Source organism: Shewanella holmiensis, assembly GCF_025370255.1.
Lineage (GTDB): Bacteria > Pseudomonadota > Gammaproteobacteria > Enterobacterales > Shewanellaceae > Shewanella > Shewanella holmiensis.
Window position 1 is genome coordinate 1 of record NZ_JAMTCD010000007.1, and the last position, 57671, is coordinate 57671.

At 40.4% G+C, this 57671-nt stretch carries 47 protein-coding genes (1 of these 47 running past the window's edge); 22 read left to right on the forward strand and 25 right to left on the reverse strand.

Annotated features, from left to right (window positions below):
* Positions 1-876: 876 nt before the first annotated feature.
* From NE535_RS07105 to NE535_RS07120, 4 genes are all read right to left on the reverse strand, one after another.
* Entirely contained in the window at positions 877-1848 is a 972-nt protein-coding gene (locus NE535_RS07105; RefSeq protein WP_261297960.1) for a PstS family phosphate ABC transporter substrate-binding protein, read from the reverse strand.
* A 187-nt stretch (positions 1849-2035) separates the two neighbouring features.
* Positions 2036-3334, reverse strand: coding sequence for a phosphate regulon sensor histidine kinase PhoR (gene phoR / locus NE535_RS07110; protein WP_261298118.1), 1299 nt, complete (start codon positions 3332-3334; stop codon positions 2036-2038).
* A 147-nt stretch (positions 3335-3481) separates the two neighbouring features.
* Positions 3482-4171, reverse strand: coding sequence for a phosphate regulon transcriptional regulator PhoB (phoB, locus tag NE535_RS07115; RefSeq protein WP_261297961.1), 690 nt, complete (start codon positions 4169-4171; stop codon positions 3482-3484).
* A 230-nt stretch (positions 4172-4401) separates the two neighbouring features.
* The gene (locus NE535_RS07120; RefSeq protein ID WP_261297962.1) at positions 4402-5331 is read right to left on the reverse strand and encodes a porin; all 930 of its coding nucleotides are present in this window, start codon (positions 5329-5331) and stop codon (positions 4402-4404) included.
* A 304-nt stretch (positions 5332-5635) separates the two neighbouring features.
* Between NE535_RS07120 and rdgC the strand changes: the two genes are divergently transcribed.
* Positions 5636-6547, forward strand: a complete 912-nt coding sequence (gene rdgC, locus NE535_RS07125) for a recombination-associated protein RdgC (RefSeq protein ID WP_261297963.1) — start codon at positions 5636-5638, stop codon at positions 6545-6547.
* 37 nt (positions 6548-6584) lie between these two features.
* Positions 6585-7142, forward strand: coding sequence for a glutathione S-transferase family protein (locus NE535_RS07130; RefSeq protein ID WP_261297964.1), 558 nt, complete (start codon positions 6585-6587; stop codon positions 7140-7142).
* Positions 7143-7288: 146 nt separating this feature from the next.
* Here NE535_RS07130 and NE535_RS07135 read toward each other — a convergent pair whose 3' ends face one another.
* Entirely contained in the window at positions 7289-9115 is a 1827-nt protein-coding gene (locus NE535_RS07135; protein WP_261297965.1) for a M61 family metallopeptidase, read from the reverse strand.
* A 375-nt stretch (positions 9116-9490) separates the two neighbouring features.
* On the opposite strand from NE535_RS07135, the gene NE535_RS07140 reads away from it, so the two are divergent.
* The 5 genes from NE535_RS07140 to NE535_RS07160 all read left to right on the forward strand — a co-directional run bounded on the left by NE535_RS07140 (position 9491) and on the right by NE535_RS07160 (position 16077).
* Positions 9491-11641, forward strand: coding sequence for a tetratricopeptide repeat protein (locus NE535_RS07140; protein WP_261297966.1), 2151 nt, complete (start codon positions 9491-9493; stop codon positions 11639-11641).
* A gap of 226 nt (positions 11642-11867) precedes the next feature.
* Positions 11868-13424 carry a sensor domain-containing diguanylate cyclase gene (locus NE535_RS07145; protein WP_261297967.1) on the forward strand — a complete coding sequence of 519 codons (1557 nt, stop codon included), beginning with the start codon at positions 11868-11870 and terminating at the stop codon, positions 13422-13424.
* Between the two features lie 50 nt (positions 13425-13474).
* Entirely contained in the window at positions 13475-14830 is a 1356-nt protein-coding gene (gene ppnN, locus NE535_RS07150; RefSeq protein ID WP_261297968.1) for a nucleotide 5'-monophosphate nucleosidase PpnN, read from the forward strand.
* Positions 14831-14834: 4 nt separating this feature from the next.
* Positions 14835-15611: a flap endonuclease Xni gene (xni, locus tag NE535_RS07155; RefSeq protein WP_261297969.1), complete on the forward strand. Its 777-nt coding sequence runs from the start codon at positions 14835-14837 to the stop codon at positions 15609-15611.
* A 52-nt stretch (positions 15612-15663) separates the two neighbouring features.
* A complete protein-coding gene (locus NE535_RS07160) occupies positions 15664-16077 on the forward strand; it encodes a DUF3192 domain-containing protein (RefSeq protein WP_261297970.1) in 414 nt (137 codons plus the stop codon).
* A gap of 680 nt (positions 16078-16757) precedes the next feature.
* Here NE535_RS07160 and NE535_RS07165 read toward each other — a convergent pair.
* Positions 16758-19502: an alpha/beta hydrolase family protein gene (locus NE535_RS07165; protein ID WP_425347448.1), complete on the reverse strand. Its 2745-nt coding sequence runs from the start codon at positions 19500-19502 to the stop codon at positions 16758-16760.
* 69 nt (positions 19503-19571) lie between these two features.
* Positions 19572-19721, reverse strand: a complete 150-nt coding sequence (locus NE535_RS07170; RefSeq protein ID WP_261297972.1) for a hypothetical protein — start codon at positions 19719-19721, stop codon at positions 19572-19574.
* A 248-nt stretch (positions 19722-19969) separates the two neighbouring features.
* On the opposite strand from NE535_RS07170, the gene NE535_RS07175 reads away from it, so the two are divergent.
* Complete coding sequence (locus NE535_RS07175; protein ID WP_261297973.1) at positions 19970-20980, forward strand: isocitrate dehydrogenase; 1011 nt, start codon at positions 19970-19972, stop codon at positions 20978-20980.
* Between the two features lie 95 nt (positions 20981-21075).
* Here NE535_RS07175 and rlmM read toward each other — a convergent pair whose 3' ends face one another.
* The 4 genes from rlmM to NE535_RS07195 all read right to left on the reverse strand — a co-directional run bounded on the left by rlmM (position 21076) and on the right by NE535_RS07195 (position 24311).
* Positions 21076-22179 (reverse strand): 23S rRNA (cytidine(2498)-2'-O)-methyltransferase RlmM, encoded by a 1104-nt coding sequence (rlmM, locus tag NE535_RS07180; protein ID WP_261297974.1) that lies wholly within the window; start codon positions 22177-22179, stop codon positions 21076-21078.
* Positions 22180-22254: 75 nt separating this feature from the next.
* A complete protein-coding gene (locus tag NE535_RS07185; protein WP_261297975.1) occupies positions 22255-22644 on the reverse strand; it encodes a DUF423 domain-containing protein in 390 nt (129 codons plus the stop codon).
* 52 nt (positions 22645-22696) lie between these two features.
* Positions 22697-23419 (reverse strand): alpha/beta family hydrolase, encoded by a 723-nt coding sequence (locus NE535_RS07190; RefSeq protein WP_261297976.1) that lies wholly within the window; start codon positions 23417-23419, stop codon positions 22697-22699.
* Positions 23400-24311, reverse strand: coding sequence for a transcriptional regulator GcvA (locus NE535_RS07195; RefSeq protein ID WP_261297977.1), 912 nt, complete (start codon positions 24309-24311; stop codon positions 23400-23402). The genes NE535_RS07190 and NE535_RS07195 overlap by 20 nt, the downstream gene beginning before the upstream one ends.
* Before the next feature lie 181 nt (positions 24312-24492).
* Between NE535_RS07195 and NE535_RS07200 the strand changes: the two genes are divergently transcribed.
* A complete protein-coding gene (locus NE535_RS07200) occupies positions 24493-24729 on the forward strand; it encodes a hypothetical protein (protein WP_261297978.1) in 237 nt (78 codons plus the stop codon).
* A 182-nt stretch (positions 24730-24911) separates the two neighbouring features.
* Here NE535_RS07200 and thiI read toward each other — a convergent pair whose 3' ends face one another.
* The 3 genes from thiI to pomA all read right to left on the reverse strand — a co-directional run bounded on the left by thiI (position 24912) and on the right by pomA (position 28434).
* The gene (gene thiI / locus NE535_RS07205; protein WP_261297979.1) at positions 24912-26366 is read right to left on the reverse strand and encodes a tRNA uracil 4-sulfurtransferase ThiI; all 1455 of its coding nucleotides are present in this window, start codon (positions 26364-26366) and stop codon (positions 24912-24914) included.
* Positions 26367-26736: 370 nt separating this feature from the next.
* Positions 26737-27663 carry a flagellar motor protein MotB gene (locus NE535_RS07210; protein ID WP_261297980.1) on the reverse strand — a complete coding sequence of 309 codons (927 nt, stop codon included), beginning with the start codon at positions 27661-27663 and terminating at the stop codon, positions 26737-26739.
* Positions 27664-27666: 3 nt separating this feature from the next.
* Positions 27667-28434 (reverse strand): flagellar motor protein PomA, encoded by a 768-nt coding sequence (gene pomA / locus NE535_RS07215; protein WP_261297981.1) that lies wholly within the window; start codon positions 28432-28434, stop codon positions 27667-27669.
* A gap of 237 nt (positions 28435-28671) precedes the next feature.
* Here pomA and xseB point away from each other — a divergent pair, with 237 nt between their 5' ends.
* Genes xseB through dxs form a run of 3 tightly spaced genes read left to right on the forward strand, consistent with a single transcriptional unit; the run spans position 28672 to position 31699 of the window.
* Positions 28672-28902 (forward strand): exodeoxyribonuclease VII small subunit, encoded by a 231-nt coding sequence (gene xseB / locus NE535_RS07220; RefSeq protein ID WP_261297982.1) that lies wholly within the window; start codon positions 28672-28674, stop codon positions 28900-28902.
* A gap of 31 nt (positions 28903-28933) precedes the next feature.
* A complete protein-coding gene (gene ispA, locus NE535_RS07225; protein ID WP_261297983.1) occupies positions 28934-29815 on the forward strand; it encodes a (2E,6E)-farnesyl diphosphate synthase in 882 nt (293 codons plus the stop codon).
* An 18-nt stretch (positions 29816-29833) separates the two neighbouring features.
* A complete protein-coding gene (gene dxs / locus NE535_RS07230) occupies positions 29834-31699 on the forward strand; it encodes a 1-deoxy-D-xylulose-5-phosphate synthase (RefSeq protein ID WP_261297984.1) in 1866 nt (621 codons plus the stop codon).
* A gap of 107 nt (positions 31700-31806) precedes the next feature.
* Here dxs and grpE read toward each other — a convergent pair whose 3' ends face one another.
* Positions 31807-32421 carry a nucleotide exchange factor GrpE gene (grpE, locus tag NE535_RS07235; RefSeq protein WP_261297985.1) on the reverse strand — a complete coding sequence of 205 codons (615 nt, stop codon included), beginning with the start codon at positions 32419-32421 and terminating at the stop codon, positions 31807-31809.
* A gap of 158 nt (positions 32422-32579) precedes the next feature.
* On the opposite strand from grpE, the gene nadK reads away from it, so the two are divergent.
* The 4 genes from nadK to NE535_RS07255 all read left to right on the forward strand — a co-directional run bounded on the left by nadK (position 32580) and on the right by NE535_RS07255 (position 41953).
* Complete coding sequence (gene nadK, locus NE535_RS07240) at positions 32580-33458, forward strand: NAD(+) kinase (protein ID WP_261297986.1); 879 nt, start codon at positions 32580-32582, stop codon at positions 33456-33458.
* Between the two features lie 372 nt (positions 33459-33830).
* Positions 33831-35486 (forward strand): L-lactate permease, encoded by a 1656-nt coding sequence (locus NE535_RS07245; protein ID WP_261297987.1) that lies wholly within the window; start codon positions 33831-33833, stop codon positions 35484-35486.
* 71 nt (positions 35487-35557) lie between these two features.
* On the forward strand, positions 35558-38371 hold the full coding sequence (locus tag NE535_RS07250) for an FAD-binding and (Fe-S)-binding domain-containing protein (RefSeq protein ID WP_261297988.1): 2814 nt from the start codon (positions 35558-35560) through the stop codon (positions 38369-38371).
* A 303-nt stretch (positions 38372-38674) separates the two neighbouring features.
* Positions 38675-41953, forward strand: coding sequence for a sensor domain-containing protein (locus tag NE535_RS07255; protein WP_261297989.1), 3279 nt, complete (start codon positions 38675-38677; stop codon positions 41951-41953).
* Between the two features lie 54 nt (positions 41954-42007).
* On the opposite strand, the gene NE535_RS07260 is transcribed toward NE535_RS07255, so the two are convergent.
* Together NE535_RS07260 and NE535_RS07265 are read right to left on the reverse strand one after the other, a co-directional pair.
* On the reverse strand, positions 42008-43084 hold the full coding sequence (locus NE535_RS07260; RefSeq protein ID WP_261297990.1) for a CobW family GTP-binding protein: 1077 nt from the start codon (positions 43082-43084) through the stop codon (positions 42008-42010).
* Positions 43081-44370: a DEAD/DEAH box helicase gene (locus NE535_RS07265; protein WP_261297991.1), complete on the reverse strand. Its 1290-nt coding sequence runs from the start codon at positions 44368-44370 to the stop codon at positions 43081-43083. The genes NE535_RS07260 and NE535_RS07265 overlap by 4 nt, the downstream gene beginning before the upstream one ends.
* Before the next feature lie 215 nt (positions 44371-44585).
* Between NE535_RS07265 and NE535_RS07270 the strand changes: the two genes are divergently transcribed.
* From NE535_RS07270 to NE535_RS07280, 3 genes are all read left to right on the forward strand, one after another.
* Positions 44586-45209: a peptidylprolyl isomerase gene (locus tag NE535_RS07270; RefSeq protein ID WP_261297992.1), complete on the forward strand. Its 624-nt coding sequence runs from the start codon at positions 44586-44588 to the stop codon at positions 45207-45209.
* A 227-nt stretch (positions 45210-45436) separates the two neighbouring features.
* Complete coding sequence (gene yiaY / locus NE535_RS07275; protein ID WP_261297993.1) at positions 45437-46585, forward strand: L-threonine dehydrogenase; 1149 nt, start codon at positions 45437-45439, stop codon at positions 46583-46585.
* A gap of 225 nt (positions 46586-46810) precedes the next feature.
* A complete protein-coding gene (locus NE535_RS07280) occupies positions 46811-47176 on the forward strand; it encodes a cytoplasmic protein (RefSeq protein ID WP_261297994.1) in 366 nt (121 codons plus the stop codon).
* Positions 47177-47446: 270 nt separating this feature from the next.
* Here NE535_RS07280 and NE535_RS07285 read toward each other — a convergent pair whose 3' ends face one another.
* Both NE535_RS07285 and NE535_RS07290 read right to left on the reverse strand, forming a co-directional pair.
* Positions 47447-48580, reverse strand: coding sequence for a response regulator (locus NE535_RS07285; protein WP_261297995.1), 1134 nt, complete (start codon positions 48578-48580; stop codon positions 47447-47449).
* A 45-nt stretch (positions 48581-48625) separates the two neighbouring features.
* Entirely contained in the window at positions 48626-49414 is a 789-nt protein-coding gene (locus NE535_RS07290) for an MlaA family lipoprotein (protein WP_261297996.1), read from the reverse strand.
* Positions 49415-49691: 277 nt separating this feature from the next.
* Between NE535_RS07290 and NE535_RS07295 the strand changes: the two genes are divergently transcribed.
* From NE535_RS07295 to NE535_RS07305, 3 genes are all read left to right on the forward strand, one after another.
* On the forward strand, positions 49692-51827 hold the full coding sequence (locus tag NE535_RS07295) for a hypothetical protein (protein ID WP_261297997.1): 2136 nt from the start codon (positions 49692-49694) through the stop codon (positions 51825-51827).
* Positions 51828-51845: 18 nt separating this feature from the next.
* On the forward strand, positions 51846-52163 hold the full coding sequence (locus NE535_RS07300; protein ID WP_261297998.1) for an EscU/YscU/HrcU family type III secretion system export apparatus switch protein: 318 nt from the start codon (positions 51846-51848) through the stop codon (positions 52161-52163).
* Between the two features lie 108 nt (positions 52164-52271).
* On the forward strand, positions 52272-53609 hold the full coding sequence (locus NE535_RS07305; RefSeq protein ID WP_261297999.1) for an RsmB/NOP family class I SAM-dependent RNA methyltransferase: 1338 nt from the start codon (positions 52272-52274) through the stop codon (positions 53607-53609).
* A gap of 203 nt (positions 53610-53812) precedes the next feature.
* On the opposite strand, the gene NE535_RS07310 is transcribed toward NE535_RS07305, so the two are convergent.
* The 6 genes from NE535_RS07310 to NE535_RS07335 all read right to left on the reverse strand — a co-directional run.
* Entirely contained in the window at positions 53813-54211 is a 399-nt protein-coding gene (locus NE535_RS07310; RefSeq protein WP_261298000.1) for a DUF2802 domain-containing protein, read from the reverse strand.
* 75 nt (positions 54212-54286) lie between these two features.
* Positions 54287-54781 carry a chemotaxis protein CheW gene (locus NE535_RS07315; protein ID WP_188841137.1) on the reverse strand — a complete coding sequence of 165 codons (495 nt, stop codon included), beginning with the start codon at positions 54779-54781 and terminating at the stop codon, positions 54287-54289.
* Positions 54782-54783: 2 nt separating this feature from the next.
* Positions 54784-56001: a chemotaxis protein CheW gene (locus NE535_RS07320; protein ID WP_261298001.1), complete on the reverse strand. Its 1218-nt coding sequence runs from the start codon at positions 55999-56001 to the stop codon at positions 54784-54786.
* The gene (locus NE535_RS07325; protein WP_261298002.1) at positions 55985-56779 is read right to left on the reverse strand and encodes a ParA family protein; all 795 of its coding nucleotides are present in this window, start codon (positions 56777-56779) and stop codon (positions 55985-55987) included. The genes NE535_RS07320 and NE535_RS07325 overlap by 17 nt, the downstream gene beginning before the upstream one ends.
* 49 nt (positions 56780-56828) lie before the next feature.
* The gene (locus NE535_RS07330; protein ID WP_280925397.1) at positions 56829-57266 is read right to left on the reverse strand and encodes a membrane anchored protein in chemotaxis locus; all 438 of its coding nucleotides are present in this window, start codon (positions 57264-57266) and stop codon (positions 56829-56831) included.
* 64 nt (positions 57267-57330) lie between these two features.
* Positions 57331-57671 carry the final stretch of a protein-glutamate methylesterase/protein-glutamine glutaminase gene (locus NE535_RS07335; protein WP_261298004.1) on the reverse strand. 856 nt of this gene lie beyond the right edge of the window, so 341 of the gene's 1197 nt are visible here — the last part of the coding sequence; its start codon lies off the right edge, out of view — the gene reads right to left on this strand; its stop codon occupies positions 57331-57333.

Below are 57671 nucleotides of genomic sequence, written 5' to 3' on the forward strand. Positions count from 1 at the left end.
AAGCTACTTTGTTGAAATGTTATGTTCATCATCATCCTCCCTTAGATAGTGTTTATGCCTATCAAATGAATTGCATATTGCAGTGATAGCAACCTTAACCAGGTTGCTTTTTTTTGCCTGTGATTTGGCATCTCAGAAAAGGGGAATGAAAATAATAGCGATATTTTGAATTTTTTACTGCGCTGCGGAACTTATTCAAACAAAGCGACTCTGATTATATGAACCGAATTTTTTAAGCTATTTTGTTGAAATGTTATGTTCATCATCTCCCCTTCGATAGTGTTTTTGCCTATCAAATGAATTGCATATTGCAGTGATAGCAACCTTAACCAGGTTGCTTTTTTTTACCTGTGATTTGGCATCTCAGAAAAGGAGAATGAGAATAATATCGATATTTGGAATTTTTTACTGCGCTGCGGAACTTATACAAACAAACGGACTCTGATTATATGAACCGAATTTTTTAAGCTACTTTGTTGAAATGTTATGTTCATCATCATCTCCCCTTCGATAGTGTTTTTACCTATCAAATGAATTGCATATTGCAGTGATAGCAACCTTAACCAGGTTGCTTTTTTTTACCTGTGATTTGGCATCTCAGAAAAGGAGAATGAGAATAATATCGATATTTGGAATTTTTTTACTGCGCTGCGGAACTTATTCAAACAAAGCGACTCTGATTATATGAACCGAATTTTAAGCTACTTTGTTAAAAGTTTATGTTCATCATCATTCCCCTATTCGATAGTGTTTCCCCTATCACCATATTGCAAATTGCAGTACGCGCAACCTCAAGTAGGTTGCTTTTTTTTATCCTAAATTTCACCCATAAAAAAGACCTCATAAAGAGGTCTTTTTAGTCAAGTTCAATTTAGCTTAAAGACGAATACCGGCTTTTTCTAAATCTTTGGCAATCACTGAGCTAGGTAATGGCACATAACCATCTTTTTCAACAATTTGCTGACCTTGCTTAGACAGTATGTAACGGATGAACTCGCGATCCATTGGTGATAAATCTTTGTTAGGATGCTTGTTGATATACACATACAAGTAACGAGAAAGTGGATACGTACCGTTTGCCGCATTTGCAGCTGTCGCATCAATAAAGTTATCACCTTTCTTCGACACAGCTACCGCTTTAACACCTGCTGTTTTATAACCGATACCAGAGTAACCAATAGCATTTAGGCCCTGTGATACTGACTGTACAACTGACGCTGAACCAGGTTGCTCGTTTACGTTAGCACGGAAGTCACCTTTACACAGGGCTTTCTCTTTAAAGTATCCGTATGTACCTGATACTGAGTTACGACCATACAATTGAACGTCTTTTGCAGCCCAGTTGCCATCTAGGCCTAAATCGCCCCAACGTTCAACTTGCTTACCACCACATTTATTGGTAGAAGAGAAAATACCATCAATTTGTTCGATGCTTAACCCTTTAATTGGGTTATCTTTGTGAACAAATACTGCTAATGCATCAATAGCAACGCGAATCGCGGTTGGCTGGTAACCGAAGTGTTTTTCAAATGATTCAACTTCGTTTGGCTTCATTTTTCGGCTCATTGGGCCAAACTGTGAAGTTCCTTCAGTTAATGCTGGAGGCGCAGTTGAAGAGCCTGCAGCTTGAATTTGGATATTTACGTTAGGATAGATATGCTTAAATTCTTCAGCCCATAACGTCATCATATTGGCTAACGTATCTGAACCAACAGAAGACAAGTTACCAGAAACACCACTTGTTTTTTCATATACAGGTAAAGTTTGATCAATTGCAGCCATTGATGCTGCCGAGAACACACCAGCGGCTGTTAAGGTTATTGCGCCGACAAGTTTTTTCAGTTTCATTGTATTGCTCCAAATTAAGCGTACTAAGTTTTTAAAACGCAGTCAGTATCAACTTCAATGATGACAAGTCTATGACTCTAATGTGACAGTTCGGTGACAGCGGAAATATATTTGCTATATTTTTGACTTATTTTTGCCATAGAAACAAAAATGCCGTCAACAGACGGCATTTAACATCTAAGAACGCTTAGATTTTTCGCTCAAGTAAATGAGTTGGAATAATAAAACTAAAGGTACTGCCTTTTCCAAGCTCGCTAATGACCGTTAATTCACTGTGATGATGACTTAGGGCATGTTTAACAATAGCTAAACCTAAACCACTACCACCAGTTTTACTTGAACGGGCATTATCCACACGATAAAAGCGTTCAGTTAATCGATTGATATGCTGCGGCGCAATACCCACACCGGTGTCAGAAACAGAAAATTTAGCGCCACTAGCAACACTTTGCCATTTTATCGTGATCTTGCCACCAGGAGAGGTATAGCGAATAGCGTTGGAAATTAAATTTGAACAGGCACTTCTTAGCTGTAATTCATCACCATGGATATTTAATTTTGATTCACAGAAAAACTCGAGGGTATATTGTTCCGCGGCAAGAGCATTTGCTTCTATTTTTAATTGGCTAAACATCATATTCATATCAATGGTGTTAGACAAATCGACATTAGCCCCCGCTTCAATGCGTGATAACGCCAGTAATTGTTCCACCATAGATTGCATACGGCTGGTTTGTTGCTGCATTAAGTGTAATGGTTTTTGATTGGGTGAGGCTTCATCCTCCATGCTTTGCATGATCTCTAAATAACCTTGCAATACCGTCAGCGGCGTTTTTAGCTCATGGGAGACATTGGCAACAAAGTCTTTGCGCATGCTCTCTAGTTGATGAATTCGCGTAATGTCTCGCGCAATTAATAATAATTGCCTGTCGCCATAAGGCATTAAACGAATTTCGAGCAAACGTCTTTCAGAGACTGGGGAAGGAATTTCTAAGGGTTCAAAATATTTGTTTTTACGTAAATAAGCCGAAAAGTCTGGGTGACGTATTAAATTATCAATCCGTTGGCCGTTATCTTGTGGCCACACAAATCCTAAGATCAACTGTGCAAGCTTGTTACACCATAAAATATTATGCTCTGAATCTAACACCACAGCCGCATCAGGTAATGCTTCAGCTCCTTGTCTAAAGCGTCCCAGTAAAGCAGCTAACTGGCCGACGCGTCGTCGATTTTTACCTTGCAGCCGATAAATACCATTAAAGATGCTTTCCCAGCTGCCTCTTCCCTGTGGAGGTGTGAGTTTTTTATCTTTCCACAACCAGTAATTGAGTCTAGCTAATTGACGATAATGCCAAAACAGTAAACCCGCCAAGCCAAGCAATACGGTTAATGTAATCTGATCGACTACCCAGCCCACCAGCACCAATAACAATACCATCACCCCAAGGCGAAAAAGCAGGCGATAACCTGAATATGAGTTCAATATTTGTTACCTAAATGGTTGCATAGCAGTCATTAATCCATTCAATTGAATGCTTAATACTGCCACACAGTGTGACTTCACCGTTAATTGGCTAGATTACCATTAATTAACACTGCAAACATCTCAGCATTTTGAATGGACAAAGACTTTCTACATTCTAGTAGAAAATCTGTAACCCGAGCCACGAACCGTTTGAATTAATTTATCATAACCGCCTTGCTCAACCGCTTTCCGTAAGCGACGAATGTGTACATCGACAGTGCGATCTTCAACGTAAACGTTAGTGCCCCATACATTATCTAATAGCTGCTCACGGCTATAAACACGTTCAGGGTGGGTCATAAAAAAGTGTAATAGTCTAAATTCAGTCGGCCCCATATCCAGCACGGCATCGCCAACTGAAACTCGATGACTCACAGGGTCAAGCTGCAGACCTTGCACATCAATGGTTTCTTCTAAGCGTGTTGGTGCACTACGGCGTAATACTGCTTTGATACGTGCAACCAGCTCTTTAGGGGAGAAAGGTTTAGTAATGTAATCATCAGCGCCAACTTCTAAGCCTTTGACTTTATCTTCTTCTTCACCACGAGCTGTTAGCATGATAATGGGGATCTGCCGAGTAAACTCGTCTTGCTTTAGCCGTTTAGCTAATTGAATACCACTCCCACCAGGGAACATCCAATCTAACAAAATTAAATCAGGATAAGGTTCCGCTAATAATTCGATTGCGGAATCAAAATCTTCAGCTGCAGCGGTTGTAAACCCGTGTTGATCCATCACAAATGTCAGCATCTCACGGATGGCTGATTCATCTTCTACAATTAATATCCTTGCTGTCATATTCGCTTCTATCAGTAATTTGCCACGATGACTATTATTGGTCAGTTTTATTACAGAATTATGATCCTAGCGATATTTAACCATATTAATTGATAAACTACTTCAATTGCTTGGCTAAATAACATGCATAAACTGAATTAGATTTAAAAACAGAGCAATAACCCCTAAAACATTTTCATCTATAAAGCAAAAAAGGAGCCACAGCTCCTTTTTTATTTACCCGTAAAAATTTAAAACTTATGTTCTAAACCTAAACCTATGTATGAATCATCCACATCACCTGAGTCATACCAAGTATTGGTCGTGTAGAAAGCGAACAGTTTTGTTGGCTTAGCTAACTTATAATCAGCGCCTACAGACCATGAATCACCTTTGTTATCCATATCTTGATATTGGCCTTTTAGGGTTATGTCATTAATACCGTATGCCGCACTCAATAAATAACCGTTATCAGTAATACCCGAATCGACTTTTTCTTGCTGCTGGTACATACCACCTAATACAAAACCAACAATCTTACCTTGTATTGTTGCACGGCCAGTGTCATAGCCTTTTACTTTCGAATCATAGGCAATGGCTGCATATACTGGCGTTTGTTTTAAATCAGCATCACCATAGGTGGCAGCCATACTCACACCGTTTTCAGCATTTTGATCAGAATCACCGTCTGCAACATAAGTAACCCCAACTTGAAAATCACCAAACATAGGCGTCATATACGTTGCGGTTTGTGCCATACGGTTTTCACCTTTAAACACATTTTTCATATCGCCAGCTAAGTCATTGAATTGATCAACTTTACCTTGAGAAACTTTTAACATTGTGTCGTTACGTCCCACAGAGACTAGACCAAAGTTACCTTTTAAACCCACAAACTGATTACGCGCTTTAAAGTTTTCTTTTTCAGCATCGCCGGTATCGACTTCGTATTCGATGGTATAGAAAGCTTGAAGATCATTGCCTAGGTCAAAATCACCCTTTACACCAAAACGTGATGCATTACTTTGAATTGTCGTTTCTGACTCATCGGCTACATCATTATATTGTGCAGATACATTCAATTTACCATAAACCTGCAATGGGTCTGCCGCGTAAGCAGTTGAAATTGTTGCAGCTGATACAGCACAAGCCAGTAAATTTTTAGCAAATAAGTTCATCATTTCATCCTTTCGACGTTTCATTTCGTCATGTGTTTGTTGTTTGGAACGGGGCGGATTTTGCCTTGGAAATGTTTCAGAAATATTGCAATAAATAAGCAAAGCCTAAACAACCTATACTTAAATGACATCAATAAACTATTAGTCATTGAAAAATAACAACAAATAAATCTAAATGGAGAAATGTGACATTTTTATTAAACCTCATTCCTACAATGCAATTTCAACAAAAACCGCTGTTTACCCAACCATAAAGATGCCGTAAACTGCTTGGCCAACTAATTTATTTATTAATGAGTGTCTTTTTATGTGGTTTAAAAATCTCACCTTGTATCGTTTCAATAAACCGTTTTCAACCGACACTGAAACGCTTGAACAAGCTTTAGCCGACTTCACATTTTCTCCTTGTACCAGTCAAGACATCAGCAAATTTGGCTTCTCCAACGCTTTAGGAAAAAAAGGTCAATCTTTAGTACACAGCGCCGAAAACCGTCACTTAATTTGTGTCACTAAAGAAGAGAAAATCTTACCTGGCCAGGTCATTAAAGAAGCATTAGATGAAAAAGTGGCTGAAATTGAAGCGCAAGAAAACCGTAACGTCACCAAGAAAGAAAAAGATGCCATGAAAGATGACATCACCACAACATTACTACCACGGGCTTTTTCTCGTCGTAGTCAAACGCGCGCATTAATTTTGCCAGAACTAGAAATGATCTTAGTCGACAGCTCAAGTGCAACTAAAGCCGAGGAATTGCTAGCCCTGTTACGTAAAGCACTGGGCAGTTTACCTGTTATTCCGTTAAGTTATGCTAAGCCAATCGAACAAACTCTCACTGAATGGCTTCAAGCCGGTGCAGCCTCATTGCCGTTTGAAATGCAAGATGAAGCAGAGCTAAAGTCAGACTCAGACGAGGGAGGGATTGTTCGCTTCAAACAACAGGTTTTACAGGAAGACGAAGTGCTTGCGCATTTAGCAACCGGCAAACAAGTACATAAACTGGCATTGCACTTTGCTCAGTCAATTGCATTTGTCATGCAATCTGATGCCAGCATAAAGCGGATTAAATTCTCCGAAGAATTTAGAGCCGGTAACGATGATGTCGGTAATGAAGATCCAATGGCACGTTTAGATGCCGACTTTGCCTTAATGGGCAGTGAACTTATCGCATTCATTCAGGCATTACATGGTGCTTTTGGGCCGATGGAACAAAGTATTTAAGCTTAGTAACGAAATAACATAGATAGCAGGAGTCAGAATGAAACTTTATGGTAGCTACACCTCGCCTTTTGTACGCCATTGCCGTATGGCTTTGATGAGTTCTGGCCAAGTGTTTGAGTTTGTTGAAACAGATCAAGCCAGCAGTGCGATGCATTCGCCGACAAAGCGAGTGCCTTTTTTGCAGGACAATGACACTTTCTTAACAGATTCAAGTGCGATTCTATTCTACATTCGTCAACAAGCGGGCCAGGATTATTTAGCTTCACCGGCAGAACTTGATATCTTTTGTATGGTTAATACCGCGCTTGATAGCACTGTAAACCTGTTCTTTTTAGAAAAAGATGGCGTCGATATTCACAATGTGGCTTATACCCAGCGACAAGCCGCTCGAATAATGTCAAGTCTTGCGCAATTTGAACAGCTGACGTTAAGCGATTCAGCGCCCTATAGTGATGCTGAATTACGGTTAGCCTGCTATTTAGATTGGGGATTATTTCGTCAACGTATTAATATTGCAAATTGTCCTAATTTGCAGCGATTTTTAGCTGGAATAGCCACTTATCCGCCTTTTGCAGCCACTAAGCCTCCACAATAATTGGCCGGCACAAAAACTCACCCTGTAAATTGACGCTGCCAAACAAACATGCCCATCAACTTGTTGATGGGCATGTTATATTTTGAATCTCAATAAAGTTAACCAGGTAAATTTATCGACAATGTTTTAGTCCATTTTGGATTGAATTACTTTGCGGGTTTGATAAATTCCCCATCACTATCAAACGGCCAGTCAATGCCTATCCACGCCTTCAGGAAAGCTTTTTGCTCAGCGGTTACTGACTCAACAGGGGAGATTTTTTGCTCACCTTTGGGTTGCTCTGCTAAGGTGATAGTGCGTTTGGCGAGCTGATCATTATTAAACAAGGTCAATTCAATTGTATCTCCTGCTTTAAAATCAGCTAAACGTTTACCCCATCCCGAAGCCGTCACTTTCAATCCGTTAACCGCAATAATCTCATCTCCAGCATTCACTCCTGCTTGCCATGCTGGACCTTCCCTACGTACATTGGCAATGGTTAAATCATTATGCGAACCGGTAAGCGTTAAACCGGCATCAACTAAGTTTTTTGCTTCTTGGTCATAACCCACTTGTAAACCCGCTAGCAATAGCATGGCATCAAAATCTAATGTCACAGGTGAACTCACATGTTGTTGCCACCATGCTTGATAATCTTTACCCGTTAATCCTTTCAAAATATTCTTCACATCGTCAACGCTATATCCTAAAGGGATTTTAAAATCTTGATAAAGCTTTTTATGAACATCACGATATGAATGATTTAGTTGAGTTTGTGAAAGTAAATCAAAGTCTAAGGCTAAAGAGGTCATGTAGCCTTCAGAGTAAATATTAACGCTATGGTTAACCGCATAATCCCCCCAAGTACTACTCCACTGGCCTAAACTGGCTTCGGCAATGGATTGAATTTCACGCCCAGGGTTATGTTGATTGCTGGTGATACGCTTGCTTAAATCATCAAAAAATTCTTTTGCACTGATAATACCTGCGCGCAGTAGCAGCTGATGCTGAAAATAGCTAGTTGAACCTTCTGCGATCCACAATAACTCTGTCATATTTTCAGTTTGGTAATCATAAGGAACTAAGCCTTGTGGACGATAGGCTTTAACATTCCAGGTGTGGATAAACTCATGTGATGCTGTGCTGATAAAACGTAAATAATCTTCACGCTCTCGAAAGTTAAAACGGGGCAGCTGTATAACCGTGGAATTTAAATGTTCGGTCGCCCCGCGAGCGCCACTTGTCGCGTGCACCATGTAAACATATCGCTCAAAGGGATAGCCATCCCAAATAGCTGATGCTTGATAACTGATTTTTTCTAAATCAGCGACTATTTCAGTGGTGTCATAATTACCTTCCCCCCAAAAAACCACTTCATAATCACGTCCGTCTGCTTTAAAGGCAAAATGTTGATTAATACCGGTTTCAATTGGTGAATCCACTAACACATCATAATTATCCGCAATAAATGAATGTGCCTTAGTGCCAGGTTTCATCCCCGAATAACTTTTCCATTCCTCTGGGACTGCTAAATTAACCTTAACCGCGTCATGTCTAAATGACGGGCTATACATAAATATACCACTGGCATCTAGGTAAGCATGGGTTCGGTCGATATGACGCAAACGGTCACCCAACTGGTTTGCGTAAACCTGATAATTAACGGTAACACTGGTAGGCTTAAGTAAGCTGACTTGCCACTCTCCGCTAGCTGTGCGGTGCCAGTCTAATTCATTTCCTTGGCTATCTGTGGCTTTAAATAATCTTACCCCATCGGCAATCGGTAATACTTCATAACGTCCGGTTCGCCATACGGGCATGTTAATAGTTAACGATTTAGCATCAGTTTTAGGAAAGGTCACTGCGACTTTGGCTAAATGATGTTGCGGTTGAGTTAAGTCTATCTGGTAGTTAACATCGGCTAATACCTTTGGTGTCCAACAGGCAACAAAAACAGCACTACTGAGCATGATTGCTAGAGAGATGGGTTTCACTATAACGTCCTTCTGATATGATGAGTTTACCTGAGCTCGAGATAATAAATGCCTAGCAAACAGTCCTTTACCTGCTAACTGTATTGAGTTTACTTACGATTTACGTTAAATTCACATTGTTATTAATGCTAAATCAATTTTATATGTAAGCACTTGAATATTAACTAGTTAAACCTTCCCTGTTCATTTTCCAACCCGAGCCAAGGTTGTTTTTTTGTTATATAAATGATTTTTATTGATATTATTTTGCTTTCTGAAAAAAATTATAACAACCTATTGCTCCAGTCTCAGCAATAAACAACATTAGTTTACAATTTATTACTCATTTAGAGTTCCGACCGTTGTCGGTGCATCAAGGAAGAAGGTCTACGATTTATGCGACATTTTATCGTTTCATGTTTGCTGTTTTTAATATTGACTCCCATCGGCGCGAACGCTAATGAACTTGAAGAGCAAGAGATCAGTTTCAGAGAAGTCCCGCAAACGGTATACCAACAGCTGAATAAAAACATTCAATTCCCACTCTCATTTTCAAATAATGTCGAATTTGATCAAATAGCGAATAAACTCGATATGGAACCAGAACTTCTGGTTCAAAAACTAATTCTTTTAGCAAGACTCAATCTAGAGTCTAACGTTCATTCAGCCACTAAATATGATGACGCACAAATGCTCGTCAACCAGCTCGAAATGGTGATAACAAGGCCCCTCGACCAAGCCGTGTTAGTCATGCTAAAAGCTCGCCTGAAAGCCAGAAAATCTCAAGATTATGTGTTTGCAATTGATCAGTACAATGAAGCGCTGAATCAGGTTAGCTCTGATTTGTCTGAAGAGGCCACCCTGTTTAAATTTACCTTACATGAACATTTAAGTGGTCTTTATCAAATGGTTTTGCAGCCTGCTGCACAACTCACCCATCTCAATCGATACCGAGAAATAGCCTATCAAATGCGAAATGATTACTTCATTGCATTATCTGAATTAGAATTAGGACGCTATTACAATCGCAGGAATGAACATGCTAAATCATTACAATACTATGGTGAAGCTTTCCGTGTAGGTAACCGCATCAGCTATCCCGGAATCAAAGCCCATGCACAAATGAACTTAGCCCGTACTTATCGTGATTTAGAACAGTGGGATGAGGCTTTAAAACATGCTCACGACGCAGCAACCAGCTTTCAAGCTCTTGGCCAGGATTCATATACATCCGAAGCCTTAACGGTTATAGCAATGGTTTATGCTGAGCAAAAACAATGGAACCAAGCCATTGTGCAATACCTTAACGCACTGCAAGTAAATGAGCGCTTAGATAATGAAATTGGTCAGGGGCTCAACCATCATAACCTCGCCGAGGCTTATTACAACCTGGATAATGGTCCTGCGGCTTTAACATCTATAGCCAAAGCCAACGCAATTTTTACCGCTAAAAATGTCAAACATTACTTAGTGTTTAACGAGGCTTTATATGCACAAATTTTAATAAAACAATCTATGTGGATAGAAGCAATAGAGCATGCTAATAAAGCGTTAACCCTCGCCAGAGAGAAAAACTTAAAAGAGCAAGAATTAGAAGCGCTAAAATATTTATCTACCGCTTATCGGCAGTTGGGAGATTTGGCTTCAGCCATCAATATTGTTGACGCAATTATCGCTCTCACCAATGTACAAGAAGAGCAACAAAGCTCCCCTTCAGCAACGTCAGAATTGACCGAGCAAAAGTTAAAATTTGACTTGAATTTATTACAAAACAAAATGAAGGAGCAGGCAACCGAACTTAACAACAAACATTTCGTCATTATCAGTTTAGTGAGTTTGTTAATTTTTATTGCCATTGTTTTGCTGATAGCCTTGAGCCGTTCAAGCAAAATAATTAACGCACAACGAGAATATAAAAAACAATATTTATTAGAACCTATTACCCAACTAAACGGTTTACGTGCATGTTTACAAAGATTAAACCCTGACAAAATAGATGGCATTTCAACTTTCGCGCTAATTAAAATTGAAGCGCTAAGCCATAGCGATACTCAAATGGGCCTTACGGAAGCAGCAAACGTCATCCATAAATTTATTAATGAGCTCAGCCAAATACTCACAGCTGACATTTATGTGATTAAACCTGGGCAATTTGCATGTTGCTTTAATCACAACATAGGCGCAGATGAACTGCTAAACGCGATAGAAAAATACCTTGCAAAAGCGGTGTTAGATAACCCCGCGATTCCCTGCTTTAATCGTACAATTGCACAATCAGATATTTACATCGGCCACTTATCGCTTCCACTTATAGCAAACCCTGATGTCAACATCTCGGCTGAACTCCATTTTGAAACGGCGCAATATGCTATCGCAACAGCCATGACGCAACCTAAAAGCGCCTATGTTTCTCTTAAAACCCTTAACTTTGCTCCTGCTACGATTTTTAGTGCACCTTTATACCTAAATATCACCCAAGCATTAAAAAGAGGAATAATGAAAGCGGAAAGCAATCAGGCAATTACAGAAAGGTCGTGGCCTAAATAGTAATTGCTCAATTATCCAGCAAATGCTCATAAACAGCATTTTTTGTATGGATTTTAGATATCCGTCGTACACGCTTTGTTATAACATTGCTACACTTCTTAAATCTAAGTTTTTATTGATAAGTAATAGCAACGGCTATTTGGCTTTAGATTTAGATTTAGTTAACGATATATGACCATCACGCATTTTTTTGGCTTAACGTTTATCTCAAGCAACAAGGCATTTTATGAAAGATTCTGAAATAGCGATATCGCAAATAACGCTAATGAAACAAAAGCTTCATGCTGCTCGTTCAGCTTTAGATGACATCAATAAAGATCGAAATGATAAACTAAAAACCTTGATCCAATTTATTGGCCATTTGAGTTTAGCCTGTAAAGGGCAAAATTTAGAACTCGATAATAAATTAGCCAAATTACGACACCACCTTCACGGTTATGAGCAAATCGATGAAGCATTGCCTGAATTAGTCGATATTGAACGAATATTAAAAGGCCAATATAACCATACCATGACACAACTTGAAGAGAGCCGAATGGGCCTTTCAAGAGTGATCAGACAAATTCAGCGGGTTAACTCTGCACCAGAAAAAGTTAAAAAAGAAATCAATTATTTTAAGAAAGATCTTGCTAAGCCATTTCATACAGTGTGGGAATATATTCCTAAAGTAGAAAAGTTAATTGGTTTTTATGAGGAAATTTTACAACAGCAATTTACCTCAGCCGATGACTACGACATCCTGCCGCAACATATTCAACTGGCAAGAGAATTAGCCGTTAAAATATCTGAAATTGAATTTCGCAAAGATCAACGTGATCAAATTTTAGTCATGAAAGAAGTGTTGTTAGGTGAAATTTCCTTAAACACTTTACTTGAATCATATCAAACAATTCTCAGCTTATTGCTCGACAATATCGCTAGAGAGAAATCCGCTTCACAAGACTTCCTTTATGCTCTTAACGATGCGTTAACCGTTGTTCGTGATGTCGTGAATAGTTCACATAACAATAATGAGCGTAGCCAGCAGCTTAAACTACAATTAAACAAAGAAATCAATTTAAGGGTAGATAATGCAGGTGGCATTATCACCGATGTTGAAGATATCTTAGCGTTAAAAACTCAGCTAACGGTACAACTTTCATCGCTTCGTGATGCATTAACTCGTAAAGAAGCATTAGAAAGTCGCGAACAAACCCTATTACGAAAATCCATTGAATCTATGCGTAAAGAGCTAAATAGCATTACGCAAGAAGCCAATTGCTACAAAGAAAAACTGTTCGAGCACCAAAAGCTAAATTTACTTGATCCACTCACTCAACTGGCTAACCGCACAGCATTAGAAGATAGAATGGATCAAGAGTACCGCAACCACATCCGTTTCAAAACACCATTATGGATTGCCGTTACGGATATTGACCATTTCAAATCGGTTAATGATAACTTTGGTCACAGTACCGGTGATAAAACCTTACAAGTCATTGCTATGGCATTGAAAAACTCGCTACGTGACAGTGAATTTGTGGCGCGCTATGGTGGTGAAGAGTTTGTATTGCTATTACCCGATATTACTCAAGATCATATATCCACGTTACTTAATCGAGTGAGAGAAAAAGTAAAAAACATTCCATTTAAGTTTAAAAATCAGAGAATTACAGTTACATTATCTATAGGTGCAGCGCAAGTGATGGATAATGAAACCATGGAAGAAGCATTTGAACGAGCTGATGCTGCTCTCTACAAAGCAAAAAACAATGGCAGAGACCGAGTCGTTATAGACATGTAAGCAGCACAAGCGCTTAAGTGTCTTGACGCTTAAGTCTAAAGGAGTTGCTTATGATTATACGGATTAGTCCTCGGGGCAGTTTAGATCAACTATCACAGCTAGAAGTTGATCGCCTCAAACAAGGTGCAAAAAGTGAGCTTTATCAACTGTATCGCAGTTGTTCTTTAGCGGTATTGTCGTCAGGTCTTATTAGCGATAATGCCGAAGCCTTATTTGAAAAATTTGAAAGCTTCGACATTAATGTATTGCAGCGCGAGCGCGGTATAAAACTTGAGCTGATCAATCCCCCAGAAAAAGCCTTCGTTGATGGTAAAATTATTGTTGGTATTCAAGAGCATTTATTTGCCGTATTACGCGACATAATTTATATCACCAATAAATACGATAATCTCAAACACATCAATCTGACCAATGCGAGCCACATTACCAACGTGGTATTCGATATATTAAGAAATGCCCGTGCAATTTCCCCAATGAAAGATCCTAACGTGGTTGTCTGTTGGGGTGGACATAGTATTAATGCTATCGAGTATCAATATACCCGTGAAGTAGGTTATCAGCTGGGATTACGCGAGTTGGACATCTGCACAGGTTGTGGTCCTGGCGCGATGGAAGGTCCAATGAAAGGGGCTGCGATTGGTCACGCCAAGCAAAGGGTTAAAAATGCCCGTTACATCGGCCTAACAGAACCCAGCATCATTGCCGCTGAACCGCCTAACCAAATCGTCAATGAGTTGGTTATTTTGCCGGATATTGAAAAACGTTTAGAAGCTTTTGTACGTTTAGGACATGGGATAGTTATTTTCCCTGGCGGTGCAGGTACCGCTGAAGAGTTATTGTATTTTTTAGGTATTTTATTAAATAAAGAAAATGCTAACACCCCTTTCCCTTTGGTGCTAACCGGCCCAAAAGAAAGTGCCCAATACTTTGAGGAGATAGACAAGTTTATAGGTGCAACATTAGGAGAAGAGGCGCAAAGCAAATATCAGATTATCATTGATAACCCAGTAAAAGTGGGACAAATCATGAAACAAGGTATGGAAGCAGTAAAAGCCTATCGCAAGGAAACAGGCGATGCATATCAATACCAATGGTCATTAAAAATCGAACCTGAATTCCAATTACCTTTTGACCCTAGCCATGAAGTTATGGCAAATTTAAACTTATATTTTCAAAATAATAAAGCAGAGCTGGCCGCCAACTTGCGCAAGGCATTTTCGGGTATTGTGGCAGGTAATGTGAAAGGTGAAACCATTAAACTCATCAAAGAGCATGGGAAATTTCAGATAAAAGGCGATCCCAAGTTAATGAGCATGATGGATAACTTGCTTAGCGCATTTGTTACACAACAACGGATGAAATTGCCTGGCAGCGCCTACGAACCATGCTACAAAATAATAAAATAACTTAATGAATAAATTACTGATTATTGATGGACTCAATCTGGTACGCCGCATTCATGCGGTGTTACCAGATGAAAATGATATCGAAAGCGTAAAAGTGCGATCGTTAGCGGCTTGCCATAAAATGCTCCAGTTGCATCAACCTACCCATGTAATTGTAGTATGGGACGGTGAGCAAGAGTCATGGCGTAAAAAGCTCTATTCAGATTACAAAAAAGGTCGCAAACCTATGCCGACTCCTCTTCAGATCGGACTCAAAGATATTAAAGCAGCTTTAGCAGCAGAACATATTCACTCACTTGATGCCCTTTCTGAAGCTGATGACGTTATAGCTACCTTGGCACTTAAAATCACCCAAAATCAAGGCCAAGCCATTATCGCATCTACAGACAAAGGCTTTAGCCAACTGCCGCAACATGAGTTAATAATTTGGGATCATTTCAATCAACAAGCATTTGATTTAGTTGAGCATGAACGTAAACTCGGCGTGGTACATGGCCAATTTTTAGATTTTATTGCGCTTGCTGGCGACAGTGGCAACAAAATCCCCGGCATTGCCGGCATCGGCCCAAAGTCTGCTGCGGATTTACTCAATAAATTTCGAACCTTAGCTAACTTATATCGCTCACTGGAAAATCTCGGCCCTAAACAAGCACAGAAACTTGCTGAAGGCAAAGAACTTGCGCGTATCAGCTATAAACTGGCTCAATTACAATGCGATATACCTCTTAATATCAATTTGAAACAATTTCGCTATCAAGTTGATATCAACAAACATGTATAAATCTTTTACACTGAATAAAACATATTCAAATACCGCAATTGTGGAGCAATAAATGAAGGCAAGTGCTACTTATATTATCGGTGGGATATTTATTGCTTATCTCATATTTGTTGCTGTGGTGATGTTTATTTATGAGCCTCTTCCAGAAGACCGTGCTTGGGAAGATAGACAAGCTTACAATAGTCAAAAAATTACTGAAATTAGCTTTGGACAATCGTTAGAAGCAATCAAGAAAATATTTGGCCGAGCTGACTTTGTCGAAGCAAAAACAGCTACTGATGGGCAATACCAATTGCTGTTTTATCGCACCCACCACATAACATCCGACGGAATAACAACTCGAGACGAATGCACCCCTTTACTGTTTAAAAACAATGTTCTTATCGCTTGGGGCTTAGAGACCTACCAGCAATATTTAGACAGCAAAATATTGCTTGAGGCCTCACAACCAGCTTTAGAACACTAAATCTATTATCCTTTAGCGACTCAAATCATTTTGAGTCGCTCGTTTACATCCTCGATCTTTTTATCATCCGCATTCAGCATTGTTGCAACAACTCGCTCTTTGAGGTCACGTTACCCGCAGATAAAATCAAAATGTTTCAAATAGCACTTTTAATTAACACTCAATTAAATGTCATCCGCATAAAAATGCAGACCGTTAAGCCTGCATTTTATACGAGTCATTAGAACCTATAGTACTTGGTAGTTTTAACGCGAGTTATTGGTTATGCTTACACTGACAAGGCTGAGTGTTGCGGTAATGACTCTACATAAAAAGTCGATATCGCACTAAGAATGGCCCACAAAAACAGCCGCAAGGATTCAGCTAAACACCTGGTACTCTTTGTTGAATGGTTTTTACCTAGATGACTAGGCATCACGATTTAAACGTGTTTAACTCGAAAAATTAAACCGATACAGTTCAACTTGCTCTAGTTAACCCCAGTTCTGGATAATAAACGCTTACCAAACAGCCCTTTGTCTTGCTAACTGCGTTTCATTAACTTGCAATAGGCCAGCTATTGACGTGTTAATCTGCCTTTTTTCAAAACAAATGACAAGTTTGCTACAAAATTAGCTAAATCTTTTGAATTCAGCTAATTGAGCCCATCTATTAACCCTAGTTGAGGTTAGCTAATATCATTAATCCTTAGCAAACTCTCGATAAGCCTCGCCTTTTTCAAGCCATACTGGGGCAGGTTCACCTAATAAATAGTGGTCAAAATATTCACGCATTTTAATGGTGTAATCCAACTTATTTGGATACTTTTTCAGATGATGAGGCTCACCCTCATACTGTAAAAACACAACATCTTTTCCAGCTCGGCGCATCGCTAAATACATTTCTACACCTTGCTCCCAAGGAACAGCATCGTCAATATCACCAAACATAATCATCATTGGCGTTTGAATTCGTTCAACGTAAAATATGGGAGAGTTTTCAATATATTTTTGTGGTGCTTTAAATAAACTTTCACCTATGCGGCTTTGCCCTGTTTCATATTGGAACTGTCTTGCAAGACCGCTTCCATGACGAATACCACTGTATGCGCTAGTCATATTAGAGACTGGCGCACCTGACACAGCTGCAGCAAACATATTAGTTTGCGTTACAGCAAATGCAGTTTGGTAGCCGCTCCATGAATGACCATGAAGACCTATTTTTTTCGGGTCGGCGACGCCCATATCGATTATTTTTTGCACGCCTGTAGTTAACGCTTTAACGGCTGAAATCCCTGGATAGCCGATTTCAAAGCGGATGTCAGGTAAAAATATGGCATAACCATTATTGGTGTACCAAGCAAAATTGGGCCTATGGTTGATTTTCATATCAGGGAAAGCATGTAATCGATCACTCATAAAGCGATAGTAATACACCATCACAGGGTAACGTTTACCTTCTTGATAATTGCTTGGTTTAATCAAAACACCATCAGCAACATTGCCATCAGCATCGGTCCATTGAACCAATTCAGATTTACCCCAGCTAAACGCCTGACGATTTTTATCTAATGATGTCAACTTTTTAGAGTTATTAATTCCATCTAGTGATGCGGCATAAATATCTGGGTATAAATCGAAACGCTGTTTCGAATACAGTATGTCATCGCTTTGCTTTGCTCTGGCTAATACGGTTAATTTACTTTGGCTATCGGTGAGCTTTTTAACCCCCGCAACACCTACTTTTGCCACATAGAAATCATCGGCTTTAGTACGATGGCTGTAACCTTTTAACAATATGGATTGGTCAGCTTTAACGGTTGCCGGTTGTTTATCTTTAATAAGTCCTTTAACTCGGTATTCAACACCCTGCTTGCGACCTTCGCCATTAGACAACATAAATCCGCTATGCGAAATGGTGTTGAATTGCCACACATCGTATTTGTCGTAGCTAATAAAACCTGAACCATCATCAAGCCATGGACCGAAACCATAACCCGGCGCCGCACTTGGGTAATCATGATCCTCATCGGCAAAAGGTACGGCATATTGCCCACTTAAGTTATAACTTCTGGCCTGCGCTATATCATAAATATGTACGTTACCTTGCTGATAATAGCGTAAGAATCTTGCATTGGGCGACAATGTCGGAATCGCATCGCTTGGCTGCTGTGCCAACACCAATATTTTGCGTCCAGTATTTAAATCAACTAGATACACATCTTGATAGAAACCCGCCCATGTGATCATTTTCTGATAAGGCACGTCTGATGTAGCAACCAAATATCGCGCTTGCTCGCCATACTGAACGGTTGGCACCTGTTCATCTGCCAATTGGATAATGCTGTCAGCGCCTAAGTGATAAACCGCTAAATAAGTGCGTTTTAATTCATCCTGATATTGTTTTATTTCATGTGGCTTAATTTTGGCATCATCACCGTGCCAAACACGTAGATTTTTGTTGTCAGCAATCACATTCAAATCAAACAAAGAATTGTCATCGGTATACTTTAGCTGTTGTCGCGGTGCAACAACTTGCGGGACTCGGCCAACAAACAAACGCTCGCTGTCACGGGAAAACATTAAAGTAGCATATTGATTTAACGTCCAGTCTTCGCTAGTCGGCTGACGATGTTTACCTGAGCTGATATTAATAACATGCAATTGATATTGGCGACCGTCACGTTTCTGAGTCAGTTTACCTGTGGTAAATCCAACATAACGTCCGTCATTACTTAAGGCTAGTTCACCAATTTGCTCATTATTAACGCTGTAAATATCTCGCTGTGTCTGATGGGTTAAATTGACTAGCACCACTTGATGTTGCTTTTGTTCATGACGATTTACTGCGGCAACAAAGTTAACACCTGACTCATCGAACGCAAATTGAGTCACATCTGTAAGCTGGATAATTTTATTTGTGGTTAAGTGAATGAGGCTTAATCGAGTGCCTTTATCATCATCTTCAAGTTTGTCACTTTTACGGGTATTAGGCTCGAGCGCTTTAGTATCTGCATCAGCAGTTTTATCTTCTTTAAACCATACCGCTAAATATTGGCCATTATCATTAAACTGAGCGGATCTAATATTAGTAAAGGTTTGTTGATTACCCGTTTTTGTATCAAGTAACGCTAGCCCTTGGGTTAGTTCAGACTTCTTTTTAGTTTCTTGTTCTAACAGGCTTGCAGGAATCGTCGCAATAACAAATCGGCCACTGGCGTTGATTTTTGGCTTAGTTCCGTTAGTAATATTAAAACTCTTGGTAGCATCAATAGATTTAACAATGACAGAGCTTTCACCACGATCGGGCTTAGCCTCTACCGCCATCATGCTTCCATCCTCAGCAATAACTGGTTGCTGTAAGGTACTAAAATGCATAATGTCCGTCAGCGTTAACGGCTGCGCAAATGTAAAACTTGTCGTAAATGACAGTGATAACATCACCATCATTGGATAGGTAAGCAAATAAGATAGTTTCACAACATTCCTCTTCTTATAATTATGATGGCACAAACCTTAACGCCAGCTAACGTTGTCAATACGAGTAAGACTGACTATTCGACTATGGTCGTCTAGCAAAACCGCTAGATAAATGAACAAAATACCCTGCTTTGATACGGTTAACCTTTTGTATAAAAAGGCTTTGGCTAACCAATAACGTGTCATCACATTCATTTGTCATTAATGCGGCTATTTTAATCTAAAACACATCACAAATGTTTGTTAAATGCGATTTGATCAACAGTATTGTGTAAATAAAGATTAAAAATCGTTAAAATGGTCGCTAGAAAACAGATGATTAACATCATCAAATCACCATTTATGAGACTGACGAAACTAACTTAACTCTCATACAGTGGCCCCAATTAATGCGCTGTAATTATTGCAGTAACCCTAGGGTGTAAGGACTTTTCATGTCAAAACGTACAATAACCGTAATTCCAGGTGATGGAATTGGCCCAAGCATTATCGACTCAGCATTAAAAATTCTCGACAAAGCAGGATGTGATTTTGAATATGAATTTGCAGATGCAGGCTTAACAGCGCTAGAGAAACACGGTGAATTATTACCGCAACGTACACTCGATTTAATTGAAAAAAACCGTATAACCCTCAAAGGGCCGTTAACGACGCCTGTTGGAGAGGGGTTTACATCTATCAATGTTAGCCTGCGTAAAAAATTTAGCCTGTACGCCAACGTACGCCCTGTTAATTCATTTAAAGGCACTCAAGCACGATATGAAAATATCGACATTATTACGGTTCGTGAAAATACCGAAGGTATGTATTCTGGCTTAGGTCAAAAAGTATCTGATGACGGTGAAACAGCAGAAGCAACCAGTATTATTACCCGCCAGGGCGCTGAACAAATTGTGACTTTTGCCTATGAATTAGCTCGTAAAGAAAACCGTAAAAAAGTGACCATAGTGCATAAAGCTAACATCATGAAATCAACCTCAGGTTTATTCTTGAAAGTGGCTCGTGAAGTCAGTCTTCGCTATCCTGATATCATCACCGAAGAAATGATTGTTGATGCAACCTGCATGAAATTAGTCATGAATCCAGAAAACTTTGATGTGATGGTCACCACTAACTTATTTGGTGATATTTTGTCTGACTTGTGTGCAGGTCTTGTCGGCGGTTTAGGTATGGCACCGGGGGCTAACATTGGACGTGATGCAGCTATTTTTGAAGCCGTGCATGGTAGCGCCCCTGACATTGCGGGTAAAAACTTAGCCAATCCAACATCGGTTATTTTAGCGTCAATTCAAATGCTGGAATACCTTGGCATGTCAGATAAAGCGGTAATGATCCGCAATGCCGTATCAGCAGTGATTGAAGAAGGCGACCGTACTACCCGTGACTTAGGCGGCACATATGGCACCACAGACTTCACCCAAGCAGTATTAGACCGTTTAGATTAATTTGTTGGCGTTTGGTTTAGCGAAAAAAGCCCTAAATTATTAGGGCTTTTTAGTTTGTACTGTATCACTAACATTAGTAAAGCAACGTTAATGCTTTATCTTTCGCCCAGCACGGCATAGTTAACGCCTTTTTCTGGGAATAGCCATAAATGTACGGTGACTTCATCGCGATCATGATACAAGTGCTTACACTGCATCTTATATTCAATATTATTTTCTTTAAAAATTTCAGCCATCGTATCTAAAATAACCCGCACTTCTTTATAACGGCTTTTCATTGGCAATTTCAGGTTAAAGATGGCTTCTTTAAACCAGGCATTAATTGCCCATGCTTCCATTAATTCTGCGACGCGGGATGGTTTTTCCACCATGTCACAAACTAACCAATAGATATTTTTACGCGGCGGTTCAAATCTAAAACCATCGGCACGGTAATGTTTAACCTGCCCTGTTTCCATCAATTTTTCATTCATTGGGCCATTATCAACTGCGGCGACCATCATACCGCGACGCACTAATTGATAAGTCCAACCACCAGGACAAGCCCCTAAATCAACGGCATTTAGCCCGCTGCGACAGCGCAAGTCTTGCTCTTCTTTGGTTAAAAAGGCACCGAAGGCTTCGTCGAGTTTTAAGCTTGAACGGCTTGGAGCATCGGCCACCATTTTTAAGCGCGGGATCCCCATCGGATGCGGCGAGCTATTATGACTTAGTGAATAGCCAACATAGGCCTTACCTGGACCAATAAAACACACATGGACAATAGGACGGCGTGGGTTTTCGGCCCCCAGTAAAATTCCCGCCTTTTTTAAACCTTGGCGCAATGGAACGGTAAACTTGCGGCAAAAAGCTGACAATTCTTTCGCTTCATTAGTATCGGGGGTTTCGACGCGCAATTCACCGCACTTAGATAATTCACCTAGTGCCTGAATAATCGGGCTAACTCTATCTTGCTCAGGAAGATCAATTAATAAATCTGCCGATGCAAACATCTGCCGAGTAAAAATAAGTGAACTTAACGCTAATTTCTCAGCTAATTCATCGGCACCATTATCATCAAAACATTGATAAATAACATAAGCATCATTGTTATTGGTTTTAACAAAACCACCAATATTAAGTTCTGCGGCACGTTGTTGAATTTCTGCAGCGCACTCTTTCTCGTATCCAGCACGGCAAAATAGGAATAGGTTTTTCATGTAAAGCCTTAGCAATAATCGAACTTGAAGCCAAATTTTGTCGGATTATAGCAAGAATATGGCGCTATAGCAGATTTAGATTTGATCCTTACTTACAGGCTTACGCCATGCCGCTGTTGCAAATATCGCCCAGCCTATGAGCAAGCAAACACCGCCAATGGGGGTAATTGGCCCTAGCCACTTTTGACCAATCAACGCATATAAATAAAGAGAACCGGAAAATAACACCATACCTGTGATGAAAAAAATCGCCGCCCAGTTAATCAGTTTAGGGCACAACCAATTTGCAGCAAACGCCAAAGCTATTAGTGCAAAGGTATGGTAAAACTGGTATTCGACAGCCAAATTAAAAATACTAATCAGTTCTGGTGAGGTCACTTTCTTTAAACCATGAGCTGCAAATGCCCCTAACGCGACTGCGATAAAGCCACTCATCGCCGCGACTGATAATAATCGATGTTTCATATCATGCCTTAATATTGGACTTATTGTTTACACAAGCCTTCGGATAACAAATTTAGGCTAACGACTTCGAGAATCGAATAATCTCAGCCACCACAAGTGCTAGATTAGCGTCAAACGTTGTACCAGACGACTTCCTGGGGGCAAAACTATGATCACCATCAGGTATAGAGGTAAATTCAATGCCTTGGCGAAATGTCCACGAGGCTATTTGGTCCGGTAAACCAAATTTATCTCGCTCACCTTGTAGGACCAATGTCGGCATGCTTGATTCATTCAGCGGGGGTAAACGCGGCTCACCGCCTTTGATCGGCACAAAGGGATAACCCAGGCATACTTGCCCAATAACACGATTCAACGCAGATTGTGCAGCTATCATTTCACATTGATGCAAACTTGAGGTTAATGTTGCCATCATACGAGAGCCCATAGATTTACCAACAAACAAAATTCGCTTGGCGTTTATTTCACCCTGCTGCTGTTTATGTTGGATATCTGCCAATACACTTTCGAGATGCTGTACGAGTTTTGGCGCTCTATCTGGTGGGCGTTTTTTACCATCAAGCATATTGGCTTGCATATATAAAAAATTAAATCGATAAACAGCAAAGCCTTCATCCACCAAACTTTGAGTTAATTGCTGCATAAACGCATGGTGCATATTTGCCCCCGCCCCATGAGCTAACACAATAAGCGTCTCGCTTGCCACTGCACCATCTAAAACATAATCTCTAGCTAATTCTGCGTTAGCGTTAATGCTATCCTGCGAGTAAATCACTACGCGACTCCTCAGCAAACATGTCGACCATCCATTCACGAAACGCGCTGACTTTTCCTAACTCTGAATGATTCTGCTGACACACTAAGTAATAGGCATCTTTACTCACTAACACTTCAGAAAAAGGACATACCAAGCGCCCAGCTTTAATATCGGGGCGAGCTAACACGCTGTAACCTAATGCCACACCTTGACCATGTGCAGCAGCCTGCAATACCAATGAAGAATGACTAAAAATGGGCCCTTGGTTTACATTAATATCGCTGACGCCACATTGTCTAAACCAGGCTTGCCAATCATGCCGACTAGAATCGTGTAGTAGCGTATGGTGTTTTAAATCTGCCGGAGTATTTAACGGTTTAGGTCCATTAAGCAATAAAGGCGAACACACGGGGATCAATACTTCATTGCGTAATTTATCGGCTCTAAGTCCTGCCCAGTTTCCTTGACCATAATAAATCGCCACATCGACATCATCAGTTAATGAGCCTGTATCACTGTCAACGGCTTTGATGCGCACATCAATATCAGGGTTTTTCTCACTGAACTTCGCTAAGCGAGGCACTAACCATTGAATAGCAAAACTAGGAGACATACTCACGGTAAGTGAGCCTACAGCACTACGAGCAAGCAGCCTTTCCGTCGCTTCACCTAGCTGAATAAAGATATCTTTGATGTCGAGAAAGTAGCTTTGACCTTCTTCTGTTAACAATAATGATCGATTTTTGCGCCTAAACAACTTTAAACCCAAGAAATCTTCTAATGCTTTAATCTGATGACTTACAGCAGCCTGAGTCACAAACAACTCCTCTGCAGCCCTTGTAAAGCTGAGGTTTCTTGCTGCCGCTTCAAATGCTTTTACTGCATTCAAGGGAGGTAATCGTCTAGACATGGTGATCAATCTCTCGTTTTTTAATTAGTTTTTCTAATGATTATCGATATTTTTTGTCGTTTGTAAAGAACAGTATTTTTGATTAAATTGGCATCATTGAAATTAAGTCAGTTGGACAGTCTCTTCGACGTATTTGGGAATGTCCGGCAATCAAAAGATTTGTCAGCCCGGAGGCTCACCTATGTTCAACCTTAAATCTGTTCTAGCACTGGCTATGATGTCATCACTCAGCCTTAGCGCCGCACAAGCTAACGAAATGGATCTAGTAGATATTAGCGATTTACACGCAACGATTAATGCGCAATTAGCTGATAATCTCAATCAAATGCAACAAGAAGTCGTTAAAGATGCGAATGAAGTTATCGTTGCTGAAAATGATCAACAAATGAAAACGGTTCGCACACAAGTTGCTGATTAACCTTTATAATTGAATAGTACTTTCACACATTTACACTCGCCTTGATAGCTTGCCATAAATGTCATAAAAAAACCGCATAGATTGCGGTTTTTTTATGTGTCATTGTTAATCAATCACGCTCAATAAGAGAGTTTAATGAGGGGCAGTACTTACATCACTGCCCTCAATAAACTTATCAGCACTTACGGGCGATAGACCTTGACATTATGATGACCTTGCTCAATCAAATATAAAGCTTGAAGTTTGCTCATCACACCGCGATCGCAATAAAGTAAATAGGTTTTACTTTTATCTAAATCTGCAAACTGGGTGGCTAATTTAAAGAATGGAATCGTTTTAACCTCGACGCCTTCGATATCCAATGGCTTACGCTCTTCTTCTTCAGGAGCGCGCACATCAATTACAACTTCACCCACGGCAATATCGGTAACGGTTTCGGTTTCAGTGATTTGTTGATTCATTTCAGTCTCAATATCCCTAATATCCATTACCTTTGCAGAGGCGACAATGCGTTCAATAAGATCTTCATCAAACTTTTTCTCCTCCGCTTCAATTTTAGATAATACCGCTTTAACTGTTGGTTTTTGTGAAATCACGCCACAATATTCAGGCATGGTTTTGGCAAAGTCTTCGGTACCAATTAATCGGCTTTGGTTAATGATATCTTGCTTATCCATAGCAATTAACGGGCGCATAATTAACATATCAGTACAGCGATCGATTACATTTAAATTTGTTAACGTCTGGCTAGAGACCTGACCTAAACTTTCACCAGTAACAATGCCTTGAATACCATATTTTTCAGCAATTTGGGCTGCAACACGCATCATCACGCGCTTGAGAATTACGCCCATTTGACCATTATCAATCCGCTCTAAAATCTGTTCAACAACGGGTTCAAATGGCACAGTAATAAAACGCACTTTGTGAGATTCACTATACGTTTGCCATAAGTGGTAAGCCACTTGCTTTACACCAATCTCATGCTGGGCGCCGCCTAAATTAAAGAAGCAGTAGTGCGTACGGGCACCTTTTTTAATAAATTGATAACTGGATACGCCAGAGTCAAACCCACCTGAAATAAGTGACAACACATCTTCTTGGGTCGCCATTGGAAATCCGCCTAAACCTTCAATGCGACGCTCAACCATATAAAGTTTATCGCGATCAATTTCAAGATTTACGGTCACATCAGGATTTTTCAGTTTTACGCCCAACGCATCTGTGTGTTGATTTAACCCTCCACCGACGTAACGTTCGACATCAATTGAGTTAAAATCATGATTACCTGTACGTTTAACTCGAACACAAAAGGTTTTTCCAGCAATCTCATCGCGATAACGCGGTAACGCTAGCTGATAGATACTGTCAACGGTGTCAAATGGGTATTCACTTACCTGAACCACATGGGCAATACCTGGAATACAGGCTAAACGCTCGGCAAATTTTCCTTGTAATTCAGGTTTATCTTCAGGCACCTTCACGACGATTCGGTCAAATAAACGTTGTACTTTAGCCTCTTCATCGACTTTTTTAAGTACGTTACGAATATTGGTTTCGAGCATTTTTGTAAAACGTAATCTTACCGATTTACTCTTCATCATGATTTCTGGGTATAGCTTTACGATAAACTTCATAGCGGTTCCGGCAACATAAATGACCGACTAAAAACTAACATTAGTTTAGCCTATGTGACATTTAATGGTTTGAATTAATAGAATAAAGACTTATTTTCGCCGAATAAAATCTGAGAATCGAGTCGTTGATAATCGATAAAATGATTCCACGGGGGAAAAGTAAGCAAACAATTGCGGCGGATTATAGCAAAATTATCGCTCATTGTAATAACATTCACGCGGCATTCGCAGGTTATACACAGATCATGCAAGGCGATAAAAGTGTATCTTAATTAAACGGTCAAACACTGAAATGAAAAAAGTGAACCAAATAAAAAGCGCAGCCAAATGACTGCGCGGTAACAAATAAAACTTCCCTAACTAAATCATATTATTGGATCACTTTAATCTCATCAGACTCTTTGGGTTTACCCTGCTCAATAGCAATTTCAACGCGACGATTTCGAGCTCGATTACTATTGCTGTCATTTGGGACCAGCGGATTATTGGATGCTTCGCCCATCACTTTCATGCGGCTTTCGTCAAAACCTGGCACTTTCATTAACTCATGGGCTACTGCAACGGCACGTTGGCTTGATAGATCCCAATTAGAACTGTAAAGCTCGTTACTTATGTGAGCACCATCAGTGTGGCCTGAAACCGTAATAACACCTGGTACATCTTTCAATAACTCACCGATTGAGCGGACTATAGGTCTAAATTTGGGTTGTAAAAAACCTGAGCCTGATGCAAACGAGCCTTTCTCTCGAATACGAATGATAATTTGCTGACCTAAAGACTCTAACTCAATGGCTCCGTCAACAATTTGCTCATTCAATTGTTCAGCCATTTTTTTAAGTTCTTCATTGATATTGTCTTGCGCTGATGCGGCATCTTTCTTAACGGCTTCAGCTTCTTTTTGCGCTGTAGCACTGGCATTACCACCACGCTGAGCGCCATTTTGTTTTTGAACACCACCAGCACTGTCTTCTTCACCAGCTTGATACTCAATTGTTTGCTGGGTCATTTCATTGGTTTGCTGGTTAATAATCTCAATAGGGGTGGGATCTGGACGTCCTGGGCGAAACTCAAGCGCAATAACCGATGTTCCTTTAGGAATATCTTTTACTTCAACTTTATTCTGTACACCAAATGCATACTTCATTGAACCCGCAATTTGCTTAAACTTCATTACGTCCATTTCAGAGAATGCCAGCAGTAACACGAAGAAGCACATCAATAGCGACATAAGATCAGCAAAGGTTGCTAACCACATAGGTGCGCCTGCGGGTGGACAATCACATTTGGCCTTGGCCATGGATTACTCTCCGTCCGTTGTATCGACCTTACGCTGTTTTTCAGCAAGGTAATTTTTCAAAAAGCCTTCAATGACTCGCGGGTTTTGGCCATCTTGAATCGCTAACACGGCATCCATGATTAAATTACGGTTCAATAACTCTTCATTCATGCGCAGCGACAATTTATCGGCCATTGGAATAGCTATCATGTTAGCGATTACCGCGCCATATAGTGTGGTTAACAAGGCTACCGCCATAGAAGGACCAATTGATTTTGGGTCATCCATGTTAGATAACATCGCAACCAAGCCGACTAAGGTACCAATCATCCCCATCGCAGGTGCAACATCACCCATTGCCTTAAAAATACCAATACCGGATTTATGGCGTTCTTCGGTTAATGCTATGTCTTTTTCTAGGGCATTACGTACAACATCGCCATCATGACCATCAACTAACATATCAACGGCTTTTTGCATAAAGGTGTTGCTAATTTGCGCTTCTTCCAAGGCTAAAAAACCGCCTTTACGCGCAGCATCGGCCATATTAACTGACTGTTCAATTAAGTCTTCAGGTTTGTCGATTTTAAACATAAACGCTTTCAAACCAATCTTAACTGCACCAAGAAATTGCTTGAGATTGAACTTCATCATCACAACAAACAAAGAACCTGCCACAACAATCAGAATTGACGGTACGTCGATAAATAAGCCAATGCCACCACTGGTGACCATAGCGCCGATAATAAAAGCAAAAGCGCCAATAATACCTATCAAGGTTGCTAAATCCACAACTTCTCCTCAAATGCAGTCAATTCTGCTTGATGTGCTAATGCCTAATTATCTCTAAGGTAAGCATAATCTTATTATGTTATCGGTCAAAATCATTTCTAGTTTAGCTCGATTTTCAACTTTCTAAACAAATTTCAGTAACAAAGCGTGCTATTGAGCAAATATCCAGCGTCTGTATTTGACCCTAAAGCTTGGCTGATATACCTTGTCACACGCTGAACAAGAGGAATTGTAAACGTGGCGAAAAAACCTGAAAATCTTAGTTTTGAACAATCATTAAATGAGCTTGAAACCATTGTAGCAAATTTAGAACAAGGCGAAGTTTCCCTTGATGATGCATTAAAGCAATTTGAACGTGGTATTAAGCTTGTACGTCAAAGTCAGGCTAAACTTGAACAAGCGCAACAAAAAGTGTCCATTCTTCTTGATGAAAAAGACACATTATCACCATTAGACATTGAACAATAACATTGTTTTAGCCGTATTTTGAGGTAATCCTGTGTTAACAGATGCAATAAAGACTTATCAACAACGAGTTGATCAAGTACTAAGCCAACACTTACATAATCTTGATGATGCCGCTCCCACTTTAAAAGCAGCCATGACTCATGGTGCATTATTAGGTGGTAAACGTATCAGGCCATTTCTGGTCTACAGTGTGGGCAATCTGCTCAATGTACCGATAACTACCTTAGATAACCTTGCCGCAGCAATTGAGTGTGTTCATGCCTACTCGTTAATTCATGATGATTTGCCTGCCATGGACGATGATTGCCTTCGTCGTGGTCAGCCTACTGTGCATATTGCTTTTGACGAAGCCAGCGCAATACTTGCTGGCGATGCTTTACAAACCTTGGCTTTCGATATAATCAGTACTCCAATTGACGGTTTATCTCCTAAGCAACAATTAGCGATTGTAAAGTCATTAGCCAAAGCCTCTGGATATCAAGGCATGTGCGGTGGCCAGGCGATTGATCTTAGTGCCACCAATCAGCGTATCGAATTAGCAAGACTGACTGAATTACACAACAAAAAAACCGGCGCATTAATAAGTTGTGCCGTTGAAATGGCGTTAATCGCGGCTGATGCCAGCGAAAGTGATTATGCCGCTTTAATGGGCTACGCTCATCATGTTGGTCTTGCTTTTCAAGTGCAAGATGACATTTTAGACATCATTGCCAGCACCGAGGAACTCGGTAAGCCACAAGGTAGTGATGAACAATCGAATAAAAGTACCTTCCCCCAACTATTGGGTTTGGAGGGGGCTAAACAGACATCACAGCAGCTTGTTGATGATGCCCTATCAGAACTGACTAAATTGCCATACAATAGCCAGTTAATTGCAGACTTTGCCCGATATATTATCGTGCGAAGAATATAATAAGACAGATATCTCACTATGAGTTTCGATAATTCTAAATATCCTGTGTTGGCCCAAGCCAATACACCAGAAGAACTTAGAAAACTACCGCAAGGCTTATTGCCACAGGTATCAGATGAGTTACGCCAATTTCTACTGCAATCAGTAGGCATGTCGAGCGGCCATTTTGCTTCTGGTTTAGGTACGGTTGAATTAACCGTAGCACTTCATTATGTCTATAACACACCGTTTGACCAATTGGTGTGGGACGTTGGCCATCAGGCTTATCCGCATAAAATTTTAACTGACCGCCGCGAGCATATGCACACTATTCGTCAAAAAAATGGTTTGCATCCTTTTCCGTGGCGTGAAGAAAGCCCATACGACACATTCAGCGTAGGCCACTCTGGGACGTCAGTGAGTGCAGCTCTGGGTATGGCGATTGCTGCAGAAAAAGAAGACCTCGGCCGTAAAGTGGTTGCTGTCATTGGTGACGGTGCAATGACCGGCGGTATGGTGTTTGAAGCGCTAAACCATGCTGGTGACTTGCACAATGACATGCTAGTTGTCTTAAATGACAACGAGATGTCAATTTCTGAAAACGTTGGCGCACTTAATAATCATTTAGCCCAATTAATGTCAGGGCGCTTTTACACCACCATTCGTGAAAGCAGTAAAAAAGTGCTAAAAGGCATGCCTGTTATTAAAGAAATGGCCAAGCGCACTGAAGAACATTTAAAAGGCATGGTCGTTCCTGGTACGCTTTTTGAGGAGCTTGGCTTTAACTATATAGGCCCTATTGATGGTCACGATGTTGATGCCCTAGTCGAAACCATGCGTAATATGCGCAACCTTAAAGGACCACAAATTCTGCACATTATGACCAAAAAAGGTCGTGGTTATGAACCTGCAGAAAAAGACCCTATCGGCTGGCATGCGGTGCCTAAATTTGACCCAAGCCAATTTAAAAAACCGGCAACTAAGCCTGGCTTACCTACTTTTTCACAGGTTTTTGGAAAGTGGCTATGTGATATAGCAGAGCAAGATAAAAGTGTAATGGGCATTACCCCTGCTATGCGTGAAGGCTCTGGTATGGTTGAGTTTTCTCAGCGTTTCCCTAAACAATATTTTGATGCAGCCATTGCAGAGCAACATGCTGTGACACTGGCTGCAGGTATGGCTTCCCAAGGCCTAAAACCTGTTGTAGCAATTTATTCCACTTTCTTACAGCGTGGTTACGATCAACTCATTCATGATGTGGCATTACAACGTTTACCTGTATTATTTGCTATCGATCGTGGTGGTATTGTCGGCGCCGACGGCCCAACTCATCAAGGGGCATTCGATTTAAGCTTTATGCGCTGCATTCCCAACATGGTGATCATGACGCCGTCTGATGAAAATGAATGCCGTCAAATGCTATATACCGGATATTGTTATCAAGACGGTCCAACGGCAGTTCGCTATCCTAGAGGTAGCGCGACGGGCGCTGAACAGGTCGAGCAAATGACAGCCTTACCTATTGGCAAAGGGGTTATTAAACGTCAAGGTAAAAATATCGCGGTTGTTAATTTTGGTACAACGTTAGCAGCAGCTTTATCAGCCGCTGAAGCTCTTGATGCGACGGTAGCAGATATGCGATTTGCTAAACCACTCGATATTGAGTTGCTAACTGAATTGGCACACAGCCATGACATCATAGTCACGGTTGAAGAAAACGCCATTATGGGTGGTGCGGGCTGTGGCGTAATGGAAGTATTACAGAAGCTTAAAATCATTAAACCTGTGCTGCAAATTGGTTTGCCTGATGAGTTTATCAAACACGGCGCACCGGATGAGATTATCAGTGAGTTAAAGCTTGATGCCGCAGGCATTGAGCAACAGATCAGAGACTATATCAATTAACGCTTGTGCTGATTGTATTGAATAATCATTAACTACAAAAAAAGGGCTGAATTATCAGCCCTTTTTTACATTAATCCATTAACATTATTCGACTAACAATAAATGAATTATGCTTGAGTATCGATACTGGCTCCGCCTTGCGATACCATCACCATTGCGGGGCGTAAAAGACGATCATTTAAAATGTAGCCTTTTTGCATCACTAACATCACAGTGTTTTCAGGGTATTCAGCACTGGGTTGCATGCCAATTGCCTGATGATGCTCAGGGTTAAAGGTTTCACCTAACGGGCTAACTTGCACAACGCCAAATTTTTCGACTGAGCTTAAGAAACCTTTCATGGTTAACTCAACACCTTCGTATAACGCTTTAGTCGCTTCATTTTCAGCAGAAGTCCCTTGTAAAGCGCGCTCCATATTATCAAGTACAGGTAGCAACTCGTTGGCGAACTTTTCTAAGGCAAATTTACGTGCCTGTTCAACGTCTTTGGCCGCACGAGTTCGAATATTTTGCGTTTCAGCTGCTGCACGTATTTCAACATCTTTACGTTCAGCTAATGCCGCTTCTGAAGCGGCTAATAATTGCTCTAATTCTTCAATGCGAAAGTTTGCTTGGGTTAACTCATCCATTAAGCTCGCTTCATCAGCTTCAATGACTGTACCTTCTTCCACTTGATTTTTAGTCTCGATATCTTGTGGATCGTAGTTTGACTCGTTGCTCATTTTCACTCCAGCTAAAAAATGCGATTTTTTTGGTAATCATAATTGAAACATGCCAGATGCAGAATAATTACCGCCACACTGACACTTTTAATTCGTTTGGGTATATTATGGGGATCAATTTTGGCGTTTCAAGCCTTTTAAGGCCAACAAATATCAATATGACCAAAAAGTTTAATACTATCGGCCTTATCGGCAAACCGCATCACCAAGGTACAAACTTAACCTTAAAACGTTTGCATCATTGGCTATCAGTGCAAGGCTATAAAGTCATCGTCGAATCTCGCGTATCGGCAGAACTAGGTAATGATGTTGCCTCAATGGACTTATTAGACATGGGCGAGCATTGTGATTTGGCCATCGTCGTCGGCGGTGACGGTAATATGCTGGGCGCTGCAAGAGTCTTGGCACGCTTTGATGTAGCCGTGATAGGTGTTAACCGAGGTAATTTGGGTTTTTTAACTGATTTACCTCCTGATAACTTTGAAGATGCTTTGGCTAATGTGTTAGATGGTGAGTTTGAAACAGAACACCGATTTTTGTTAGAAGCTGAAGTACATCGCTATGGCAAAATCACCTCCAGTAATACCGCGGTAAACGAAGCGGTTTTGCACCCAGGTAAAATTGCTCATATGATCCAGTTTGAGGTCTACATTGACGAGCAGTTTATGTATAGCCAACGTGCTGACGGGATGATTATTTCCACGCCAACGGGTTCTACCGCTTACTCATTATCAGCAGGCGGGGCCATATTAACCCCGAACCTACAGGCGCTGATACTCGTTCCTATGTTTCCACACACCTTATCGTGCAGGCCTATCGTGGTCGATGCTTGTAGCACTATCAAATTAGTGGTCTCACCCGATAACGGTGAGAATCTTGAAGTCAGTTGTGATGGTCATGTTCATTTAGCCGTTTTACCTGGGGATGAAATTATCATTCGTCGCTCAAGTGAACAGTTACGGCTTATTCATCCTAAAGGACACAATTATTTTCACGTACTACGTAATAAATTAGGCTGGGGAAGTAAACTGTTTTAAACAAAATGCAGCAGCGCTTATTCTCCCCCCTATCAGCACAGCTAATCAAGGTGATAATAACCAGTATTTATCACCTTGATTGCTCACCTCGTGAGTTACTTCACATTCATATTCGCTAATATTCAGTAAAGTTGCCTCACAGTTCACCACCTTTAATACCGTGATTTAAATCACACATGAGAATAGTGAAAACCGATCCTTGTCGCAATAACGGTGAGACAGGTGACAGTCTTGTTTTAAGATGATCTTGATCAAGTACTCAAGTCACAAAATACAGTCTATTACACTCACTTCGCGCAAGATTGAAGCATAAATCAATAACTCAAATAAAATTCAGACCTTAATTAGTACTATACAAGCAAAGAGGTATTCATGACTACGTTACAGCTACTCGCGAGCTTAACGCCTATTATAAGCGTTATGGTTTTTCTTGTTTTACTCAAACTCCCGGCATCAAAAGCAATGCCGATATCGATGGTTGCAACCGGTCTAGCCGCCCTGTTTATTTGGCAAATGGACTCCACTATTTTAGCCGCTTCTGTGGTTGAAGGTTTACTGTCGGCAATCACGCCACTGTCAATTATTTTAGGTGCTGTATTCTTACTAAATACCCTTAAATATTCTGGCGCGATGGATACTATCCGCGCAGGCTTCACTAACATCAGTGGCGATGCCCGTGTTCAAGTTATCATCATCTGTTGGTTATTTGGTTCATTCATAGAAGGTTCTGCTGGTTTTGGCACCCCAGCGGCAATTGGTGCACCTCTGCTTGTTTTACTTGGCGTACCGCCTATTGCCGCAGCCGTTGTTGCCTTGATTGCTGACTCGACTTCAGTATCATTTGGTGCAATTGGCTTACCGGTTCTATTTGGTATGGAGCAGGGCCTAATGGAAAATGGCGTGTCTATGGCGTCAGCGCAAATTGCTCAACATGGCGGTAGCTTTGTTGATTATGCTCAATTCATCGCTATGCACATGATCACCATCGATTTGATTACTGGCTCGCTAGTACCATTAGTTATCGTGTCTGTATTAACCGGTTTCTTTGGGCGTAACCGCTCATTTAAAGAAGGCTTACAAATTTGGAAATTTGCATTGTTTGCAGGTTTCGCATTCACCTTACCAGCATGGTTAATTAACTATATCGCCGGCCCTGAATTCCCATCTGTTATTGGTGCATTAGTCGGTATGGCAATTGTTATCCCTGTGGCCAAAAAAGGTTGGTTATTACCGGCTACACCTTGGAATGACTTTGCTGAAAATGATGCAAAAGATGACACAGAAGACAAAGCTGTTGCCGCTGAGCCAGCTAAGTTTTCACAAATTGCGGCTTGGTCTCCCTATATCATTATGGCAGCACTATTAGTGCTGTCTCGTGTAGTAGCACCATTTAAAGATTGGTTAAACAGCTTCAACATAAGTTGGACAGGCCTAATGGGCACTGAATTAAAAGCAAGTTTTGCCACTTTCTATGCCCCAGGTATTTTCTTTGTACTTGTGTGTATTCTTGGCTTCTTCTTATTCAAAATGAAACCAAAAGCGATTAAACAATCGATTACCGTTTCGTGTACCTCAATGTTACCAACGATTATTTCATTAGGTGCATCAGTACCTATGGTAAAAATCTTTTTAAACTCTGGTGCTAATGGCTCTGGCTTAGCTTCAATGCCTGTTGCTTTAGCTGATTTATTAGCCAACACCATGGGCTCGGTTTGGGCTTGGGTATCACCCGTTGTCGGTATTTTTGGTGCCTTCTTGTCAGGCTCTGCGACATTTTCAAACATGATGTTCTCAGGTTTACAATATTCAGTAGCAGATAACATTGGTATGAACCACGCTATGGCATTAGCCCTACAAGGCATTGGTGCTAATGCCGGTAACATGATGTGTGTCATGAACGTTGTTGCAGCCGCAACCGTCGTCGGCATGGCAGGTAGAGAATCAGAGATTATTCGTAAAACAATGCCCGTTGCCCTTCTTTACGCCTTCACTGCCGGAACAATCGCATTTGTCTGGGGTGGTTTCTAATATTTAACTCATTGCAAGTAGCTATCATAGCTACTTGCTGATTTACTAAATTGCAAAAATGAGAGCAAAATATGACTATTAATTATCAAATCGTCATGGATGAGTTATTAGCTAAGCTAGGCAAAGATGCTGTTAGCAACGATCCAGTTCGTCGTTTCGCTTGGTCAACCGATGCAAGTTACTTCAGAATTGTCCCCGAAATCGTTGTTCATGCTGATGATATCGACCAAGTAAAAGCGACCCTTGAAATTGCCAACAAATACCAAGCGCCGGTAACTTACCGTGCGGCTGGTACCAGTTTGTCTGGCCAAGCTATTGGTGAAGGCATTTTACTTATTCTTGGTCATGATGGTTTCAGAAAGATTGAAATCAGCGAAAATGGTGAGCAAATAACACTCGGTGTGGCGGTGATTGGTGCTGATGCCAATGCGGCATTAAAGCCATTGAATAAAAAAATCGGTCCAGATCCTGCAACATTAAATGCCGCAAAAATTGGGGGTATTGTGGCAAACAATGCCTCTGGCATGTGTTGTGGTACTGCACAAAATTCTTATCAAACTATCGACTCAGTAAAGCTAATTTTTGCTGATGGTACTGAACTAGATACCGGCTGTGAGCAGTCAAAAGCAGCATTTAACGCATCCCATGGCGAATTAGTTAAGTCGTTAATGGACTTAGCCGAAATGACCCAAAATAATCCAACCCTTGCGGCGCGGATTAAGAAGAAGTTTTCAATCAAAAACACTACGGGTTACAGCATCAATGCGTTAATTGATTATAGTGACCCATTCGACATCATTAACCACCTTATTGTGGGTTCTGAAGGAACGTTAGCCTTCGTTAATGAAGTCACCTACCACACGGTTGAAGAAGCTAAGTTTAAAGCTTCAGCCATGGCAGTATTTTTCAATATGGAAGATGCAGCACGTGCTGTTCCCCCATTAAATATTGATGCAGTTGCTGCGGTAGAGCTACTAGACTGGGCGTCAATCAAAGCGGTAACGGGTAAACCTGGTATGCCAGATTGGCTAGCATCACTACCTGAAGGCGCGGCGATTTTATTGATTGAGTGTCGTGCTAATGACCACGAAACCTTAGTTGAATACACTGAAACAGTTAAAGATAAAATTGCCCATATTGAAACTGAACGTCCTATCACCTTCAGTGCTGATCCTGCAGTATTTAGTAAATACTGGGCGATGCGTTCTGGTTTATTCCCAATTATTGGTGGCGCACGCCCTAAAGGCACGTCAGTAATTATTGAAGATGTGGCATTTGAATTACAACACCTTGCTGCTGCCGCTGCGGATTTAACCACATTGTTCCATAAACATGGCTACCCTGAAGGGGTCATTTATGGCCATGCGCTTGCGGGTAACTTTCACTTTATTATCACCCCGACTTTCTCTACCCAAGCCGATATTGATTGCTTCCATGCGTTTATGCAGGATGTAGCAGAAATGGTTATCAATAAGTACGATGGCTCAATGAAAGCGGAACATGGTACTGGACGAGCGGTCGCACCATTTGTTGAAATGGAATGGGGTGCTGATGCTTATACTTTGATGAAGCAAATTAAGCATATTTTTGATCCTCAAGGGTTGTTAAACCCAGGGGTTATTTTAAATGATGATGCCGAAATTCACGTTAAAAACATCAAGCCATGCCCTGTAGTAGATGACTTTGTCGACAAATGTATCGAATGTGGTTTTTGTGAAAAAACCTGCCCAACATCGGCACTTAATTTTTCACCTCGTCAACGTATCGCCACATTACGAGAAATTGAACGCTTAGAACAAGTTGGTGAAAAACAAGCGGCTGCTGAAATGCGTGCTAGCTCAAAATACGATGTCATCGATACCTGTGCAGCCTGCCAGCTATGTACTATTGCCTGCCCAGTAGACAACAGCATGGGTAAACTTGTACGTAAATTACGTACTCCCTATATCACCACCACAGAACAAAAAGTATTAGACTTCCAAGCCAACCATTTTGGCCTGGTAAATAGCGCTATCAGTACTGGTTTCAATATTCTTGGCACTATCCATAAACTTACTGGTGCGACTATTACTAACTCAGTAATGAATGTGGGTCGTATGATCACCAAAGAAGTGCCTTATTGGAACCCTGATTTTGCTAAAGGTGGCAATGTAGCCAAGGCTCCGGCACATAAAACAGGTCAACCAACTGTGGTGTATTTCCCTGCTTGTGGTGGCAGAACGTTTGGCCCAACGCCAAAAGATCCTGATAATCGCACATTATCAGAAGTGACAATGACCTTATTAGAACGTGCTGGATATAACGTCATTACCCCAGACAACACGCGCCATTTATGTTGTGGTCAAATGTGGGAGTCAAAGGGTGATTTTAAAAACGCGGATGCCAAACGCCAAGAGCTTATTGATGAAGTCAGCAAACTCACTCAAGGTGGTACCTTACCTGTCATTATCGATGGATTGTCTTGCACCAAGCGAACATTACAAGATAATAATGTTGGCGGAAATGTCAAAATTGTCGATTTAGTTGAATTCATCCATGATGATATTTTACCTAAATTGACTATCAACAAGAAATCTAATGTGGCGTTGCACATAGGTTGTAGTGCCAGACACATGAAAGTTGAACCTAAAATGATGGCTATTGCAGAAGCTTGTGCGCAAAACATTATTCGCCCAGCAGGTATTGAATGTTGCGGTTACGCTGGAGAGAAAGGGCTTTATAAACCTGAAATAAACGCCAGTGCTTTGCGTAACATTAAAAAGTTACTACCTGTAGAAGCGAAAGAAGGTTATTACGCTAATCGAATGTGTGAAGTTGGCTTAACCCAACACAGCGGTATTTCTTATCGCCATTTAGCATATTTAGTTGAAGAAAGTTCTCGTTAAACGTTAATAACTTAAACAAAGGGCCAGTCATTTGACTGGCCCTTCTTTTTACCCCCGAAATAACAATACCTCAATACTGCGTACCATGCTGCCCTAGTCTAATAAATCATTTTATTCTGCATAATCTCAGGGGCATTTTCTTCATGAAACCTACGGCCTATAGTTTAATGTTTTTATCGCTGCACTTCTGTCATATTTGCATATTAAACCTATAATTAATCATGAACTTGACTGACTCGACAGAAATAGCGGATATTAACTAGCGTGATCTCAGGATGAGCTAAAAATAAGTAAATTAATCATATGAAAATAGAAACCTCTCAATTTATTACTTCAATGTCATACTGGGTTCTTACCATTTTATGGTTAGTCATAGTGGGTATTTACCTGCAAAAAATAAAACAGTTAAAGGCAATAAAAGGTGTTTTAGGTGGAACAATTACCGTTTTACTGATGATCCTTACTATTGATGCAATTAGAACAATCATTGAAAGTGTTTATTTTGGTCTGTATTTCAACTCTATGTATGGCTTACTCCCAAATTCCATTCATGAATTACTGTCGCAACCCAATCTGCTTATCCTTCCTAAAACCATCAATATTGCCGCAGGTTTACTAGTAATATGGCTATTAATCAATCATTGGATCCCCAGGGAATTGCGAGAGCGTGAAGAGTCATTGCGCATATTGAATGAAGCAAAAATCTCATCTTTAAACAATGAAAAATTATTTACATCAATTTTTAACTGTGTGTCTGATGGCTGTGTTTTTGTTGACCCTCAAGGCTGTATTATTTCGATAAACCAAGGCTTAGAAAAATTATTGGGCTACCGTAAACAAGAATTAGTAGGCCAAAACGTCTTAATAATTTATGCCTCTAATGAAGAATATGAACAACACGGTCACAGATACTTTAACCCCGAAGCAGAAGAGACGCTTGAATCCTGTGAAGCTAATTACAAGCGTAAAGATGGGAGCATAGTAATAGCTGAAACCAGCAGGGTTATCATTAAAGATGTTGATAACAAAATTCAAGGTTACATGGGGCTCTTTAGGGACATAACTGAACGAAAGAATATCGCGTTCAAGCTGCAGGCAAGTAAACAAAAACTGACTCATCATATCCAAAATACCCTTCTGGGCTACATTTGCTGGGATAAAAACTCAAATTGTATTGATATGAATAAGTCTGCAGAAAAAATTTTTGGTTATTCACTAGAGGAAGTAAAAGGTAATTCATTATTAGATTTATTAGTTCCTGAAGACATTCGTGTCAATATTAAAACTAATTGTCAATCACAGTTTAAAAGTAATAAGACATCAGTAAGCATCAATAAAAACCTGACCAAAGATGGTCGAACCATTATTTGTGAGTGGCACAATACGCCAGATTTAGACACTGAAGGTAATGTGGTTGGTATGACATCTTTAATCCAAGATGTAACTGAAAATAGACTAAATCAAATTGCTTTACATGAAGCAGAAAAAAAATTTCGTGAACAAAGTCAGCGTTATGCCGAAGTACTATGGGCCGCCAACTTAGGTACTTGGGAATGGAATATTCACACTGGTGATTTTGTATTAAATGAAAGATGGTGTGAGATGCTGGGCTTTACGCTTGAAGAACTTAAACCTATCACAATTGATACATGGAAAAACCTATTACATCCCGATGATACTCTGAAGACTAATGAACTGGTTCACCTCTGTTTTATAAACGAAATTGAAACCTATGAATCAGAATTTAGGATGCGCCATAAAGATGGTCATTGGGTCTGGATTCTTGATAGAGGCCGTGTGGTTGAATGGACTATTGATGGTGAACCGGTTCGCATGTCTGGCACACATCAGGATATCACCGCGAAAAAGAAAGCTGATGAAGATGTAAAGCTAGCAGCAAGTGTATTTACTTATGCTAAAGAGGGAATCATCATCACTGACTCTTCTGGTACAATTATTGATGCCAATGAGGCATTCACTACCGTGACAGGATACACATTCGATGAAGTGATTAATCAACATCCTCGAATTCTTCAATCTGGACGTCATACATCAAAATTTTACAAAAACATGTGGACAACGCTTCACGAAAAAGGTTTCTGGACCGGAGAAATATGGAATAAGCGTAAAAATGGAGATATTTACCCTGAGATGCTCACAATAAGTGCGGTAATAGACAGCTTGGGTAAAGTAAAAAACTACATAGGCCTGTTTAATGACATTTCTGCAATTAAAGAATACCAAACTCGCTTAGAACGCATAGCCCATTTTGACACATTAACCAACTTACCCAATAGAACATTGCTGGCAGATAGATTAACTCAATCTATGAGCCGTTGTCAGCGACAAAAGACCCTCATAGGCGTTGCATTTCTTGACTTAGACAAATTCAAAATAGTGAACGATACCCATGGTCATGATGTTGGCGATCAATTATTAATTTTGATTTCAACTCGGATGAAAAAAGCATTACGTGATGAAGATACTCTCGCACGTATTGGTGGGGATGAATTTGTCGTGATCATGGAAAACATCACAACAGTGTCAGATTGTGAGCCCATCTTAAATAGACTTTTAGAGGCAGCATCTGAGGCGGTAGTCATCAACGGCATTAAATTAGAAGTTTCTACCAGTATTGGAGTATCAATTTATCCTAAAGATGGACTGGATGCAGACCAACTAATTCGTAACGCTGATCAAGCAATGTATATAGCAAAACAGCATGGTAAAAATCGTTTTCATTTATTTGATAACGAACAAAATATTGCCATTGTGTTAAAACACGAAAAATTAAAACAAATTCGCCATGCACTAGACCAATCTAAGTTTAGACTTTTTTATCAGCCTAAAGTAAATATGCAGACGGGTAACATTATCGGCGTTGAAGCATTAATTCGTTGGCAATCTTCGGAAAGGGGAATTATCGGACCAAATGAATTTCTTCCCCTCATTGAAAATAATGAACTGATAATCGAAATAGGCGAATGGGTCATTAAAACGGCATTACAACAAATCAAAGTATGGAAAACTATGGGCTTAAATATTCCTGTCAGTGTCAATATCAGCGCGCTGCAGTTACAGAGTAATGACTTCCCTGCTCGATTAAGCGCACTTTTATCACAATTCCCAGAAGTACCACCAACAGATCTAGAATTAGAAGTATTGGAAACGAGTGCATTAGGTGATTTGTTAAAAATATCCGAAACCATGCAGAATTGTATAAAACTCGGGGTAAACTTTGCTCTAGATGATTTCGGCACAGGTTATTCCTCATTAAGCTATTTAAGACGATTACCCGCAAGTGTCATTAAAATAGACCAAACATTTGTCCGCGATATGTTAATTGATCCCGAGGATTTAGCGATTATAGAAAGTGTAGTCTTACTCGCTAAATCATTTAAACGAGATGTGATTGCTGAAGGTGTTGAAACTATTGATCATGGCATCGCACTTTTGGAATTAGGCTGTGTTTTCGCACAAGGATATGCCATAGCAAAACCTATGCCCGCAGAGGAGATCCCCCACTGGATAGAAAGCTGGCAACCTGAAGTTAGCTGGCAGCAATATTCTAATAAGAATTAATCGTAAGACTTGATTCACACTAAATTGAATGAATTTAATTAAAAACGGTAAAATTTAAAATAAGACATTGTTATCGTCATTTTCAATACATGCCAGTAACGATTGTTGTAACTCAGCACTATTAAGTGGTTGTTCTGTGATAATTTCTAAACGAGAATCCACAGCCTCATCTAGCTCTGATAAATGCAATATTGAATCAACCATGTTGATCCCTAATATGCCATCTAGGGTAATCATCACCGCTTTTAATCGGATAATATCCGGGCGTTTAAATGCCTCACCCCATTGCAGCAATAAATCAAAATTAAAGGTCACACTGGCGCTTATAAGCCAGCCTATACTGTAACAACCTTCACCTTGATTGAGTTTGCATACCACCTCACCCTCCATCAAAGCAGGTGTTGGTGTATCATCAGCTTGATTAAACCACACATTAGATCCTGCTGTAGCGCTATTCAAAAGTGAACTGCGCTGTAAGGGATTAACCTTAGATGGTTTATTTCGAGCGGGAGTATTTAATCCTGCGTATATTGCATGGATAAATGCACTGGATTGGAAGTAATCGCCGCCTTGCAACACCCTAGAACTAATGGCTAGTTGATGAAGAAAATCATCCAACACCTCTAACTCATTATGTTGATAAAGCTCGGTTTTACTGGCAACAATGATATCGGCTATCAACAATTGTTGGCGATAAGTAGCGTGGTCACGATAACGGGGATTTGCAAGCTTACGGGCATCAATTAAACACACACTCGCTTGCAAATTTATCACCTGAGCATAATGCGGGGCTGACAACACGTTAATCATTTCCTGAGGATGACCGAGTCCTGTTGGTTCGATTAACAATCTGTCTGGCTTAGCCCGTTGAATTATTTGATTAATGGCAACCTGTATTGGCACTCCGGCTGCACAACAAAGGCAGCCACCAGCCACCTCTTTTATCACTACACCCGTTTGGCTAGCACCATTGATTAACCCTGCATCAATGCCGATTTCACCAAACTCATTCACCAACACAGCCCAAACCTCATGTTCAGGTTTCTGATTCAATAGCTGCTTAATCAGACTGGTTTTACCCACACCTAAAAAGCCTGTGATTATGTTGGTTTTTACAGGGTTAATTATCATTTTTTCGCTTTACTGTACTTACCTTTACGCTGCGGTTTACCAGAATCTTTATCAAACTGGCCAGAACGGTTATTACGATTAGGTCGCCCGTGTTTTTTAACGGCCTTAGCAGGCTCTATGTCCTGCTCACGATAGCGAGCAGGAAGCGGCGCACCTTGCTCATAGCCAGCCACCACGCTTAAGTGCAGTTTTTGCTCAATAACCTCTTCAATCGCAGCGAGAAATTCGTGCTCCTGCGGGCTCACCAGTGAAATTGCTTCACCTGATAATCCAGCTCGCCCAGTGCGACCAATTCGATGCACATAATCTTCTGGCTCTTCAGGCAGCTCAAAGTTAATCACCCGCGGTAACGCTTGAATATCCAGTCCTCTTGCGGCTAAATCGGTTGCGACTAACACCCGCAATTTTCCCGATTTAAACTCTTCAAGCGCCTTATTACGTGCGCCTTGAGATTTATCACCATGGAACACCGCACTTTTAATACCGTCTAAACTTAATTCTTTTTGAAGGTGGTCAGCGGTTTCTTTACGGCTGGTAAATACCATCACTTGTTGCCAATTATGTTTACCGATCAATTCAGACAGCAACTCTGCTTTACGACGTTTATCGACTTGATAACCTAACTGCGACACAGTGGTTGCTGTCGTCGCCATAGCAACATTGACATATTCAGGCTCAATTAACATCTTGTCTGCTAACAGCTTAATCTCGTCAGAAAACGTTGCTGAAAACATCATGGTTTGATGATTACGGCTAATTAAACGCTTCACTTTTTCGATGTCTTTAACAAACCCAAGATCAAGCATGCGATCTGCTTCATCGATAACCAAATACTTCACGGTATCCAGTTGTAAATCATGTTGACCGACTAAATCAAACAGTCGACCAGGTGTCGCCACTAAAATACTTACGCCCTGGCTAATAGCTCCAAGCTGTGGACGAATACTCGCCCCGCCATAAACCGCCACACTTTTCAGCGTCAAATGTTGGCAATATTGAACAATATTCTGTTCAATTTGAATAGCAAGCTCGCGCGTTGGCGTCATGATCAGCACGGATAACTGACTATTTTCTATATTATTTACATCCACATTCGAAAGCATTTCGATTAATGGCAATGCAAACGCAGCTGTTTTTCCTGTACCAGTCTCGGCATTAGCCAAAACATCTTTGCCCGCTTGGATCAGTGGGATCACGGCCATCTGAACTGGCGTGGGGGTCACATAGCCAATCTCAGCAAGTGCTTGTTGAATTTCAGGCTTTAATCCTAGCGATAAAAATGACATAACAGACTCTACACAGTAAAAAGAATTAGCAATCGCGTATTGTATACCGAATTAACCAGAAACTCAGGAAAAATCAGCTACCCATGCGTTAAAAAGCAACAGAGCTTCAGACTGTTCAAGGTAACAGTTTGTATCCATTAAGTGTTTTTTGTTGAATCTATACGCCAAAACAGCAAATATACTCGCAAACTTATAACAATTTCATAAAGGAATGTATGAAACACTATTTAATTGCCGCTGCTGTTTTCGGTTTAACTGCTTGTGGTGGTTCTGACTCATCGCCCGAAACACCTACAATCCCTCCCGCACCTGCACCTGAGTTAACGGTTAGTCTTTGTTATGCCGTAGATACCACTATGGGAGTATTTACCTTAGGTATTGATAACACCAATATGCCGATTACTGCGGCGAATTTCAGCCGATATGTCGACAATAAATTTTATGACGGCACCCTATTCCACCGTATTGCGAATAACTTTGTTAATCAGGGTGGTGGTTTTACAACAGGGCTAAATGCTAAAACTACCTTTGAGCCGATTAAAAATGAGTCAAGCGTAGGCCTTAAAAATGACCGAGGTACTATCGCAATGGCACGTACCCAAATATCAGATTCAGCAACCAGTCAGTTCTTTATTAATATCCATGATAACGACAATTTAAATTACCCTAGTCAAGGTGGATATGCGGTATTTGGTAAAGTTGTTGAGGGTATGGAAGTTGTTGACATTATGAATGCTGTAAAGACAGCTTCAGTACAAAAAAATGGTGTCACTTTCACCGATGTCCCTGTTGAGGAAATTGTCATTAACAGCATCACTGAGGCAGACTGCCCGGGTTAATCGGTCTGGGTTTATTTTTTTCTGATATGAGTTGTGTATAAAAGATCTCTCTTCTCTTTTGTACACAACTACTCTTCCTATCTCATTTCTTACAAAACTTTCGATTCCGTAACAAAACTACTCCTTAATAAGTACTAATAGCGCTGTTCTTTGATATTGCTCACAAATGCAGGTCAATGACATTGGTATGTTAACTACAGATAAAATAATCCGTAGAGGTAACAACCATGGCGACAAAATTTTTTATTCCTAGCGTTAATATCTTAGGTCAAAACAGCGTAGAGGAAGCCGTTAAAGACATTAAAAGCTTTGGATTTAAGCATGCGCTTATCGTGACAGACAAACCTTTAGTCAAAATTGGTTTAGTCGCCAAAGTTGCTGATAAGCTACAAACTGAAAGTATCCAAGTGTCTATTTTTGATGGTGTTCAACCAAATCCAACAACAGGCAATGTTGAAGCGGGTTTAGCCTTATTGAATAGCAATAAATGTGATTTCATTATTTCATTGGGCGGCGGCTCTCCACATGATTGCGCTAAAGGCATCGCATTAGTGGCAACAAACGGAGGCCAAATTAAAGATTATGAAGGTGTCGATGTTTCAACAAAACCGCAATTACCTTTAGTAGCGATCAACACCACTGCCGGCACTGCCAGTGAAATGACGCGTTTTTGTATTATCACCGATGAAGCCCGTCACATTAAGATGGCCATTGTTGATAAGAACACCACACCAATTTTATCCGTCAATGATCCAGAGCTAATGCTTGATAAGCCGGCATCACTAACCGCAGCTACAGGTATGGATGCTCTGACTCATGCTGTTGAGGCTTATGTGTCAATTGCTGCAAATCCGATCACCGATGCGTGTGCCATTAAAGCGATTGAACTCATTAAAGCTAATTTAGTAAATGCGGTTAAGGATGGGCAAAACATTGATGCTCGCGAACAAATGGCCTATGCACAGTTTTTAGCAGGCATGGCATTTAATAATGCAAGTTTAGGTTATGTACATGCGATGGCTCATCAACTAGGCGGTTTCTACGACTTGCCACATGGTGTGTGTAATGCAATTTTACTCCCTCACGTGCAAAGCTATAACGCCCAAATTGTACCTCAGCGCTTAGCCGATGTAGCCAAAGCAATGGGCGAAAATACCAATGGGTTATCAGCAGAGTTAGCAGCTAAACTTGCTATAGAAGCAATTAAGAATTTATCTGAATCAGTAGATATTCCTGCAACACTGACAGAGTTGGGAGTAAAAGCTGAAGATATCCCCACTCTTGCGGAAAATGCACTTAAAGATGCTTGTGGTTTTACCAACCCACAACAAGCTAGCTTTGATGAAATTTGCCAAATTTACCAAGCTGCATTATAACGTTTTGCAAAAATATAACATCTCTCAGCACATATAAGCCAGCTAAGTGATGCCACTGAAGCCCGCACTCCCGCGGGCTTTTTATTGGTTAAATTTTGTTTACCAACAACTGGTTAGAAGATACATTAGTAAAAGCGAACCTACCTCTCAGTTCTGATAATATCGATTGACCCCTAATGAATTTAAGGTCTATGATGAATCAACTTAAAAAAAAAGGTACTCACCATGACAGCGATTACTCATGTTCACAATTACACCGTTCGTTGCCCTCATTATCAACAAAATGACAAACAAGCCAGTTGGCAGAATCACATCGAAGTTAACCATTCTTGCGAAATAGCCTTAGACAGAATCACCAAATGGCATAACAATGCTGGTAGTAAACTATTTGAAATCGACGGTATTACAATTCGTAAAGCCGATAAAGAAGAAGCTTACTTTGCAATGCAAAGCAGCCGCTTGAAGCACGATGGTCATGGCTTAGTGACATTTAAGGTTTACTTGGATAATTGTTGTCAAGATGCGTCGGTGAATGACATCATGACTCATCTTATCCAGGATTATCAGCAACGCTGCGAAAAAATTAGTTAACATCAACTCGGGTTGATAGATGGGCTCAATAAGCTGAACTCAACAGATTTAGCTAGTTTTTTAGCAAACTTGTAATTTGTTTTGAAAACAAGGCACATTAACACGTCAATAGCTGGCCTATTGCACGTTAATGAAACGCAGTTAGCATGACAAAGGACTGTTTGGTCAGCGTTTATTATCCCAAGCTGAGGTTAGTTGATTAACCTGCGTTAAAATAAACAAAAAAGCTTAGTAAATACTAAGCTTTTTTGTACTGACTTTGAGAAAGAACTAACCACAATCAAGTTGCATAAACCCCCCAGCATGGATGTTTTCATCAAACACTAACCCTTTAAAATGATTGTTAAGTAATTCTTGTTGATGTTCTTGATGATGGGTACCAATACAAAGATTTTCCCCCGCAGCCAGTTGTCGTTTCTGCACACTAGGTTTACTCCACAATACAGAGCCGATAGGCTGGCAATCTGGTAATGCTAAAGGTAATAAACCTGTGGTGTTACGTAAAAAACACCGTAATCCTGTACCTGCGCGAGCGATTGTTGCCTCGTAATGGGATAAATCAACACAGATATAAATCATATCAGTAATGATGTGTAGCCCAGACCCCACCATTCGCGCATTCAAGTAGTTCAACATCTCTGTAGGGCAAAGAAGCGCATTACTTGATCCTCTTCGAAAATTTTTCAGCTTCTGATTGATAAAACTACTCAGCAAAACACAACCAAAAGCAGCACTATTATCTTCTGGCTTAAAATGCGCCATATACATAATAAGATGCTTCTCTCCCACCATAGTGGAATCAATAAAATAAGCACTGACGTCACTGTTTTTGTATAAGCTGTAATCAATCGATGCATGGGGATATTGAATGTGGGATGAAGGGAAAAGCTGTTGCTGAACATTCTTAGCTGCGTGAGCACTTTGCTCTAACATTAATAGGTTGTCGTTTAACTCTTGATAGGACAATTCTGCCAGCTGACGCGCGAAAACATCCGTTGGATCATAAGCCACTTTGGCTGAATGTTGCGCAGATTGACTTAACGCCTGCTCAATAGCGGCCTCAATAATAAATAAATCAGCGACTGGTTTAACAAGGTAATCACAAGCGCCAATACGTAATGCCTCAACCACGTCAGACATAACATCGTTACCAGAGATAACAATAGCGGGCACATTAGCATTAATGGCCATCATTTGCCGTAACATGGGTAAACCACCCAATTTAGGCATATTGAGATCAGCTATGACAATATCAAACTTAAGCTCGCTGAATAAATCCAAACCTTCTCTGCCATTACTGGCATGTCTAACGACAGCCCCTTTACTGTGTAAAAAGTCTGTCAATAATTGACTGAAAATGGGGTCATCTTCAACAAATAAAACGGATATATCTGTTAGCGCCATACTACAACTCCACAGATGAAAACCTGCCAGAGTTATAGTCTCTGGCTATTCTAGCTCATCCATATACTCATCTAAAAGCTCATCATCTTGTTGATTTTTAGGCACATTACCATCATAAACTTTATAATCCATGTGCTGAAAAAAGGCTTCCTTTACAAAGGTATATGGGTCAAGCGCATTATCTAATAACCTTTCCTGATCGATGGCTGCGGCGCGGGTATTTAGGCCTTTTAATCCCCACTTCAATGCTGATTGCCAAAAAGTAAAGTCAGACAAAGGAAAGTATAGACTATCAACCCAATCTGACGCGAGTTCACGCGTAACATAAGGTCCTAAAAAGGGTGCCATAAAATAAGGACCATTTGGCACGCCGTAGTAACCGAGGACTTCATTGAAGTCATCATCTTTACGTGGCATTCCCATCATCTCTGCGACATCAACAATGCCTAAAAGTCCGATGGTACTGTTTATGGTAAAACGTCCACCCGCATTAGCAGACCAAGCCCACTTGCCTTGCAGCGCATTATTCACCATCGAGTTGGGCTCTTCAAAATTACGCACAAAATTATCAACCCCAGTTTTTACTGGTAGGGGAATATAATCATTGTAACCATGCGCCACAGGTCTAAATAAATACTTATCAAAATACAAATAATTTAGATCCCACATCGCGCGGTTAAATCCTTCAAAAGGATCGCGCGGATCATTATAGCTAACGGTAACCGAAGGGGTGACATCATCCGTTTGCAGTGGCTTATTATCGGGCTCATTTGCAGCTGCTAAACACGAATTAAGCAACAACAAAGGAAGCAACATCCTTTTATACTTCGTCATAACACTCTCTTAAAAAGACAACGGCTAAAGCGAATAAACAAACTGCTATTTTTGTCGTTTTTATTAAAGCAATGATTGTTCAAGTCGATAAATATTGAGATAGTGAATCTCGATTTCAATTCTTGACGGTTAAATAAGTCGAACTGACTATTAACTCTAAAAAGCGTTCAAGCCGCTAAGAATACTGTAGCCTTGATAAATCGCAAAATCAAAATTGTCATAATAGGTTAACTTTTAGCTCAATATTTTACAAACAGGGAACATTTAAGGCCATAACATGCAGGCGCCAAACGTTACAGTGCAATCATCTTCACCAGCAGGTAAAGACGCGGGTAAACCAGAACTTACAAACAAGATTACTGGTTCAGCTAACCAAATCCAAAATTTATCTCCCAGTAAATCGGTTACTGAAAACGTTCAGCCCCATGCCAATACAAGCTCAAGTAGCTCTTCAGTCACAGCCTCTTCTGCTGATAGAGTAACATCTGCACCAGCCCCAAACGCAGTGGTTGGGCAAACATCACCAACGGTAATAACCGTTAGTGATAAATCATTAATCGCGACAAACAATCTGCAACCCGTACAAGTAACCACACCTCAAACCGGCACGACGCCATCACAGACGGTGAATGTCACTATTGCAAATCAGCAATACCAGTTTAATTTGACCGTCGAATTACAAAAATTATTGCAGACAACAAACAAAATAATGATTACGGCAGATGCTGTAAAAGCAATCAGTTTACAAAAGTTATCTTTAGAGACGAACTCGCCTCACTCAATGCCAAATGTTTCAGCAGCAAAACCTGCATTAGCACAAAATCAACTCTTACAAAGCCCATTGGTATTACTGGCTCAAGCCATTCAAATCAAATTACCAGCATCACTCACAGCCCTTGCCACACAAAATGGGGTTTCTACCGCTCAATTATCACAACTTGCCTCTCGTCCACAGGGATATCCGCTACCCAATGCAGTTATTAATAAGCATCAGTTGACGTTTGTTGATGGACCGACGATCAAGTTAGACAATGTCAACCTAACGAAAGGGCAATATTTAGCCAATATTATTAAGGTAGATCAGCGTCTCGTATTAACATTAACCCCAATTCAAGCCGAAGTTAAAGTTAATTTAACTCCTTCAACATTAATGCCAGATGCGCTTGCCAATGCTAAACAAGAATCGATTGTGATAAGTAAACCAGAACCCTCTCAACTACTGAATTTGTTATTTAAAAAGCTTGAGACATCATTGATAGCAACTGAGTTATCCGTCACTACAAAAACGCCAAGCTTAACGGGTTCTGCGGACAATCAGCAAAAGCTGCCACCATCATCGATAACGAATGCGGATGCCAAATCGATTTCGGGTTCAGATACAATACCTAAGCACAAAATTGATGTTTCTGTGGCTCACAAAATGGCTCAAGATATTGCAGGATCTCTCAAAGGGCCAGCCTTAACAACTGAGTCAGTAAAAAACCTCACTAAAGGTTTAGAGCATGTTTCTACAGGAGTGGTAGTCGAAAACTCAAAGTCATCTGTGGCAAATACGCATAAAGAAAACTTAGCCCCAATGGAGGTGCTGCAAAAAGCATTATCAAAAGCGGGAGCGATGCCACTGATGATACAAAAAAATATTCAACAACCTCAAAACTTGGCGTTAGAACTGCTGAAATTACTACCACAACTTGCGCCACAACCTTTGACTACGCTGACAGAGCCGACGCATTTGCTAGGTGAGTTACACAGTATTACGAGTTTAAACCTTGCTCAAAGCCATACGCCAACGCAGGCACAATTGTTTTCTGGCGGAGCCATTACTACCTTATTTCAATTAATGTTAGGCGTAAGAGCTCAGAATTCAGGCAAGCAAATCAGCGATAAACTGCAAAACCATTTACAGTTACTGCAACGATTAACGGGCAAGCATACCAGTGGATTAGGCAGTCTACTTGGCTTACTCGAAAAGGCTGGTACGCTAGACAGCATGAGTCAATTAGCTAGCAGTTTTCAATTATATCAACAAGCCAGCAGTGGAAATGAACAAGCTTTAAACTGGTACTTCTCACTCCCTTATTCGCTAAATCAACGAAATGAGCAATTTGAAGGGCATTTTCAAAAGGAAGACAATAATGATGCTGACAAACCAACAAACTGGCGTTTACAGCTAAAATTTAACTTATCTGAGGGTGCAGTGTTAATACAAGCACATAAAAAAGATCAAGTATTGGATCTAAAGTTTAAAGGCAATAATCAGTATTTATTAGATAAAATAACCCGTTTTAATTCAGAGTTATCACAAAAAATAAGTCAAATTGGATTTACACCTGGTGAGTTTTCAACCCAAATAGCGAGTATTCCCGCAACCTTATTACCCGGCGATCACTTTTTAGTAAAAACACGAGCATAACGGACTTGAGAAATAAATATGCAAGATAATGATTCTACACCGAAAATAAAACAGGCTGTTGCACTGAGTTTTGATGGGAAAAGTGCCCCCAAAGTTACCGCATCTGGCAAAGATCTGCTTGCAGAAGAAATTATATCTCTCGCTAAAGATGCAGGAGTGCATATTCATCAAGATCCTCATTTGGCAGAATTTCTTCAATTGCTAGAAGTTGGCGAAGAAGTCCCTAAAGAACTGTATCTGTTGATTGCTGAATTGATTGCTTTTATTTACATGCTTGAAGGTAAATTTCCTGAGCAATGGAATAACTTGCATAAACGCATTTTGACTGAAGTGTAAACCGCAATTAAAGCTTCTATGGCAGCACAATTAGCAACATAGTCAAATCGATGTCCAACATGATAAACTGTTTGCTCTAATCATCTTAAGTAATGACATCAAATATTCATGAATGACTCTCTATTGCCCATCAGCAAAGTAGCCAATACTGGCGCCGAAAAACGTGCCATTAGCTATGCCAATACGATTTTTAATTTATTTGACAGTGTACTTAGCACTAAACAGCCCGCTGATCGTGTCATAGCAAACTACTTTAGAGAACATAAAAAACACGGTTCTAAAGATCGCCGTGTCATCAGAGAGAGCTTATTTGGTTTATTTCGTTGGTGGGGCTGGATACAGCAACTTGGCAACCATAAACAAGAAGACATTTTTTTCAGTATGCTAGCCAGTGCGGCACAACTTGAAAACCACCCATGGGGTGATATTCGTGACGGCTGGCTTGCCTTTAGTCAGCACTGTGAAGTGTTAACACCTCTTCCGGTACCAACATCTGAAAGTGTTAGCGATAAGCTTTTGGCTTTTCAACAGTTTTCAAATATTCACACAACAAGCATAGACCAATTATTACCGGATTGGTTTTGGCAACATTGCATAATTGAGTCGGAGGTTGAAAAACAATTATTCATTCAAGCAATGAGTACCCGTCCTCCCATTTGGGCTAGAGCACAGCAAGCGTCGAGACATGTGGTATTACAAAAATTATCACGGGATAACGTAGAAGCAAGTGGCTCTGAATTTTTCGATGATACGATTAATCTGGGTCATAACAGCATCAATCTAAACCAAGTCGCGGCATATACTGAGGGATATTTAGAAATACAAGATCTGGCTTCACAGGTTATTGGCCAAATGTGTGCTCCACAAGCGAACAGTGAATGGTGGGATGCATGTTCTGGTGCTGGAGGCAAGAGTCTACAATTATTATCATTAATGCAGCAGGCTGGCATTGAAGGGAATATTATTGCATCAGATATTCGCACTAGCGCGCTTAATGAATTGTTAAAACGCGCCAAAAGAGCCCATTTTAAACATATCAGTATTACCCCTTGGAAGACGGAGTTACTTCCGGTAAAAGCCGATTACTTTGATGGCGTTTTAGTCGATGCGCCTTGCAGTTGTACTGGCACCTGGAGAAGAAATCCTGATATGCGCTGGATTGATGATGTCAGTGCGATTACGGAAAAGCCTGAACTACAATTAGATATTTTAAAACGCAGCGCTGAAGCGGTAAAAATGGGCGGAGCATTGCTTTACGCAACATGTTCATTAACCGAAATTGAAAATCAATCTGTCGTAAACGCTTTTTTGAAAGCCAATACACAATTTGAACTTGAATGTCTTACGCATCCTTTCACTGGAGAATCAACTACAATGCTTACGGTGTGGCCACAACAAGCAGACACTGATGGTATGTTCGTTGTCAAAATGCGTCGTAAATGTTGATTATAAAAGCGTTGAAAGACATCTAGGGTTTGATTTCAATGGTTAGACAATATTGAACGCAAACCTCTTTTCACCATGATTTTTGAAGATTGATTTTTAGTGATAATTGTCTGAGATGATTTTTAAGGTAAGTTTAAATATTAAACTTACCTTACAAAAATGCCATTACAGTTGTAATGGCATTGGTTTACAGGGGGGGAACATTACTTCTTATGTAAACGCAATAAAAGCTCAACCTCAGCTTTGGGTAATTCACATTCCCGCATCAGCTCTTCGATATCTGCACCTAAAGCAATCATTTTCACGGCTCTAGAATACAACTTAGCTTGTGGATCTTGCTGGCTACTTTCTTCAATTAATTCAGATTGAGCAGTGAGTTTTTTTTCAATTTCAATCAGCTTACGACCCATGCCGATGGTACCGCTTCGAAGTTCATTGAGTTCTCTTTTTACAGCCTCTCTTTGGCGGTCGCTTTCTTTAACAAGTAGCGTCAACGCTTCTACCCTACCTCTCAATCTACTGGATTGCTTTTGCAAGTAGAACATTAATCCAACACTCGAAATAACATACACTAAGGCTGCAATTAAATATTCATTACCCATGCTTCATTCTCAAAAAAACAATAACAAAAAAGCCAGCATACTGAATGAGCTGGCGCTTTGTCACTGAAAATGTCGTTAAATATCGCTTAATTCAGCCCATTCGTCATCGGATAATAACTTATCTAGATCTACCAAGATCAATAATTCATTATCACGATTACTCACGCCTTGAATAAATTTAGCACTTTCTTCAGTACCAACATTCGGTGCATTATCAATTTCTGAACGACGTAAATAAACGACCTCAGCCACGCTATCGACTAAAATACCAATGACTTGTTTTTCCGCTTCAATGATTACAATACGCGTTGAATCATCGACATCAGCAGATTGGAGACCAAATCGTGATCGGGTATCAATAACCGTAACAACATTGCCACGAAGATTGATAATTCCTAATACATAATTAGGCGCACCCGGCACAGGCGCGATTTCCGTGTAACGCAATACTTCTTGCACTTGCATTACATTAATACCATAGGTTTCATTATCTAATTTAAATGTAACCCACTGTAATACTGCATCGTCTGAACCTGCAGCGACAGCTGCTACACTTCTAGAATCACTCATAGTTAACCTCGGTCAATCGAATCCTGACAACCTAAACCTGCATCAAGCATGTCAATTAACGCTTGTACATGCAATATGCCACACATTTGTTGTTTTACTACTCCTGCAAGCCATGGACGCTTGCCGGGCTTTTCACGCCAATTGACGTGTGATTTATCAATTTTTACAGCATTGACTAATGATTCACAAGCCAGTCCCCATCGACTGTCTTCCAACATCACAAGATATTGATAATCTATAGACTCTGCCATCTGTGGTGAATACTTCTCAGGCATAACCCATGCACATGTATCCACAACGTTAATTTTTTCTTCTCTGTGAGGCTGAACTCCTAAAAACCATTTTGGTCGACCAATTAAATGGTTAATACGCTCAACCTTCACTATGCCACCTAAACTTACCAATGGTACTGCGAGTGTGAGTCCTGCAACTTTGAAAAACAACACTTGAAACTCTTCATCAAGAACCTGCTGAAGGTTTTCAGTAATACTAGGCGGCGTTGCACCCAACTGAGTCTGAGCTACGACGTCAGATTGTTCTTCACCATTAATAATAGCCTTATTTATCGGGCTTGGGGTTGTTTCTGCTAACTTTATATCGACTAACGGTTTGATTTCTTTATCTGCAACTGCATTTTTTTGCGTTAAAGCCGAAGTGACAGATGCTTTATTAACCGCCACATCGGTTGCAAGCCCTAAGGCTTGCCTGACTTTATCTGCACTTGCCTTTATTTCAACTGCTGTCATTAGCGGCTTTGGTTGAGCCTCAATAGCAGCTTGGGGCTCTGGTTTTGATACCGCAGAAAGCAGTTTCTCCAACGCTTGTTTATTTATATTTTCAATCGGTTCGGCAAAGCTTCGCTCAGATGAAGGTTTGGCTATTGGTTGATACAAGCTGGCTGGCGTCGATGTAACAGAATGATCTGATGACGGAATACTTCTATCTTGAACAACATGTTTACTGATTTCATTTGTTTCAAAAGATATTGATTTAATCGAATCCTCAATCGCTTTTGAGGGTTCAGCTTCAATATTGAAAGGAATGTCTTGTGCAGACTTTTTGGTCACTAATGGCACTGAGGCATCAGTTTTAGGTGCAACTGTACCTTGCGTCTTTAAATTAGATTGCACAATTGGCGATTTCTCGACAGTGTCCTCAACTGGCTCTTTGAGAAGCAAGGCAAAATAATCAAAAACAGTTTCATCAACCGATTTTGACATGTGCGAACTCCTGCGTTTCAAGATAATCTAATAATAAACTGTATGCTTTGACACCTCGACTTGAGGGCGAATAATGAGACGCAGGTAAGTGAGCTAAACTGGCATCTCTGAATTTTGTATCGACAGGAATAACATTATCAGGCCACAGGTTCTTATTATATTTTTCTTGCATGTAAGCTAATGCGATTGGAGATGCTTTGGTTCGTTTGTCATACATAGTCGGAACAACACTGTAACTGTAACGTGTTTTTTTTGACCGTCCCATCAGCTCCATCGTCTTTATCATTCTATCTAGCCCTTTGATAGCTAGAAATTCAGTTTGAACAGGAATAATAATATGCTGACTAGCCGCCAATGCATTGACCATTAACACCCCTAGCACGGGTGGACAATCAATAATTGCCACATCGTAACAGTCTTCTAATAACACTAATAGGTTACGCAGTACTAATCCCATGCCTTCTTGGTGACCTAGAGCACGGTCTAGTGTTGCTAACGCCATAGTTGCAGGAATAAGGTCAAGCCCTTCAATTTGAGTGGGCAAAATATATTGCTTAATAAATTCTTGAGTTAATGATTTGTGGTTAACAAACACATCGTAAAGCGAACCAGGCACTTCTTCTGAATCAATGCCTAAATAATAACCAAGAGATGCGTGAGGGTCAGTGTCGATCATCAAAACACGCTGACCTCGCTTAACAAAAGCACCGGCCAAACTTGCCACGGTGGTAGTTTTACCCACTCCACCTTTTTGATTTGCTACGGTCCAAACTTTCAAATATCCATCCCTCGGTCAGCAATGATAAGTGTCATATTAAGTTTACTTTTTATTGCGACTCATTTTTTTGAGGTAACTCTCGTGTTGTCACCCGAATGCCACCATGGGGTAAACGGATAACTTTAACACCTTGTTCATTTTCAGAAACTAGGACATCTTCTGATATTTTTTCAGATGCATTGTCAGGGCTTTGTATGTTTGTCTCTGCTAGATTATCAACATGTGGTTGCGGACTAAGCAAAACACTTTTCGGCGCATTTTCAATGTCAACTTTATCATCGACACTTTGCTTGTCTCGCCCAGCAAACTCAATAATAGTCTCTGTTTGTTCCGGATGCTGGGTAAGCCAATTAGCAATCTCAGCGGCCTGTTCATCAGGCACCATTAATAGCACCTGTGATGATTCTAATCTTTTGATGTCAGCCTTTAATAAATCATTTTTTTTTAAAACATCAATGTATAAACTAGAAAATACAACAACAGCCATTAACAATAAAAACAGTATCAAGTTAATACCGACACTGCCGCTATTAAATTTAACACCAACGAAGCTAGCCACGAGCAGTTTCTTTTAAAATTGCCTCGGCCATGTTTTCTAAGCTAATGGAATGACTTGATATTCCAGCAGCAGCCACAGCTTGAGGCATACCATAAACAACACAACTGGCTTCGTCCTGAGCCCAAATATTCGCGCCGGAAGTTTTGAGCATTCTTGCTCCCTCTCGGCCATCTGCGCCCATGCCGGTTAATACAACAGCTAAAATATCACCACCATAAGCTTTAGATGCTGAGGCAAAGGTGATATCAACACTAGGCTTGTAATTCATGTCGCTGTTCCCGGCCATTACTTTCAAACGACCTACCATGCCCGCTTTTTCAACGAGCATTTGCA

Bases quoted from the DNA above. Each gene is read 5' to 3' on its own strand.
- NE535_RS07105 (WP_261297960.1), bottom strand. From the start codon at position 1,848: ATGAAACTGAAAAAACTTGTCGGCGCAATAACCTTAACAGCCGCTGGT.
- phoB (WP_261297961.1), bottom strand. From the start codon at position 4,171: ATGACAGCAAGGATATTAATTGTAGAAGATGAATCAGCCATCCGTGAG.
- NE535_RS07120 (WP_261297962.1), bottom strand. From the start codon at position 5,331: ATGATGAACTTATTTGCTAAAAATTTACTGGCTTGTGCTGTATCAGCT.
- rdgC (WP_261297963.1), top strand. From the start codon at position 5,636: ATGTGGTTTAAAAATCTCACCTTGTATCGTTTCAATAAACCGTTTTCA.
- NE535_RS07130 (WP_261297964.1), top strand. From the start codon at position 6,585: ATGAAACTTTATGGTAGCTACACCTCGCCTTTTGTACGCCATTGCCGT.
- NE535_RS07140 (WP_261297966.1), top strand. From the start codon at position 9,491: ATGCGACATTTTATCGTTTCATGTTTGCTGTTTTTAATATTGACTCCC.
- NE535_RS07145 (WP_261297967.1), top strand. From the start codon at position 11,868: ATGAAAGATTCTGAAATAGCGATATCGCAAATAACGCTAATGAAACAA.
- ppnN (WP_261297968.1), top strand. From the start codon at position 13,475: ATGATTATACGGATTAGTCCTCGGGGCAGTTTAGATCAACTATCACAG.
- xni (WP_261297969.1), top strand. From the start codon at position 14,835: ATGAATAAATTACTGATTATTGATGGACTCAATCTGGTACGCCGCATT.
- NE535_RS07160 (WP_261297970.1), top strand. From the start codon at position 15,664: ATGAAGGCAAGTGCTACTTATATTATCGGTGGGATATTTATTGCTTAT.
- NE535_RS07165 (WP_425347448.1), bottom strand. From the start codon at position 19,502: ATGGTGATGTTATCACTGTCATTTACGACAAGTTTTACATTTGCGCAG.
- NE535_RS07170 (WP_261297972.1), bottom strand. From the start codon at position 19,721: ATGACACGTTATTGGTTAGCCAAAGCCTTTTTATACAAAAGGTTAACC.
- NE535_RS07175 (WP_261297973.1), top strand. From the start codon at position 19,970: ATGTCAAAACGTACAATAACCGTAATTCCAGGTGATGGAATTGGCCCA.
- rlmM (WP_261297974.1), bottom strand. From the start codon at position 22,179: ATGAAAAACCTATTCCTATTTTGCCGTGCTGGATACGAGAAAGAGTGC.
- NE535_RS07185 (WP_261297975.1), bottom strand. From the start codon at position 22,644: ATGAAACATCGATTATTATCAGTCGCGGCGATGAGTGGCTTTATCGCA.
- NE535_RS07195 (WP_261297977.1), bottom strand. From the start codon at position 24,311: ATGTCTAGACGATTACCTCCCTTGAATGCAGTAAAAGCATTTGAAGCG.
- NE535_RS07200 (WP_261297978.1), top strand. From the start codon at position 24,493: ATGTTCAACCTTAAATCTGTTCTAGCACTGGCTATGATGTCATCACTC.
- thiI (WP_261297979.1), bottom strand. From the start codon at position 26,366: ATGAAGTTTATCGTAAAGCTATACCCAGAAATCATGATGAAGAGTAAA.
- NE535_RS07210 (WP_261297980.1), bottom strand. From the start codon at position 27,663: ATGGCCAAGGCCAAATGTGATTGTCCACCCGCAGGCGCACCTATGTGG.
- dxs (WP_261297984.1), top strand. From the start codon at position 29,834: ATGAGTTTCGATAATTCTAAATATCCTGTGTTGGCCCAAGCCAATACA.
- grpE (WP_261297985.1), bottom strand. From the start codon at position 32,421: ATGAGCAACGAGTCAAACTACGATCCACAAGATATCGAGACTAAAAAT.
- nadK (WP_261297986.1), top strand. From the start codon at position 32,580: ATGACCAAAAAGTTTAATACTATCGGCCTTATCGGCAAACCGCATCAC.
- NE535_RS07245 (WP_261297987.1), top strand. From the start codon at position 33,831: ATGACTACGTTACAGCTACTCGCGAGCTTAACGCCTATTATAAGCGTT.
- NE535_RS07250 (WP_261297988.1), top strand. From the start codon at position 35,558: ATGACTATTAATTATCAAATCGTCATGGATGAGTTATTAGCTAAGCTA.
- NE535_RS07255 (WP_261297989.1), top strand. From the start codon at position 38,675: ATGAAAATAGAAACCTCTCAATTTATTACTTCAATGTCATACTGGGTT.
- NE535_RS07260 (WP_261297990.1), bottom strand. From the start codon at position 43,084: ATGATAATTAACCCTGTAAAAACCAACATAATCACAGGCTTTTTAGGT.
- NE535_RS07265 (WP_261297991.1), bottom strand. From the start codon at position 44,370: ATGTCATTTTTATCGCTAGGATTAAAGCCTGAAATTCAACAAGCACTT.
- NE535_RS07270 (WP_261297992.1), top strand. From the start codon at position 44,586: ATGAAACACTATTTAATTGCCGCTGCTGTTTTCGGTTTAACTGCTTGT.
- yiaY (WP_261297993.1), top strand. From the start codon at position 45,437: ATGGCGACAAAATTTTTTATTCCTAGCGTTAATATCTTAGGTCAAAAC.
- NE535_RS07280 (WP_261297994.1), top strand. From the start codon at position 46,811: ATGACAGCGATTACTCATGTTCACAATTACACCGTTCGTTGCCCTCAT.
- NE535_RS07285 (WP_261297995.1), bottom strand. From the start codon at position 48,580: ATGGCGCTAACAGATATATCCGTTTTATTTGTTGAAGATGACCCCATT.
- NE535_RS07290 (WP_261297996.1), bottom strand. From the start codon at position 49,414: ATGACGAAGTATAAAAGGATGTTGCTTCCTTTGTTGTTGCTTAATTCG.
- NE535_RS07295 (WP_261297997.1), top strand. From the start codon at position 49,692: ATGCAGGCGCCAAACGTTACAGTGCAATCATCTTCACCAGCAGGTAAA.
- NE535_RS07300 (WP_261297998.1), top strand. From the start codon at position 51,846: ATGCAAGATAATGATTCTACACCGAAAATAAAACAGGCTGTTGCACTG.
- NE535_RS07305 (WP_261297999.1), top strand. From the start codon at position 52,272: ATGAATGACTCTCTATTGCCCATCAGCAAAGTAGCCAATACTGGCGCC.
- NE535_RS07310 (WP_261298000.1), bottom strand. From the start codon at position 54,211: ATGGGTAATGAATATTTAATTGCAGCCTTAGTGTATGTTATTTCGAGT.
- NE535_RS07315 (WP_188841137.1), bottom strand. From the start codon at position 54,781: ATGAGTGATTCTAGAAGTGTAGCAGCTGTCGCTGCAGGTTCAGACGAT.
- NE535_RS07320 (WP_261298001.1), bottom strand. From the start codon at position 56,001: ATGTCAAAATCGGTTGATGAAACTGTTTTTGATTATTTTGCCTTGCTT.
- NE535_RS07330 (WP_280925397.1), bottom strand. From the start codon at position 57,266: ATGGCTGTTGTTGTATTTTCTAGTTTATACATTGATGTTTTAAAAAAA.